The sequence below is a fragment of the Skermanella rosea genome (assembly GCF_016806835.2).
GTDB classification, from domain to species: Bacteria; Pseudomonadota; Alphaproteobacteria; order Azospirillales; family Azospirillaceae; genus Skermanella; species Skermanella rosea.
In genome coordinates, this window is the sequence record NZ_CP086111.1 from 2,540,251 (window position 1) to 2,594,819 (window position 54,569).

Here is a 54,569-nt window from a genome sequence, read left to right on the forward strand (position 1 = left end):
CTCGACTCGCTCGACATATTGCTTCGCCATGTCCTGGAAAATGTCCGAGGAGGGCCACGAGGTCTGCATCTTGAGCACGATCGGGGACTGGGCAGTCACGACGGCGGGAGCGGCAAGCGCTCCGGCGGCGGCACCCGCCCCCAGGGCGCCGGTGCGCAGAAACTTGCGGCGCGATACCGTGGTCTCTTCGGTCTTCATGTTCATCCTCCCTACACCAAGTTTTTGTCCGGATGATTATTCTTTTGCTGCATAAGCGAAGAACCGGCCGATCGGCGCCATCGTTACTGGACAAAGGCTGCCGAAGAGCGGTTCTTCCCTGGACGGGTAGCATAAACGAAGGTCTGGAAGCGTCAACAGGTATCGCATCTACACATCCAAAACTGGCAGTGGGCGGCGATACTTAAGATAACATTAACGCCGAGAATTGAATTACACGTGGCTGACCCGCTTGCACATTCGTGCCGGGCCTGCCATCCTGGATCGTGCTGAGGGGGAGGGGAGTCCCGTCGGCGGACGGGCAATCTCTAGTTCTGGCGGATGCCCTCGAGTTCGATGATCAACTGCACCTCGTCTCCGACCCAGCCATTGTCGGTCCCGTACACCATGCCCCATTCGCTCCGCCGGATGGTGCCGCGGGCGGAGACTCCGGCGACGTAGTTCGGCCTGCCGAACAACCCTCCCCCGAAGGGATACTCGCCGACCTTGTTGAGGGTGACGTCCAATGTCACCGGCCGGGTGACGCCGCGCAGGGTGAGGTCACCGGTCATCTTGCCGGTCCGCTCGCCGGTCTTCTGCGCCGATGTCATGACGAAGGTCATCTCCGGGTGCCGTTCGGACCAGAAGAAGTCTTCCTTGCGCAGATGCTCGTCGCGTTTGTCGTGATTGGTGAAGACGCTGGCGGTCTTGACCGTCACCTTGACGTCGGAAATGGCCTGGGTCTCCTCGTCGAAGCGGAAGCTGCCGGCAACGTCCCGGAACATGCCGAGCACGTCGGCATAGCCGATGTGGGAGACGAGAAAACCGAACGAGGCGTGTTCCGGATCGATCCGGTAGTCGCGCGGGGCGGCGCTGGCCGGCAAAGACAGGGCCAGGGAGGCCGTGAGGGCGAAGGCGCCTATCGCCAAGCACCGGGCGCTCCGGGTCATGGAGCCGATCATCTTTTTCCTCCCTGCCTGTTGTCCTGCGGCCTTGCCCGACGTTATTTAGGCGAAATGCCCTCCGCCGCCAGTGCCGGCGAGCCGCGCGCACGCCGTCGCCGCTCCGGCGCGACCGAGAGATAGTAATGCCAGACGAGGCGGGCGGCGGTGCTTCGGTAGGGGCGCCAGGGATCGCCCAGCGCCAGGAGTTCGTCGCGCGGGGGTCGAACCTCGCGGTCGAGCAGCCACTGCAGCCCGAGGGCGACCGCAAGGTCGTCCACCGGCCAGACGTCGGGCCGGCACAGCACGAGCAGCAGATAGATCTCGGCGCTCCAGCGGCCGATGCCCTTCACCCGGACCAGCGCTTCCAGCGCCTCGTCGTCCGGCAGGCGGTCTATAAGATCCATGTCCAGCCGGCCGGACGCCACCTCGCCGGCCAAGCCGCGGGCATAGTCGATCTTCTGACGGCTGAAGCCGCAGGCCTTCAGCGTGTCGTCGGGCAGCGCCAGCACCGCTTCGGGCGTCGGAAGCGTACCGGCTGCCGCGCACAGCTTTCGCCACATGGCCTCGGCCGCCAGGGTCGAGACCTGTTGCTCCAGGATGATGCGCAGCAGTCCGGGGAAGCCGGAGGGAGTCCGGGGGACGGGTTCGGGCAGCGGTCCCCTGGCCTCAAGGCACCGCCGGAACAACGGGTCCCGGGAGAGCAGGGAATCAACCGCCCGGTCGTGGGGACTCACCCGACGAGGTCTATGCGGTAGTCCTCGATCACCGTGTTCGCCAGGAGCTTCTGGCACATCGCCTCCACCGCCTTGCGGGCGGCCTCCGGGTCGGTTTCGGCCAGATCCAGTTCGATGAACTTGCCCTGCCGGACTTCGTCCACACCGTCGAAGCCCAGCGAGTGCAGCGCGTGGCCGATCGCCTTGCCCTGGGGGTCGAGAACGCCACGCTTCAGGGTGACGTGAACATTTGCCTTCATGATCGATCTGCCTTCGAGAACGCGTGAGCTGCTACTGCATCAGCTTCGGTGTGTTGAAATCGCCGGGACCGCCCTCCGGCAGGATACCCAGCCGGCGGGCCACTTCCTGGTACGCCTCCTCGACCCGGCCGAGGTCTTCTCGGAACCGGTCCTTGTCCAGCTTCATGTTGGTCTTGACGTCCCACAGCCGGCAATTGTCGGGGCTGATCTCGTCTGCCAGCACGATCCGCATCTCGTCGTTTTCCCACAGGCGCCCGAACTCGACCTTGAAGTCGACGAGCCTCAGGCCGATGCCCAGGAACAGGCCGGAGAGATAGTCGTTGATCCGAAGCGACAGGGCCATCATGTCGTCCAGGTCCTGGGGCGTGGCCCAGCCGAACGCGGTGATATGCTCCTCCGACACCATGGGGTCGTTCAGCTCGTCGGACTTGTAATAATATTCCATGATCGAGCGCGGGAGCTGGGTGCCTTCCGGAATCCCGAATCGCTTCGACAGGGAGCCCGCGGCGACGTTCCGGACCACCAGCTCTATCGGAATGATCTCGACCTCGCGGACCAGCTGCTCGCGCATGTTGAGGCGCCGCACGAAATGCGTGGGGACGCCGATCTCCCCCAGCTTGGTCATCAGGTATTCCGAGATCCGGTTGTTCAGGACCCCCTTGCCCGTGATGATGCCTCGCTTCTGGTTGTTGAAGGCGGTCGCGTCGTCCTTGAAATACTGAACCAGAGTGCCAGGCTCCGGTCCCTCGAACAGAACCTTGGCCTTGCCCTCGTAGATCCGCCTGCGTCGCGTCATGATGGGCTTCCGGAAGTGGCAGGACCGGATTATACGGACCGGTCCAGGTAATATGGTTGCTGATATAGCAAGCAACTACGTTTAGCACAATGGAAGCGGGATGCGGAGCCTCCGCGTGCGCCCCGCGCCCTCGGCCGGCCGGAAAGGCCCGTCACGAGAGATCGACCTCGGTCCACGGGGTCTCGTCGGGGCGTCCCGGACAGAACCGGAAGACCGGCTTGGTTTCCGGATGCTCGGCCGACGGCAGCGCCAGCAGCGCGCTGCTGGTGGTCCCGAAGCCGGTCGGCGTCACGACGCACATGGCGCCCCGCGGCCCGGCGTCGCCGTCCCAGATCCGGCTGCCCAGCAGCTCCTCCCAGGCCTTCCAGTCGCCCGCGGCCGGATCGGGGGCCGCCGCATGGGCGAACAGGGGGCGGTAGAAGCGGATCCGGTTGCTCGAGTCGTCGTTCAGGTCGTTGGCGGTGACCATGGACACGCCCTCGGGGATCCGCTCGATCTCGACGCGGGTACCTTCCGCGCGGCGGGTGAGCCAGAAGGCGTCCCGGTTGTCGGCGACGACCAGGTTGAACGGCCGGTAGGCCGCCGGGTCGAGATGAACGAGCGCTCCGGCGGCGTCCGCCGCGTCGGCGTGGTCCAGGGCGTCCAGCACCAACTCGCCGCGGCTGCGCTTGCCCGGTTCGGGTCCCAGGGTTCCCATGCGGTTCAGCACAACGGCGACCACGCCGGTGTCGTTCAGCGCCAGCCAGCTTCCCCCGGCCAGTTCGTCGATACCGCCCAGCACGTCGGGCCGCTCCGGCCAGTGGCGGGCCGGCGGCTTCCAGGGGCGCCCTGCCATTTCGTCGCGGTTGCCGCCGATGATCAGCGGGTATGTCGCGCCCGGCTGGCGTAGAATGACGATAGAGCACATGGTCGTCCGTCCGCTTTGCCATTATGTAGGAGATAGAACCGCCACCGGCAGGGCAGCGATCCATCCGTCGCCAGTCACTTGGTGCCAGTCAACTGGGGAGAAGGTCGAATGACCACGTTTGAAGAGCGCGAAAGAGCATTCGAGAACAAGTTCAAGCACGACGAGGAATTGCTGTTCAAGATCCAGGTTCGCCGGGCGAAGCTGCTGGGCCTGTGGGCGGCCGAGCAGATGAAGTTCGAGAAGCCCGAGGCCGACGCCTATGCCCGGGCCATCGTCGATGCCGATTTCGAGGAGGCCGGCCCCGCCGACATCGTCCGGCGGGTCTGCACCGACCTGGAACAGCACGGCATCGACATCAGCCGTCATCGGGTCGAAAAGGAAGCCGAACAGCTGCTCCAGGTCGCGCGGCAGCAGATCACCACCCAGTAAGTCCTCCGGCAAGGCCCGGCCCCAGCGGGACTCGTCCGCCGCCATCCATCCGGCCGGCGGCGGACGGCGCCCGCTACTCGCCGAAGACCCGCTTGAAGATCGTGTCCACGTGCTTCGTGTGATAGGCCATGTTGAACAGCACGGCCAGCGCGTCGGCGTCGATGTGCTTCGTGACCTCGGCGTCGTTCTGCAGGTTCTGCAGGAAGCTTCCGCCGCTCTCCCACACCTTCATGGCGTTGCGCTGGACGGCGACATAGGCTTCCTCGCGGCTCATGCCGGCCTGGGTCAGGGCCAGCAGCACGCGCTGCGAGAAGACGAGGCCGCCGAGGTCGTCGAGGTTCCGGCGCATCCGCTCCGGATAGACGACCAGCTTCTCCATCATGCCGATCGTGCGCCCCAGCGCGAAGTCCAGCGCGATGGTGGCATCGGGCCCCATCACCCGCTCCACCGAGGAATGGGAGATATCGCGCTCGTGCCAGAGCGCCACGTTCTCCAGCGCCGGCGTGACGGCGGCGCGGACGAGGCGCGCCAGTCCGGTCAGGTTCTCCGACAGGACGGGGTTGCGCTTGTGCGGCATCGCCGACGAGCCCTTCTGCCCCGGCGAGAAATACTCCTCCGCCTCGCGCACCTCGGTGCGCTGGAGATGGCGGACCTCGGTCGCCAGGTTCTCGATCGAGGAGGCGATCACCCCCAGCGTCGCGAAGAACATGGCGTGGCGGTCGCGCGGGATCACCTGGGTGGAGACCGGCTCGACCGTCAGCCCGAGCTTGCCCGCGACATACTGCTCGACATAGGGATCGATGTTCGCGAAGGTGCCGACCGCGCCGGAGATGGCGCAGGTGGCGATCTCCGCGCGGGCGGCGACCAGCCGTTCCCGGTTGCGCGCGAACGCGGCGTAGTGCCCCGCCAGCTTCAGCCCGAAGGTCGTCGGCTCGGCATGGATGCCGTGGCTGCGACCGATGGTCGGCGTATCCTTGTGCTCGATCGCGCGGCGCTTCAGGGCAGCCAGCAGCGCATCCAGGTCGGCCAGCAGCAGGTCGGAGGCCTGGGTCAGCTGGACCGCCAGGGTGGTGTCCAGCACGTCGGACGAGGTCATGCCCTGGTGCACGAAGCGTGCGTCCGGACCGACATATTCCGCAAGGTTGGTCAGGAACGCGATGACGTCGTGCTTGGTCTCGCGCTCGATCTCGTCGATCCGGGCGATGTCGAACTTGCCCTTCTGCCACACGGCCTCGGCGGCGGAACGGGGGATCACGCCCAGCTCGGCCTGGGCGTCACAGGCATGCGCCTCGATCTCGAACCAGATGCGGAACTTGTTCTCTGGCTCCCAGATACGGGCCATTTCCGGGCGGCTGTAGCGCGGAATCATCGTTCATCTCTCAGGCAGCGGCAGGGCAGCGGGTGACGGGGCGACCATAGCGGGCGCGGCCGGAATCCGCCATAGGGCGGAGTCCAAATCGATTCTCCCGGACCGGCAACTAAAAGGCCCATCGCGGGTTTCGCCTTCATTCGACGAAACGAAGGAATGAACGAAGGAATGAACGATGAATAGGGACCAGATCGCCGGCGCGGCAAAGGACATCAAAGGCGACATCAAGAAGGAGATCGGCGATTTGACGGGCAACCAGGCCTTGAAGGATGAGGGAAACCTCGACAAGGCCGAAGGCAAGGTCCAGAAGGGCGTCGGAAACCTCAAGGATAAACTATAAGCGGCGAGCTGTACCGGGGCGGGCATCACTCCGTCGCCAACCTGATGCGATAGACCGCACCTTCGCCCGTCCCGGCGATCTCCAGGTCGGACCCCATCATCTGGCTCAGGGCTGCGGCTATCGCGAGGCCGAGGCCGGTGCGTGCGTCCCGCGCCGCCGGCTGGACCCGGCGGACGTCGAAAGGCATCGCAAGCTCGCGCGGCTGCGCCAGGACGACCGGAGAGCCGCCGTCGGTGACCGCCAGCCAGCCGCTGCCGGCGCCCGAATCTTCCCAGGCGACCCTGACGGCGCCCGACGGAGGCGTGCAGTCGATCGCTTCGGCCAGCACCCGCTGGACCGCCACACCGAACCAGCTCTTGTCGGTGATGACCGCGGCGGGAGCCGCCTCCAGGTTCACCGACAGGGAAATCTTCCGGGCTTCCGCCGTCCCGGCGACCGCGGCCACCGCCGCGTTGACCGCCGCCTTGAAATCGACGCGCTGGCGCGACACCGTCAGGTCGCGGCGCGCGGCATCGGCGACCAGCTCTATCTCCTCCGCGGTCAGCTTGATCCGCTCGGCGATCCCGCTGACCGCGAGCCACTCCGGAGTCTCGCCAGCGTTCGCCAGGCTGGTCTCCATGATGGTGTCGGCCAGGGCGGCGAAGCTCCGTGCGCCCCGGGAAGCCAGGTTGCGCATCAGGGCCGTCGACTCGTCGGCGGCGCTGACCTTGGCGGACAGGGCCGATTCCGCGGTGCGCAGGATCTCCACCATCTGTTCCAGCTTGGCCGTCCGGGCGCGGACCGCCTCGTCCAGCCGGCGGTTCTCGTCGGCTATGCGGCGGGACATCATGCCCAGGATCGACATGTTCCGAGCCCGGCCGATGACCTCCATCCCGTCGAACGGCTTGGTCAGGAAGTCGCTCGCCCCGGCGTCGATCGCCTTCAGCCGCACGGCCTGTTCCGTGTGGGCCGTCAGCACGATCACGGGGATCATCACGTCGGGGCTGATCGCCCGGATCCGGGCCAGCACCCCATAGCCGTCGAGGCCGGGCATCTCGATGTCGAGCAGCACGAGGTGGGGGGCGATCCGCTGGAACATCTCGATGCCGACGAAAGGGTCGTTCGCCGAGAAACGCTGACGGAATCCATGCTTCTTCAGCATACCCGACAACATCGCGATATTCATTTCCTGATCGTCTATGATCAGCACGCGGGCATCGCGGAAATCCAATTCGCTCATGCAGGGGCCTTGTGGATAATCCGAAAGGTATATGGCTACGCCTTATAGCAGAGTTGGTCGTTGCGAGGTTTCTCAATTACTGCTGCCTGGGAGAATTGACCGCACCCCGGAGGGGGCGGCAGTACAATGGCGAGGGGAGGGACAAGCATGGAAAGCGATGAAATCCGGCGCCTGCGCGTGGAACTGGCCGCGGCCTTCCGCTGGGCGGCGAGGCTCGGCTTCCACGAGGGAGTGTGCAACCATTTCAGCGTCGCCGTCAGCGATTCCGGCGACCGTTTCCTGGTGAACCCGCACGGCATGCATTTCTCGGAGATCCGGGCGTCCGACCTGCTGCTGATCGAACCGGACGGTTCCGTCGCGGGCGGCGGCGAGCCGCCCGAACCCACGGCCTTCTTCATCCATTCCAGGCTGCACCGCGGCGTTCCCCAGGCCCGCTGCATCCTGCATACCCACATGCCCCATGCCACCGCGCTCACCACGCTGGAAGGGGGACGGCTGGAGCCGGTCAACCAGAACGCCCTGCGCTTCTACGACCGGATCGCCTACGACGACGACTACAACGGGCTGGCCTTGGACGAGGAGGAAGGCGACCGGATCTGCGGTGCGCTGGGCAACCGCCAGGTCATGTTCATGGCGAACCACGGGGTGACGGTGATCGGCCACAGCGTCGCCTTCGCGTTCGACACCATGTACTACCTGGAGCGGGCCTGCCAGAACCAGATACTCGCGATGTCGACCGGCCGGCCGCTGAAGCGGGTGCCCGACGACCTGGCGCGCAAGGTGGCGCTCCAGATCGCCGGCGAGGACAATTCCGACCGGCATTTCGCGGCGCTGCTCCGGATCCTGGACCGAGAGGAGCCGGAATACGCCTCCTGACGTCTCAGAGCAGGCCCATCGCCTTGAAGCTGCTGTGCTTGCCCTTGCCGATCACGAGATGGTCGTGGATCTGCATGCCGAGCGCGGCGGCGGCCCGGGCGATCTCCTTCGTCATCTCGATGTCGGCCCGGCTCGGCGTCGGGTCGCCGCTGGGATGGTTGTGGACCAGGATGATGGCCGAAGCGCCCAGCTCCAGCGCCCGCTTCACCACCTCGCGCGGATAGACCGGCGTGTGGTCCACGGTGCCGCGCTGCTGGACCTCGTCGGCGATCAGCACGTTCTTGCGGTCCAGGAACAGCAGGCGGAACTGCTCCGTCGGCAGGTGCGCCATGCTCCCCTGGCAATAATCGAGCAGCCGCTGCCATGTGCTGAGGACCGGCCGGTCCATGATCTGCTGCCGGGTCATGCGGAGCGCGGCCGCGCCGACCACCGTCAGGGCGGCGATGGTGTTGTCGCTCAGCTTGGGAAACTGGCGGCGCAGGGACTCGGGCGGGGCGGTAAGGACGCCCCAGAGGCCGCCGAAGGCGCGGAGAAGGCTCTTGGCGAGCGGCTTGACGTCCCGGCGGGGCAACGCCGCGAACAGCAGCAATTCCAACAGCTCGTAGTCCTGGAGCGCGTCGGCACCCGCGGTCAGGAACCGGGTGCGCAGGCGGTCGCGGTGGCCGAGATGGCCCGGCCCCGCGTCCTCCAGTGTCCCGGCCTCCGCAGCGTCTTCCATTCTGGCCGGTTCCGTATCGTTCACGCGATCCTCGCGACAGTTCTGCATGCGGTGGCATGCCGAACTATAGGCGTGTCGCGTGCCGGTTGTCAGCCGGCGATGTAGGGCGGCTTGGTGTACCCGGCGGGCGAGAGCGTGAAGATCTCGCATCCGTCCTTGGTGACGCCGATGGAATGCTCGAACTGGGCCGACAGGCTCTTGTCCTTGGTGACCGCGGTCCAGCCGTCGGACAGGATCTTCACGTCGTACCGGCCGGCGTTGATCATGGGCTCGATGGTGAAGAACATGCCCTCGCGGAGCACGGTGCCGCGGCCCGGCTGCCCGAAATGAAGCACCGACGGCGCGTCGTGGAAGACGCGGCCGACGCCGTGGCCGCAAAAGTCGCGCACCACCGAGAAGCGGTGGGATTCCGCGAACTTCTGGATCGCGTGGCCGATGTCGCCGAGGGTGGCGCCCGGCTTGACCGCCGCGATGCCGAGCATCAGCGAATCATAGGTGACGTCGACCAGCTTGCGGGCCTTGATGCTGACGGCGTCGCCGGCCAGGAACATCCGGCTGGTATCGCCGAACCAGCCGTCCAGGATGACGGTGATGTCGATGTTCAGGATATCGCCGTCGCGCAACCGCTTGTCGCCGGGAATCCCGTGGCAGACCACGTGGTTGATCGAGATGCAGGTGGCCTTGGGATACCCGCGGTAGCCCAGCGGGGCCGGCACCGCGCCGTGGTCGCGGATGAAGGTCTCGCACAGGGCGTCGATCTCGCCCGTGGTGACGCCGGGCACGACATGGGGCGTGATGAAGTCCAGCGTCGCCGCGGCCAGCTGACCGGCCTTGCGCATGCCCGCGAAATCCTCGGGTCCATGCAGGCGGATCCGGTTGGAATCAAGGTCGTCGGTCTGGGCCGCTTCAGCTCTGGTCATTCTGGTTCCGTAGGGTTTCAAGCAAGTTCAAGATGCACCGGGAGAGATCGCCCCAGCAAAATCGCCTCTGGAGTGACCGTGCAGGAATAGCACAACGTCTCGACGCCGGCAGCACGCGCACCGATCAGACCCCGATGGTAGGCCGGGTCGATGTCCCGTGCGACTCGGAAGTGGTCGCAATCCGTGCGTTGCACAAGATACAGCATGACCGCCCTGCATCCCAAGGCGACCATGTCCGCAAGCTCGACGAGGTGCTTGGCGCCCCGCGCGGTGACGCAGTCCGGGAATTCGGCGGCGGTCCCGCCGTGACGGTCCGGGCGCCGCAGATGGACGTTCTTGACCTCGACATAGGTGATCGGACGCCCGTCCGCCTCCAGCAGCAGGTCGATCCGGGAGTTGCGGCCGTACTTGACCTCTCGCCGGACCGTCGCGTAGCCGGCAAGCTCGGGGATCGCGCCGGCGCGGATCGCGGCAGCGGCGATCGCGTTGGGATGGCCCGTGTTGACCCCGACCGGGTGGCCGTCGGCCTCGACCAGCTCGAGGGTGTAGGCCAGCTTCCGCGCCGGGTTGTCGGACCGTGACAGCCAGACCCGGGACCCGGGAGCGTTCAGGCCGAGCATCGCACCGGAATTCGGCACATGGGCCGTGACGACGGCGCCGTCCGGCAGTGCCACGTCGGCCAGGAAGCGCTTGTACCGCTGGATGAGCCGCCCTTCGGTCAGTGCTGCGGGAAACTGGATGCCGGGCGGGGACGGGGCGGTGGAGAGCGTCATGGTCCCGATCTTGTAGCCGCCCCGGTCGGGGAACGGCAAGGATCCCCGGCAGGCGTCCTGACCATTTTCGCACGCCTATGCCTTTCGAAAATTTCGGAACGGAACGTAAACCCGATCCCATTGTTAGACCGCTGCCGCGCCCGACGCGGCTTCTCGGAGTTGAGTATGTCTACAGCACCCGCCTTCATCATCGAGACGGCTGGAACCGCCGTCGGAGTCGTTGTCCTGCAGGACGGCGGTTATCGATTCTTCGCCTCCGATGCCGCGGCACGGGCACTGGAAGGCCGCATCTTCAAGAGCCCCGCCCAGGCCGAGCGCGAGGCGCGCCGCCTGGAGACGTCGCTGCGGTCCGGCCGTGCCATGATGCGCGCTTGACCGTCAGCCGAACCGTCCCGAGAGTGGCTGGCCGGCGCGCCGGCCGGTCACGATCCTCGAGGGGAGCCTGGAACAATGAGCGAAGACATTCCGAACGTGCAGCCGAAGGACGTATGGGAGGTGCTGAGGACCGATCCCTCGGCCAAGCTGGTGGATGTCCGGACGGCGCCCGAATGGTCGTTCGTGGGGCAGCCGGACATGTCCTCCATCGGCAAGGCACCGGTCCGGATCCAGTGGCAGGTCTACCCCGGCATGGAAGTCGATTCCGACTTCCTCCACAAGTTGCGGATGGAGGGGGTGGAGCCGGAAGACAAGGTCTATTTCCTCTGCCGTTCCGGCGTTCGAAGCACGGCCGCCGCGAAGCTGGCCGCCGAGAACGGATACAGCCAGGTCTTCAACATCGCCGACGGCTTCGAAGGTCCGAAGGACGAGCAGGGCCACCGGGGCACCGTCGCCGGCTGGAAGCGGTCCGGCCTGCCCTGGAGCCAGGGCTGACGCGGGGCTCCGGCCGCTTCACCGGTCGAGCAGGCCGTGGCGCCGGTGCCAGTCCTCCAGCGAATAGTCGGGATACCGGGCGAAATGGACCTCGCCCGGTCCCGTCGGCACCGTCACCCACGGCGCCTTGAAATCCAGCATGATGTGGACCCGTTCCGGAGGCACCGGCAGCGGCGTGTCGATCGCCGACGCGAAGGGATGGACCAGTTCCGGCCAGGCGGGGTCCTCCGCCCACAGGGCGGTCCCGCACCGGCTGCAGAAGTGCCGGTGCGAGGGGCCGAGGTGGGTCTTGCCGGGATGGTCCTGATCCTCCATCGGAGCCCGCCAGGTCGCGACCGCCTCCTTGCCCTGCAAGACCTGCAGGGTGTCGGCGTCGCCGCCGAGATTGATGGCGAAACCGCCGCCGCCGGCGCTCTTCCGGCAGATCGAGCAGTAGCAATGCATGAACGGGACGGGCGTCGGCGAGTTCAGGGAGAACCTGACCGCGCCGCAGCGGCATGATCCGTCGAGCTTCATGAAGTCCTCCCTTGCCCCGTCCCGGGCCTTGCGGCCGGTCAGAGGGTCTGGACGTAATTCAGCGGAACGAACTCGTATCCGGAACCCTCGCGCCGGACATGGCCGGCGTTGGGCAGGCCCCAATGGTATCCGAACGCCAGGGCCCGGTCAGCCGCGATTCGGTCCAGCAACCTTCGGCGGGTCGCCCGGGCCATGTCGGCATCCATGTCGAACACCGCCGACCAGTCGGGGTTCCGGACGAACAGGAACGGCACGTTGGTCGTATCGGCCAGCGCCATGACCGTATCGTTGCCGGACGAGATCTGGAGCGCGGTGTGGCCGGGTGTATGGCCATGGGCCTGGACCGCGGTGAAGCCCGGAATGATCTCCTCGTCGGACTTGTAGCGCCGGACCCGGTCGCCGAGATCGCCGAAGGTGGATCGGACCAGTTCGAACGCCGGTTTCCGCCCCGCCGGCGCCCGGCTCATCTCGCCCTCGTCCATCCAGTACGCCCACTCCGCTTCCGGAACGAGGATTTCGGCATTGGGAAAGGCCAGGCCGTTGTCGGTGCCCTTGATTCCCGAGATGTGGTCGCCGTGGAAATGCGAGATCACCAGGGTGGTGATCGAGGCCGGCTCGATCCCGGCCGCCGCCATGTTCCGGCTCATCATGCCGGTGGTCGGCCCCAGCTTGCCGCCGGAGCCGGCGTCCAGCAGGACGACCTGGCTGCCGGTATGGACGACCGCCGGCGTGTAGGTGATGCGCAGGCTGTCCGTCGGGCGGAAGGCGTCCTTCAGAGCCGCCTGGACCTGGTCGAGCGGAGCATTGACGACGAACTGGTCGTTCATGGGCCGGGTGCCATACCCGTCGAACAGGGACGTCACCTCGAACGAACCGACCTTGTAGCGGAAGGCTCCCGGAAGCTGGGCGTTCGCCTGCGGCGGCGCGCCCTGGGCGCTGGCCTTGCCGGAGGCGAGCGGTCCTGCCGCTGCCGCCGCCGTCACGGCCGCGGCGGTGCCGAGTAGAGCGCGACGGTTCATTCCTGCTTCTGCCATGGCTTCGTTCCTCTTGCTGTTTGCTGGCTGCCGTTTGCCTGCCGGTACCGTCATTTAGGTCGACGCGCGCGAAAGTCTCCGCCGCCCGCTTAAGCAGGACAACTTTGTGAAATGCATCAGGCGCCACCCTGTTCCGGCGGACCCCGTCGAAAATCGGGCATGCCTGCCATGAGGCTTTTCCCGGACCGGAACCCTGTCCGGATGTCGGAAGCGCCGAATAGACTGCGCTCAACCACAAGTTCAGCAGTCATATGGAAAAAGGGGAGGAACGATGGAGAGTTTCACGAAGCGGGCACTGGCAGCCTGTTCGCTCCTGGCGCTGATGGGGACCGCCGCCGCGGCGCAGACGCAGGGCGTGGCATCGGTGGCGGAAAAGACCTACAGGGTCGCGGGCCTGACCTCTCCGGCCGAGATCATCGTCGACCGGTGGGGCGTTCCTCACCTTTACGCGGAAAACACTTACGACGTTTTCTTCGTGCAAGGCTTCAACGCGGCGCGCGACCGGCTCTGGCAGATCGACCTGTGGCGGAAGCGCGGCCTGGGCGAACTCGCCCGCGATTTCGGCCCGGCCTATGTCGAGCAGGACCGGATGGCCCGGCAGTTCCTGTACCGCGGCGACATGTACCGGGAGTGGCTGGCGTACGGGTCCGACGCGAAGCGGATCGCCCAGCGCTACACAGACGGGGTGAACGCCTTCGTCACCCTGGCCCGGCAGGACGCCGACCTGCTGCCCCTGGAGTTCAAGCTTCTGGGATACCAGCCGTCCTACTGGCTGCCGGAAGACGTGGTGCGCATCCGGAGCCACGGCCTGACCCGCAACCTCGACAGCGAGATCGAGCGCGCGGCCGTGGCCTGCGCCGCCGACCTCAAGACCGACCTGATGCGCCGCACCCTGGAGGTCGATGCCGAAACGACGGGATGGGAGACGAAGGTGCCGGAGGGGCTCGATCCCTGCGCGATTCCGCCCCAGGTCGCGCAGGCGTACGATCTCGGCACCGGCGGCGTCACCTTCACCAAGGAGAAGCTGGCGGGGGGCCAGCGGGCGGGCAGAGAGTCCGGGCAAGTGCCGGAGATCGAGCCGACGGCGCTCGGCAGCAACAACTGGGCGATCGCGCCGGCAAAGACCACCACCGGCAGGGCTATCCTGGCCAACGACCCCCACCGGGCGCACGGGGCGCCGTCGCTGCGCTACATCACCCACCTGAACGCGCCGGGCTTCAGCGTGATCGGCGCGGGCGAGCCGTCGCTTCCCGGCATCTCGATCGGCCATAACGGCAAGATCGCCTTCGGCCTGACGATCTTCTCGATCGACCAGGAAGACCTCTATGTCTACGACCTGAACCCGGCCGACCGGTCCCAGTACAGCTACCAGGGCCGCTGGGAGCCGATGACGACCGTGGCCGACGAGATCCCGGTGAAGGGCCAGTCCGACCGCAAGGTGGGTCTCCGCTACACCCGGCACGGGCCGGTGCTTCATGTGGACGAGGCGAACAACAAGGCCTACGCCGTGCGCGCGGCTTGGCTGGAACCGGGTATGGCGCCTTACTTCGGCAGCATCGACTATATGCGCGCCGAGAACTGGGACGAGTTCCTGGCCGCCATGAACCGCTGGGGCTCCCCGTCGGAGAACCAGGTCTATGCCGATATCGACGGCAATATCGGCTGGAAGCCGGGCGGGCTGACTCCCGTGCGGCCGAACTGGGACGGGCTGCTGCCGGTGCCGGGTGACGGCCGCTACGAATGGGCCGGCTACCGCGACATGGACGAACTGCCGGTCGAGTACAATCCGCAGCGGAACTGGGTCGGCAGCGCCAACCAGAACAACCTGCCGGCGGGCTATCCCAACGCCGAGAAGAAGATCGGCTTCGAATGGACCGACCCGTCCCGATTCAACCGGATCAGCGAGGTCCTGGACGCCGACCGCAAGTTCGGGCTGGAGGATTCCATGGCGCTCCAGGCCGACAACACCTCCATCCAGGGCCGGCGCGTCACCGCGCTGCTCGACGGGCTTCAAAGCTCCGATCCCGAGTTGGCGGAGGCGCTCCGGCTGCTGACCTCCTGGAACGGCGTGCTGACCGCCGACAGCGCCGCCGGCGCACTCTACGAGGTCTGGTTCATGAAGCACCTGCGGCCCGCCGTGGTCCGGGCGACGGTGCCGAAGGACGCCGTGGAACTGGTCGACAAGGGCGGCGTCCGGAGCGGCGAGCCGGCGGCGATCATCGCGGTGCTGGAACAACCGGACCAGCGCCTCGGCAGCGATCCGGCCGAGGCCAGGAACGCCCTGTTGCTGGACACCCTGAAGCCGGCGGTATCGGAGCTGAAGTCCAAGCTGGGGCCGGACATGCAGGCCTGGCGCTGGGCAAGCCTGCACCATGGATACTTCCAGCACCCCCTGGCCGCGGTGGTCGGGGCGGAGGAGAGGCGCCTGCTGGACGTCGGTCCGTTCCCCAAGGGGGGCAGCGGCTTCACGCCGAACGCCACGACCTATCGGACCAGCGATTTCCGCATCACCGCCGGCGGTTCTTTCAAGATGGTGCTGGATGTCGGCAATTGGGACGCGTCGCGCGCGGTGAACACGCCGGGCCAGTCCGGCGATCCGAACAGCCCCCATTACCGCGACCTCGCCTCCCTCTGGCAGCAGGAGCAGTATTTCCCGCTGCTCTACAGCCGCGAAGGGGTCGAGGGTGCGGCCGCGGAGCGGATCCGGCTGATGCCGTCCAACTGACGGCACAATACGGCCCGCCGTCCATTGAATGGACGGCGGGCAAAGTCTTGGAGAAGAGAGATGAAGATCGACGATCGCATCAAGGAGATGCACGGCGAACTGACCGAATGGCGGCGTGACCTTCACGCCCACCCGGAACTCGGATTCGAGGAGCACCGGACGAGCGACTTCGTCGCGGCCAAGCTCGAGGCGTTCGGCCTGGAGGTCCACCGGGGCATCGCGAAGACCGGCGTGGTCGGCGTGCTGCGGGCGGGGCACGGCGGCAACCAGGCGATCGGGCTTCGGGCCGACATGGACGCCCTGCCGATCACCGAGGCCAACGATCTGCCGTACAAGTCCACGGCGCCGGGCAAGATGCATGCCTGCGGCCATGACGGCCACACCACCATGCTGCTGGGCGCCGCCCGCTACCTGGCGGAGACGAAGCGCTTCGACGGCACCGCCTACTTCATCTTCCAGCCCGCCGAGGAGACCGCCGGCGGCGGCCGGGTGATGGTCGAGGAAGGGCTGATGGACCGGTTCCCGATGGCTGCGGTCTATGGCATGCACAACTGGCCGGGTCTGCCGGTCGGCACCATCGGCGCCATGGTCGGGCCTGTCATGGCGTCGATGGACACCTTCGAGATCACGGTGAACGGCCTGGGCACCCACGCCGCCATGCCGCACCTGGGCAAGGACCCGATCGTGGCCGGCGCCAACCTGGTCTCGACCCTCCAGACGATCGCCAGCCGGACGATCGCGCCGACCGACGCGGTGGTGGTCAGCGTGACCCAGTTCCATGCCGGGGACGCCTTCAACGTGATCCCCGAGACGGTGGTGATCCGCGGCACGGTCCGGACGCTCAATCGCGATGTCCAGGCGGGGATGGAGCCGGCGCTGCGCCGGATCTGCGAGGGGATGGCCCACGCCCACGGCATCGCCATGGACCTGCGGTACACCTATGGATATCCGGTGACGGTCAACACCGCCGCCGAGACCGAGTTCGCCCGGATCGTCGCGGCGCAGGTGGTCGGGTCCGACCAGGTGCGAGCCGATCTGGCGCCCAGCATGGGGGCCGAGGACTTCGCCTTCATGCTGGAGCATCGTCCGGGCTGCTATGTCTGGGTCGGGAACGGGCCGACCGACGGCAACCGGCTGCTCCATAACCCGCGCTACGACTTCAACGACGACATCCTGCCGATCGGCGTCGCCTATTGGGGCGAACTGGTCGAGCGCGCCCTTCCGGCGCGCGGCTGAAGGAGGTGATCCGTGGCGAGACTGCCGAATGAAAGCCGCCGGGACGCGAGCAAGCCTTTCGCGATCTTCACCCTGATCATGCTGCTGGTCATGATCTTTCCAGTCTACGGCTTCGCCAACAGCGTCGAGCCCATGATCCTGGGCCTGCCGTTCTCCCTGTTCTGGATCATCGCCTGGATCGGGGTCGAGTTCGTCGGACTGGTCTGCTTCATCGCCTATGAATTCACGGGAGGCGACCGCTGATGGAACGGTGGATGATCGCTTTGCTGGCCATGGGCGTGTACCTGGTCTTCGCCTTCCTGGTCGGGCTGCTGGCCGGCCGCGGCCGATCCTTCTGGTCGGTGTCGGAATACACCGTCGCCGACCGGGGCCTCGGCCTCGTGCTGATGTGGTTCCTGATGGGCGGGACCGTGTTCAGCGCCTTCGCCTTCCTGGGCGGGCCGGGCTGGGCCTACTCCAAGGGGGCGGCGTCCTTCTACATCCTGGCCTACACCTGTCTCGGCCTGCTGCCCTGGTACCTGATCGGGCCGAAGGTGGCCCGTATCGGCGAGCGCAAGAACTTCTACACCATGGGGGATTTCCTGGGCGACCGGTACCGGTCGCGGGCCATCCAGGTGCTCGTGGGGATCATCTCCGTGCTCGCCTTCATCCAGTATCTCACATTGCAAATCAAGGGGATGGCGTATGTCTTCAATGTGCTGACTGAAGACGCGATCCCGATCTGGCTGGGTGCCCTGATCTCCTACGGCATCGTCATCGTCTATGTCGCGACCAGCGGCGTGCGGGGAGCCGCCTGGAGCGACGTGCTGCAGGGCATCCTGATGCTGGTGGTCGCCTGGGTGGTCGGGTTCGCCCTGGTCTATCAGTTCCACGACGGAATCGGCGCGATGTTCCGGGGGATCGCGGAGACACGGCCCGGCTTCCTGACGATCGGCGGCGAAGGGTCGGCGATGTCGCCCATGGCCTACACCACCATCCTGCTGGTCTCGGTGGTAGGATTCATCATGTGGCCGCACCTGTTCACCAAGTCCTTCACGACGACCGAGAAGAAGATCAAGCAGACGGTGCTGGTCTATCCGCTGTTCGCGATTTTCCTGGTGCCGATCCTGTTCATCGGCTTCTCCGCGGTCGGCATCGTCGATCCGTCCGAGCTGTCCGGCCCGGATACGATCCTGCCGCACCTTGTCACCAACGAGCTTGGGGCCAGCGGGCTGGTCTACGGCCTGATCGGAGCCGGGGCGCTGGCGGCGGCCATGTCGTCGGCGGACGCGATTACCCATGGCGGATCAGTGTCTTTCGGCCGGGACATCATCCAGCCTCTGAAGCCCGATCTGTCCGAGCGGGCGCAGATCTGGATCATGCGCCTGTCCGTCGTCGCGATCGGCACGGTGGCCTATTACCTGTCGATCTTCGGGGCCGCGGGGCTGGTTCAACTCCTGGTCGGCGCGTACGGGTCGATCGTCCAGTTCGCCCCAGCCGTCTACGGCGCCCTCTGGTGGCGGCGCGGAACGGCGCCGGGCGTGATCGCCGGCCTGGTCGGCGGCATCGTGGTCAACTACTATTTCCAGCTCGTCCAGCCCGCGACGCCGCTGGACATCAATGCCGGGATCCTGGGCCTGATGGTCAACGTCGTGCTGTTCGTCGGCGTCAGCATGGTGACGCAGCCGGACGAGGCCGCGGCCGAGGATTACGTCGAGGCCTGATCATGCGCGGGCCGGACGCCACGGCGCCCGGCCCGCCCGTTCCCCATCCTCAGTGCGCGCGCTTGCGGGCCCGGCGGGCCAGCATGTTCAGGCCTTCGATCAGGGCGGAGAAGGCCATCGCCGCGTAGATGTAGCCCTTGGGCACATGGGCGCCGAAACCTTCGGCGATCAGGGTCATGCCGATCATCATCAGGAAGCCCAGCGCCAGCATGACGACGGTCGGGTTCTTGGCGATGAAGTTCGCAAGCGGGTCGGCAGCCACCAGCATGACCGTGACGGCGACCAGCACGGCGATCACCATGATCGGGATATGCTCGGTCATGCCGACGGCGGTGATGATGCTGTCGATGGAGAAGACCAGGTCCAGCAGCAGGATCTGGCCGATCGCCGCACCGAAGCCGATGCTGCCGCCCTTGCTGCCGAACATGTCAGGGCCGGGGTCGGGATCCACGTTGTGATGGATCTCCTTGGTCGCCTTCCAGACCAGGAACAGGCCGCCGGCGATCAGGATCAGGTCGCGCCAGGAGAAGCCATGGCCGAAGGCGGTGAAGATCGGTTCCGTCAGCTGGACGATGAAGGCGACGGTGCCGAGCAGGCCCAGGCGGAGGATCAGGGCGAGGCTGATGCCGATACGGCGTCCGCGCGATCGTTGATCTTCCGGCAAGCGATTCGTCAGGATGGATATGAAGATCAGGTTGTCGATGCCCAGGACCACTTCCATCGCGATCAGCGTCGCGAGGGCTATCCAGGCCGCCGGATCGGCGGCAAGCGCGAGCAGGTATTCCATCGTCGGCAAGCTTCCCTGTTGGGTTTCCGTCATGGGCAGTGGCCGCTGATAACGGACCTGCCGCCCCTTCGGATCATGCTTACCGCAAATTTGCACAGCACGGGTCAGGATGCCCGAGCCTCCTCCGGTGTCGGTTCGGGCTCCGGCCAATAGCGGACGCCGAGCCTCACCAGCGTCGCCGCATGGCTGATGGCGCAGGCGGTGCCGTCCAGCAGCGGGACGGGAACCTGGTCGCGGATGCGATGGGCCAAGCCCGCAAGGGGGCCTCCGCCGAGGACGATCGACCGGACGCCCTCGGTCGCGGCGGCCCTGCGGCACAGCCCGGCCAGCGTCGTGCCATGATCATGCTGCACGGTGGCGGCCCTCCTGGCGCCGTCCTCCGCGCCGGCGGGCGGGTCGAGCGCATGGATCGCGGACAGGCGATCGGCGCAGCCGAGCCGGCGGGCCGCCTGTTCAAGGACCGGCTTCAGGGCCGACCCCAGGGTGACGATCGCGAACCGGCCGCCGCACAGCAGGGCGGTCAGCATGGCGCTTTCCGCGATGCCGACCACCGGGACCGGGGAGACGGCGCGCGCCGCGTCCAGCCCCGGGTCGGAGAAGGCCGCGATCACGACGGCATCGAATCCCGGGGCCAGCCGGGCGACCAGTTCCAAGACCGCTTCGGCAGCCGTCGCCGACTCTTCCGGCGTCTGGATGAATGGGGAACCGAAGCGGGCGGACACGCCGGTGATCTCGATATCCTGGCTCGCGACCCGCCGCGCCTCCGCCACGATGCTTTCGGTGACGGCGACGGTCGTGTTCGGATTTATGACGAGGACTCTCATGATCTCTCGCGGTCGATTCTCAGGCAGCGGGCGGTGTGGTCGGGTGCCGGGCGGAACAGCGGGATGTCGGTCTCGCGGCACCGGCCATCGACATATCGGCAGCGCGGCGCGAAGCTGCAGCCGGAAGGCAAGCGGGCGAGGTTGGGCGGGGCGCCGGGGATCGTCTGAAGGCGCTCGCCGCGGGACGCGCCGTGGACGGTCGAGGCGAGCAGCCCCTCGGTGTAGGGGTGCAGGCGCCGGCCGATCACGTCCCCGACGGGACCGGCCTCGATGAAGCGGCCGGCATACATGACCGCGACGTCGTCCGCGATCTCGGCGGCGACGCCCATGTCATGGGTCACGAAGATCACCGCCATGCCCATCTCCCGCTGGAGCTGGCGCAGCAGGACCAGGACCTGCATCTGGACGGTGGCGTCCAGCGCGGTCGTCGGCTCGTCCGCCAGCAGCAGGTCGGGCCGGCACGACAGGGCCAGGGCGATCATCGCCCGCTGGCGCATGCCGCCGGACATCTCGTGCGGGTAGGCCCTGAGGCGGCGGGCGGCCGACGGGATCTGGACCAGTTCCAGCAGTTCCAGGGCGCGCTTCTCCGCGTCGCGGTATGAGACGCCCTCGTGGCGGACGACCGTCTCGGCGATCTGGCGGCCGATCGTGTACACCGGGTCGAAGGCCAGCATCGGCTCCTGGAAGATCATGCTGACCACGGAGCCGCGGACCTGAACCAGTTCACGCTCGGAAAGGGACAGGATGTCGCGCCCGCCGATCCGGATACTGCCGCCGTACCGGGTGCGCCTCTGCGGATGAAGGCGCATCATCGCCTTGAGCGTGACGCTCTTGCCGGAGCCGGATTCGCCCAGGATGGTCAGCACCTTGCCGCGCTCCAGGGTGAAGTCCACGCCGTTGACGGCGCTGATATCGCCGTCGCCGCCCCTGAAGCGGACGGTCAGGCCTTCCACCGACACGAGGGGCGCTACGGCGGGAGCCGCCGCGAGGGCGGCGTCCTGGCGGAGGGCTGCGGTCATGCTACTGCTCCGATCGGCTGGGGGGCGGCCCTGGTATGGCCGGAACCCGCGATTTCCATGTGGCAGGCGGCGGCATGGCGTTCGGCGGGACGGATGATCTCCAGGCGGGGCTCCGTCCGGGCGCAGACATCCTCCGCGAAGGCGCAGCGAGTGCGGAAGCGGCAGCCGGACGGCGGGTTGATCGGATTGGGCGGGTCGCCGGTCAGGGCCGGCGCGGTCGTCCGCCGGGCCGGGTCCATGCTGGGCATGGAGGAGAGCAGGGCGCGGGTGTAGGGGTGGCGCGGATCGCCGTAGATGGATTCCACCGTGCCGGTCTCGACCACCTTGCCGAGGTACATGACCAGGACCCGGTCGCTGATGTACTGGACCACGTTCAGGTCGTGGGAGATGAAGATGTAGGTCAGGTTCATCTCGCGCTTCAGATCGTTCAGCAGGTTCAGCACCTGCGCCTCGACCGACTTGTCCAGGGCGGAGACGGCCTCGTCGAAGATGACCAGGCGGGGTTCCAGCGCCAGGGCGCGGGCGATGTTGACGCGCTGGCGCTGTCCGCCCGACAGCTCGTGCGGATAGCGGCGGACGAACAGGTTGGGATCCAGCCCGACCTTGGCGAGCAGGGCGCGGGCGCGCTCCCGCGCCGCCTTGGCTGGAAGTCCGTGGACCTTGGGGCCGAAGGCGATCGACTCCTCGATGGTGAGCCGCGGGTTCAGGCTGGCGTAGCTGTCCTGGAAGACCATCTGCATGTTCCGCCGCATGTCCCGGACGGAGATGCCATGCTGCTCGCCGACGCCCTCGCCGTCGAAGATGACGTCGCCCGCGTCGGGCTCGATCAGGCGCATCAGCAGGCGGGCGGTGGTGGACTTGCCGCAGCCGCTTTCGCCGACGACGCCCAGGGTTTCCCCGCGGGCGACCTCGAACGAGACCTCGTCCACCGCCTGCACGGTGGCGACCTTGCGGTTGAGCACGCCGCCCAGGATCGGGAAATACTTCTTCAGGTCCTTGACCAGGAGGAGCGGCTGGGCGCTGCCGGGGGCGGAGATCGCGCCGGTCATGATTTCACGTCCATGGCGGCGCGCAGGCCGTCGCTCATCAGGTTGAAGCAGATCGAGGTGATGAAGATCATGACGCCGGGCAGGGCGCAGACCCAGGGATTGACGTAGATCGACTGACGCAGCGTGTTCAGCATAAGGCCCCACTCGGGTTCGGGCGGCCGGACGCCGAGCCCCAGGAAGCTGAGGCCGGAGGCCAGGATGATCGACACGCTGATCAGGCCGGTGGCGAAGACGAAGACGGGCCCCAGCACGTTGCCCAGCACATGGACGCGGATGATGGTGAAGCTGCCGGCGCCGCTGGCGCGCGCGGCCTCCACGAAGTCCAGGTTGCGGACGCTGGTGGTCACGCTCTCGGCGACGCGGGTGATGGGCGGGATGAAGACGATGGTCAGCGACACGATGCTGTTGACCAGACCGGCGCCCAGCGCCCCGGAAATCGCGATGGCGAGCAGGACGGAGGGGAAGGCATAGAACACGTCCACCGTCCGCATGATCACCATGTTGACCTTGCCGCCGACGAAGCCCGCCACGATGCCGAGCAGGCTGCCGATCACCAGGGCGTTGATCACGGGGGTGATCCCCATCAGGAGCGACAGCCGCCCGCCATGGATCAGCCGGCTCAGCATGTCGCGGCCCAGCTCGTCGGTTCCGAGCGGGAAGCCCGGCGTCCCGATATCCTTCAGCCGGCGGATCACGCTGGTCTTGTAGGGATCGGCCGGCGCGATCCAGGGCGCGAAGACGGCGGACAGGATGATGACGGCCAGGACGACGAGGCAGAGGATCGTCGTCCAGTCGCCGCTCAGCCGGCGGAAGACGGTGCTCCAGTAGCCGCGCGACGTGACCGGAGCGTCGGGGACCAAACCCGGCAGGGTGGTTTCGGCCATGGGTCAGGCCCTCTTGATGCGGGGATCGACCGCCGTCTGGATCAGGTCCACGACGACGTTGAGGAAGACGAAGAAGAGCGCCAGCACCAGGATGGTCCCCTGGAGCATCGGGATGTCGCGGCGGAAGATCGCGGTGTTCAGCAGGAAGCCGGTGCCGGGCCAGGAGAACACCGTCTCGATCAGGATCGACCCGCCGAGCAGGTACCCGAGTTGCAGCCCCATGACGGCCAGCACGGTGGGGGCGACGTTGCGGACGACATGGCCCAGGATGTGCCGTTCGGACAGGCCCTTCGCGCGGAGCGCCTGGACGAATTCCTGGTTCAGGACTTCCGCGACGGCGGAGCGGGTGGTCCGCATCACGATGCCGATCGGGATCACCGCCAGGGTGATCGCGGGCAGGATCAGGTGCCGCATATGGTCCCAGTCCCAGGCCCAGTCGGTCGAGCCGCCTGGACCCATGCCGACCGCGGGCAGGGCGTTCAGCTGGACCGAGAAGACGATCACCAACACCATGCCGAGCCAGTAGTGGGGCACGCTGATGCCGGCCACCGCGATGGCGGTCGCGGCCTTGTCCATCGCCCGCCCCTGGTTGTAGCCGGCGACGAAGCCCAGCACGGCGCCCAGGGTGAACCCGACGAGGGCCGCGCAGAGCGAGAGCAGGATCGTGTTGCCGACGGCCGACATGACCTCCGCCGCGACCGGCTGGCCGGAGGCGACCGAGTTGCCCAGGTCTCCGGTGACGGCGCGGCCGAGCCACAGCGCGAACTGGACCGGCAGCGGCTTGTCGTAGCCGTAGTCGGCGCGCAGCCGCTCGACCACCTCCGGCGGCGCGTCGGCGGGGGCGATGGCGCTGATCGGGTCGCCCGGGGCGAGATGGACCAGCAGGAAGATCATCAGCGACACGCCGAGCGCGATCGGCACGGAATAGAGCAGCCGTCGTATCAGGTAGGAGATCATGGCGCGGCCTTCCTGGAACGGGGCGGCGCGGCGCCGCCCCGGCCCCTTACTCGACGGTGATGGAGGAGAAGTTCTGGTACCAGTTCTGCGCCTGGACGAAGCCCTTCACCTTGGGCGACATGGCGCGCGGCGCGACGTCGTGGGTGACGTACAGGAAGAGGGCGTCGTCGACGAACTTCTCGTGAACCTGTTGCAGCGCCCTGGCCTGTTCCGCCGGATCGAAGGCGGTCTTGGCCTTCAGGAACAGGGTGTCCATCTCCGGATCGTTGTACCAGCCCCAGTTGGTCCCGTTCGGCGCCGTCAGCCGGCTGTCGAGATGCCGGATGAAGCCGGTGAACGGATCCTGGATGAAGTAGCTGAAATTGATGGAGTGGGCGCCCTTGACCTGGTCGGACTTGGCGCCGGCCCGCCACAGGTTCACCATGGTGTTCCACTCCACCACCTCGAACTCGACATTGATGCCGACCTCGCCCAGCGTCTGCTGGATATACTCGTTCATGGGGAGCGGCTGCATCTGGCCCGACCCGCTGGCGGAGATCAGCGCCTTGACTGTGACCGGCTTGTCCGGGCCGTAACCGGCCTCGGCCAGCAGTTCCTTGGCCTTCTCCGGATCGTAGGTGATGTCGAACTCGGGCTTGCCGAACCACTGGCTGCCGGGCAGCACGTGGCCCTTGGCCGGAACCATCATGCCGCCCAGCAACTCGCCGAGCCCCTCGCGGTCCACGGCCAGGTTGGCCGCCTTGCGGATGCGGATATCGTTCCAGGGCGAGCCTTCGACCCGGCTGAGATGCCAAGTCCAGTTATGGGGATAGCCGTTGGAGGTGATCTGGAACCCCGCCGATTTCAGGCTGGGGATCGCGTCGGGGGCTGGGGCCTCGATCCAGTCCACCTGGCCGGAGCGGAGCGCCGACGTGCGGGTCGCGGCCTCGGGGATCGGGACCAGGATCAGCTTGTCCAGCTTGGGAACGCGGGTCTTGTCCCAGTAGTCCTTGAACGGCAGCATCTCGGCGCGCTCGCGCGGCGTCCAGGAGACGAGCTGCCAGGGGCCGGTGCCGGACGGCTTCTCGCCGAACTTGACCCAGTCCTTGCCGACCGCTTCCCAGTGGGCCGGGCTGGAGATCAGGATCCAGGCGAGCTGGTAGGGCAGGAAGGCGTCCGGCTCCTTGGTCGTGATCTCGAGGATATGGTCGTCGATCGCCTTGTAGGATGCCACCGCCGGGATCCGGCTGCGGCCCTGGGCGGCCTGCTTGGGATCGTATTGCGGCGACTTGTCGTCGAGCAGCTTGTCCAGGTTCCAGACCACGGCTTGCGCCGTGAAGTCGGAGCCGTCGTGGAACTTGACGCCCTCGCGCAGCTTGAAGGTCCATTTGGTCTTATCGGTGGCGTCCACGGCCCATTCGGTCGCGAGGCCCGGGACGAGCTCGGACGGCTTGTCGGCCGAGGTCAGATCCCAGTTCACCAGCGCGTCATAGACGGTGTAGCCCATGAAACGCTGCCCCTCGCCGCCCTGGTCCGTCTGGCCGGTCGTCAGCGGGATGTCCGCCAGCGTCATGCCGATCCGCAGCGTTCCCTGGGCGTTGGCGTATCCCGGCGCCATCAGTGCCGTCGCGACCGCCGCCGCGGCCATCAGTTTCTTCATCGTGCTCATGCGCTAAAGTGCCTCCGCCCTGCTTCAGGTCCGATTTGTCGCAGGGCTTGTTCAAGATCGGTGCCAGGGAGGCGGCGCGCGGCGATTGGTCCGACTGACTGTTCGCAACGCCGCGTTTAGTGCTCAAAAATACGGCAATATGCCGGTAGTGCCCAAATGACCGGCAGCACATTCCGCTGGCCGATGTTATCCAGGGAAGACTTGTCGAAGACTCCAAGGGAACGAGCACCGATGCCGATCGAGATACCGAGCCGTGACGACCATTCCGACCTGAGGGACGCCGTGCGAGCCCTGTGCGCCGACTTCGATGGCGCCTACTGGCGGCGGATCGACGAGGAGCGGGGCTATCCGGAGGAGTTCGTCACCGCCCTGACGCGGGCTGGATGGCTGGCGGCGCTGATCCCCGAGGACTATGGCGGCTCGGGCCTCGGGCTGACGGAGGCGTCCATCGTCATGGAGGAGATCAACCGGTCCGGCGGCAATTCCGGCGCCTGCCACGGGCAGATGTACAACATGTCCACGCTGCTGCGGGCCGGCAGCGAGGAACAGAGGCGCAAATACCTGCCGGGCATCGCCTCGGGGGAGCTTCGCCTGCAGTCCATGGCCGTCACGGAGCCGACCACGGGATCGGACACGACGAAGCTCAAGACGACGGCGGTCCGGAAAGGCGACCGCTACGTCGTCAACGGACAAAAGGTGTGGACGTCGAGGCTCCAGCATTCGGACCTGATGATCCTGCTGGCCCGGACGACGCCGCTGGACCAGGTGGCGAAGAAATCGGAGGGACTGTCGGTCTTCGTCGTTGACCTGGCCTCGGCGGTCGGCAACGGAATGACCGTGCATCCCATCCGCAACATGGTGAACCACGAGACCAACTCGGTCTTCTTCGACGACCTGGAGATCCCGGTCGAGAACCGCATCGGCGAGGAGGGCCGGGGCTTCCGCTACATCCTGGAGGGACTGAACGCCGAGCGCGCGCTGATCGCGGCGGAGTGCATCGGCGACGGCCGCTGGTTCGTCGAGAAGGCCTCCGCCTATGCGGGGGAGCGGGTCGTGTTCGACCAGCCGATCGGGCGGAACCAGGGCATCCAGTTCCCGATCGCCCGCGCCCACGTGGACGTGGAGGCGGCGAGCCTGATGCGCTTCACGGCCTGCCGCCTGCACGACGCCGGCCAGCCCTGCGGCGCAGAGGCGAACATGGCCAAGCTGCTGGCGGCCGACGCCTCTTGGGCGGCGGCCAACGCCTGCCTCCAGACCTTCGGCGGGTTCGGCTTCGCGGCGGAATACGATGTCGAACGCAAGTTCCGGGAGACGCGCCTGTACCAGGTGGCGCCGATCTCGACCAACCTGATCCTGGCCTATGTCGGCGAGCACGTGCTGGGCATGCCGCGGTCGTACTGAGATGATGGAGGGGATCGAACCTATACCACCGCCATCGGCGGCTCCCGCCCGCCGAAGTGCGCCGACAGGTTCTCCAGCACCAGGTCGCCCATCGCCGTGCGGGTCTCCACCGTGGCGCTACCCTGATGGGGGGCGAGGACGACGTTCTGGAGGGGGAAGAGGGCCGTGGGAACGTTCGGCTCGTCGGCGAAGACGTCGAGGCCGGCACCGCCCAGACGGCCTTCCAACAGGGCCTCCACCAGTTCAGGCTCGTCCACGACGCTGCCGCGGGCGACGTTGACCAGGATCCCGTCGGGGCCGAGGGCATCGAGGACGGCGCGGCCGACCAGGTTCCGGGTCGCATCCCCACCGGCCGCGGCGATCACCAGCACATCGCTGTCCCGGGCCAGGACCTCGAGCGAGGGTTCGAACCGCCAGGAGGGCGCCGCCTCCGGGGACGGCCGCCGGCTGGTATAGGCGATCTCCATGCGGAAGCCGGCGGCCCGCTCGGCGACGGCGCGCCCGATCCGGCCGAGGCCGAAGATCCCGAGCCGCTTGCCGGTCAGCTTGCGGGCCAGCGGGAACTTTCCCCGGGGCCAGGCGCCGGCCCGGACGAAGCGGTCGCCGGCCGCGATCCGGCGCGAGGCGTCCAGCATCAGCCCGATCGCCAGGTCGGCCACGTCGTCGGTCAGCACGTCCGGGGTGTTGGTGACCCGGATGCCCCGGTTGCGGGCGTGCTCCAGGTCCACCGCATCGGTCCCGACGCCGTTGATCGCGATGATCTCCAGGTTCGGAAGGGCGTCGAACAGCGGACGGGAGACGCCGGTGCCGCCGCCTGTCACCACGGCCCGGATGCGCGCGCCGATTTCGCCAAGATCCTCGATCCGGGCGGACCGGTGGACCGTGTAGGCCGCGTCCAGCGACGCCTCGATGGCCGGCAACATCGGGTTGACCAGGAGGATTTCGGGTTTCATTCGCGTGCCGCTCCGGTCAGTGGGTCAGGATCTGGCCGAGGAAGTTGCGCGTACGCTCCGACTTCGGATTGCCGAAGAACTCCTCCGGCTCGGACATCTCGACGATCTCGCCGCGGTCCATGAAGATGACCCGGTCGGCGACGCTCCGGGCGAAGCCCATCTCGTGGGTGACGCAGATCATGGTCATGCCGTCTTCGGCCAGGCCGATCATGGTGTCCAGGACCTCCTTGACCATTTCCGGGTCGAGGGCCGAAGTCGGCTCGTCGAACAGCATGATCTTCGGGTTCATGCACAGGGCGCGGGCGATCGCGACGCGCTGCTGCTGGCCGCCGGAGAGCTGGCCGGGGTACTTGTCGGCCTGCTCCGGGATGCGCACCCGCTCCAGGTAGCGCATCCCGGTCCGCCGGGCCTCATCCTTGGAGACGCCGCGGACCTTGAGCGGCGCCAGCATGCAGTTTTCCAGCACGGTCAGGTGAGGGAACAGGTTGAAGCTCTGGAACACCATGCCGACCTCGCGGCGGACCGCGTCGATGTTGCGGGTGCTGGCGCCGATCTCCATCCCATCGACGGTGATCCTGCCCTTCTGGTGATGTTCGAGCTGGTTGATGCAGCGGATCATGGTCGATTTGCCGGAACCCGAGGGCCCGCACACCACGATCCGTTCGCCGGTGCGGACTTCCAGGTTGATGTTCTTCAGCACCTGGAAGTCGCCGTACCATTTCTGGACGTCCTCCATGCGGATGATGATCCGGTCGCCCACATGGTGCGCCACCGCGTGCTCGCTCAACTCCATGGTCATAGTCGTTCCCTCCCCAGGGCGTCTTTGTGGTCTGGACCCGATCCGGTCAGGACTTCGGCATGGTCAGGTCGGGCAGATCGGTGCCGAGCCACTTCCGGTGGATCGCGTTCAACTCGCCGTTGCCCTTGGCATCGGTCAGGAACCCGTTGACCCAGGCGGTCAGGTCGGACTGGTCCTGGCGCATCGCGATGCCCTGGAACTGGCGGCGCAGGGTGAATTTCGGCTCGTAGCCGGCCGACGGGTCAAGCTTGTTGATCTCCTGCGCGACCAGGGTGCTGACGCCGAGCCCGTCGACCTGCCGGGACAGCAGCGCCTGCATCGCGGTCGCGTCGTCGTCGAAGCGCATGATCTTGGTGCCCTTCGGCGCGGAGGAGGTCACCGCGAGGTCCTGGGTGCTGGCGCGGGTGACCGCGATCCGATAGCCCTTCAGGTCTTCCGGCTTGGAGATCTCGGTATCCGCGGGGGCCAGCAGGACCACGTCGATGCTGGCGTAGGGGTCGGAGAACCGGACCTGCTTGGCGCGTTCCTCGGTGATGCCGAACGAGGCGACCAGAAGGTCGACCTTGTTGGTCAGCAGGAACGGGATGCGGTTGGGGCCGGTCACCGGGACCAGGTCGACCTCGACGCCCATGTGCTTGCCCATCAGCCGCGCGACGTCGGCGTCGTAGCCGTCGGGCTGGTTCTCGGCGTTGGTGATGCCGTAGGGCGGGAAGTCCACCAGCATGCCGACGGTCAGCTTTCCCTTTGACTTGATCTCGTCGACGGTCTGGGAGGCGGCGGGCAGGGCGGCGAAGCCGGCGGCGGTGGCGGCCAGCAGGCCGGCGGCGACGGCGCGGCGGAAATGCCGGGCGATTGCGTGCATCTCGGGGTTTCCTCTTTTGATGTGTTCGTTGTCGGTCCCGCCGCTCAGCGGGCGGGGGCGGCGAAACGCCGTTCCAGATGTCCGCTCAGCAGGGACAGCGGCCAGCACATGACGAAGTACAGCGCCGCCACGATGCCGAAGACCAGGAAGGGCTTGAAGGTGGCGTTGTTGATGATCTGGCCGGCGCGGGTCAGTTCGGTGAAGCCGATGATCGCGGTCAGCGACGTGCTCTTGATCAGCTGGACCAGGAAGCCGACGGTCGGCGGAATGGCGATCTTCAGGGCCTGGGGCAGGACCACGTAGCGCATCCTGCCGGCGTAGCGAAGGCCCAGGGCGGTCGCGGCCTCCCACTGCCCTTTCGGCACTGCCTCGATGCAGCCGCGCCAGATCTCGCCCAGGAACGCGCCGGCGTTCAGCGTCAGGCCGAGGGCCGCCGCGATCCAGGGATTGATGTCGAAGCCGAGCACGTTGGCACCGAAGAACACCAGGAAGAGCTGCATCAGCAGCGGCGTTCCCTGGAAGACCTGGATATAGCCGCCGGCGGCGTAGCGGAGCGGCTTGACGGTCGAGGTCCGGGCCAGCGCGATGCAGAGGCCGGCGATCGAGCCGCCGAGGAATGCCAAGGCCGACAGGGCCAGCGTCCATTGCACCGCGGTCAGGAGGAATAGGAACTCGTTGAACTCGAAGGGACGGATCATGTCTCGTGCGCTCCTCTGTCAGCGGCGGTCGGCGTAGGAGAAGACGGCACGGTAGATGCCGGCGAACAGCGCCGAGAACATCAGGGACATCACCAAGTACATGACCGTCACGACGATGTAGATCTCGAAGCTGCGGAAGGTCTGGGACTGTATGTCGTTGGCGACCGAGGTCAGTTCCTCCGCCGAGATGGCGGAGACGACGCTCGAGGTCAGCATCAGCAGGATGAACTGGCTGGTCAGCGCGGGATAGACCGCCCGCAGCGCCGGGATCAGCACCACATGGCGGAAAACCTGGAGCTTGCTCAGGCCGAGGGCCATCCCGGCCTCGACCTGGCCTTTTTGGATCGATTCGATTCCGGCGCGGATGATCTCGGTCGCGTAGGCGCCGACATTGACGACCATCGCCACCAGCGCCGCCTCGTAGGGCGACAGGCGCAGGCCGAGGCTCGGCAGGCCGAAGAAGATCAGGAAGATCTGCACCAGGAACGGGGTGTTGCGGATCACCTCCACGTACCCGTTGACCAGCCAGCGAGCCGGTTTCGGTCCCGAGGTCTTGACCAGGGCGCAGGCCACGGCGACCGCGAGGCCGATCAGCATGGCCGACCCGGAGAGCTGGATGGTCAGCCAGGCGCCGGCCAGCAACTCTTCGGATGAGGCGAACACGTCGCCGAATTGGAACTGGTAATCCAAGGCACTCCTCCCAAGAAGGGCCGGGCCAGCCGTCGCTCAGCAGGACGGAGGCCGCACAGCTTGCATCGATCCAAGTCTGTTATTATTGTTCTGTATGGATGATCCATTTTCTGAACAGAATCATAATTGGATCGATCTAAATACGCAAGCTGTTTCTCCAATTCCTGCCGAGGAAATTTTTAGACGATATCGAGTACGGCCTTGCCCACTCCGGGAAACTCCGCGGTCAGCCGGCAGGGTGCCTTCACAAAGATGGTCCCGCAGGTCGAGCCGGAGGTCACCTGGTCTCCGGCCTTGATGCCGCCCCGGCCGCGCGAACCGACATTGGCGAGCCACAGCAGCATGCGCCGGGGGTCTCCCGCCGAGTTGCCGCCGATCGTCTCGAACTCCCGCCGGTCGTCGACCCACAGCGTGACCGGTTCGTTGACCGGCTCGATGCCGCGCCAGTCGGTCGTGCCGGTGCCGACGACGAGGACGCCGTGGCTGGTCTGGTCCGCGATCTGGCTGAACTGGTCCACCGACTTCCACACCTTGTAGCGCGTGTCGGCGATCTCGATCGCCGCATGGACCGAGCCGACGGCCGCCAGCACTTCCTCGAGATCGTAGGGCTTGTCCCGGAGGGGCAGGGGAAAGGCGAAGCGGTAGACCAGTTCGGCCTCGGCGCCGATCACGTTGAAGCCCGAGGCGGGAAGCCGGGCCGGGCTCTCGTGGATGGTGTCGGACGCGATGGCTCCGCGGATCGGCTCCGCGGTGGGAGACGGCGCCCCGACCTTCCAGCCGGCCACCCCGCCCTTGCGGCGGACGAGCAGGTCCTGGATCGCGTAGGCCTCCTCCAGGGTACGGGGCCGCGCGGATTCGGGAAGTTCCGTCAGCCACGCGCCGGTGCGCCGGGCGTCGAGCAGCAGGTCGGCGGCTGCGGACAGGTCTGTTTCGGTCACGCTTGTCAGTCCTTCGGTTTTTCAGGTTTCGAACACGGTCGCGGGCATCGCCGCCCGTGGGATGATGGCGCCGCGGTGCTGGACGACCACGCCGGCCAGCCTGTGGCCGGCCCGTGCCGCCGCCTCGGGATCGGCGCCCTTCAGCCGGGCCGCCAGATAGGCGGCGGCGAAGCTGTCGCCGGCCGCGGTGGTGTCCAGGACATTCTCCACCGGGGCCGCGTCGACCACGCTGTCGGTTCCGTCCCTCATCACCCGGCAGGAGGGGCGGGCCAGCTTGAGTGCCAGTTCCTTCGGCCTGCCGCCTTCCATCAGGGTTTCCTCGCCGCGGCCGCCATACAGCAGGTCGAGATCCTCGGTCGACGCCAGCACGATGTCGGAGCGATCCAGGGTCTGGCGATAGGCCCGGCGCGCCACCTCGGGCTCGGGCCAGCCGCGGGGCCGGAAATTGGTGTCGAAGGCGAGACGGGCGCCGCCGGCGCGGGCGCGGTCGATCGCCTCGAACAGGCGCTGGCGCCCGGCCTCGCCATAGAGTGAAAGGGTGATGCCGGAGAGATAGAGGAGCCCGTAGTCGCGGGCCAGCGCCTCGACCAAGGCCGGGGTGTCCGGCTGGTCGAACAGGTCGCGTGCCGCCGCGCGGTCGCGCCAGTACTGGAAACGCCGCTCGCCCTTCGGGTCGGTTTGGATGACGTAGAGCCCCGGAAGACGGCCCGCCATGCGGACCACCCGGCCGGTCCCGATACCCTCCCCGGTCCAGGCCGTGACCATCTCCTCGCTCCACCCGTCATCGCCCAGCGCGGTGACGTAATCGACCTCGACGCCGAGGCGGGCCATGTAGAGGGCGGTGTTGAGGGTGTCGCCACCGAAGCTGCGCGACAGGGTTCCGTCGGCACGCTCCGACAACTCGATCATGCATTCGCCGATGCAGGCGACCCGAACCATGCTTTTCTCCGTCCATGCCAGTGGCGCCCATACCCGGGGCCCTGCCCAGCAATACCCGCCCGGGCAGGGTTTGGTAAAGAATGCTTCAGCTTACCGGGCCACGCCGCTCGGGGCGGCGAGCCGCGCCGCAAGTCTCCCGCACGATCAGCCGGGTCGGCAGGATGACCCGCTCCGGCGGGCCGTTGGGGTCGGCGATGCGGCGGAGCAGCAGCCGCGCCGCCTCCTCCCCGATCTGGAATGGCTGGGTCGCCACCGTCGTCAGGCCGGGCCGGCTCAGCGCCGCCTCCTGGACGTCGTCGAACCCGGTCACTGCGAAATCCCGGCCGGCCAGCTTTCCCCGGTCGGACAACCCCAGCATCACGCCGAACGCCACGATGTCGTTGAAGCAGACGGCCGCGGTCGGCGGGTCCCGCCGTGCCAGCAGGTCGCCGATCGCCTCGGCCCCGGCGCGCCGGGTCAGCGGAGTCTTCAGGATCAGGTCGGGTGCCAAGCCGTGGCGGCGCATCGCCGTGGCGAAGCCTGCCCGCCGCGCCGTGAGCGCGGAGTGCGCCCGGTCGCCGCCGATGAAGGCGATGCGGCCGTGGCCCAGCCGGATCAGGTGCTCGGTGACCAGCTCCATGCCCAACTCGTAGTCCGAGCCGGCGTAATCGCCCGTCCGGGAGGAGACGTGGCGGAGCGCCTGGATGCACGGCATGCCCCACTGGCGCATCCGCTCCAGCAGGTCCGCCGTGCTGCCCGCGGCGGGGCAGATGATCACCCCGTCGACGTTCTGCTCGCGCATGCGCAGAAGGAAACGGTCCTGGCGCTCGACCTGTTCGTTCGTGTTGGCGAGGAAAGGCGCGAGGCCGGCGGCGTCGAGGACATGGTCCACCCCGGCGGTGAGCTCGGCGAAGAAGGGATTGGTGATCTCGCAGACGACCAGGCCGACGGTCTTGGTGCGCGACGCCCGCATGTTGGCGGCGCCCCGGTTGTAGACGTAGCCCAGTGCATCCATCGACGCGCGGACCAGCCGCCTGGTGTCGTCGGCGACCAGCGGGCTCTCCCGCAGCACCAGCGAGACGGTCGAGCGGGACACGCCGGCATGGCGGGCGACGTCCAGCAGGGTGATGCGGCCCCGGCTCGCGGCTTCATGGATATCCGGCATCTCGCTTCCCCCGCCTCCTCCCGGTCCGGCCGATCCCTGCTTCGGTTGGTCTTTTGGATCGATCTAAACCGAAGATGCTGTCTTGCCGCCCCCGCTGTCAAGGAAATGCGGGCGCCGGCCGGCGATCCCTGCGGGATCAGGGACGCGAGAAGCGGAGCACGCCGTTCCCGTCCGTCCGCCGGATCAGCCGCCCCCGGGCGGCGAGATGGTTGAGATGCGCCAGCGCCTCGCCGACGGCGAACACCAGCTGGTGCGGGTCGAGCGGGCGGTTGAACATCACGCGGGTCACCTGGGCGACGGTGCTCGGCTCCGCGCAGGCTTTCACGACCTCCTCCAGCCGCTCGCGATGATGGGTGGCCAGGGCGTCCAGCCGGGCATGCAGGCCGGTGAAGGGCGTATCGTGCGACGGCAGGACCAGAAGGTCGTCCGGCAGGCTCCTAAGCCGGTCCAGGGTGCGGAGGAAATCGTCCAGCGGATCGGCGTCCGGCTCGGATGCCCAGACGCTGATGTTGGGACTGATCCGCGGCAACACCTGGTCGCCCGCGATGAAAATGCCCCGGTCGGGGCAGTGCAGGCAGACATGTTCCGGCGTATGACCGCCGCCCGTGATCACGTGCCAGTCGGTCCCGCCGATCGGCAGCCGGTCGCCCGCCCTCAGGCGGCGCAGCCGGGCGGGCAGGGGCGTGACGCCCTTGGCATAGGAATTTCCGCGCTCCGCCATGATCGCCAGCGCCGCTTCGTCCAGCCCGGCGCGACGATAGAAGGCAAGGCTGGTGCGGACCATGGCTTCCGGGCTTTCCAGGCTGAGCATCCGGCCGAACAGCCACTCAGTCAGGCTTGCACAGAACTCGGCCTGCCATCGGTCGACCAGCCATCCCGCCAGGCCGACATGGTCCGGGTGGAAGTGGGTCGCGATGATGCGCACCACCGGCTTGGCGTCCAGCGACTCCCGGAAGATCCGCTCCCAATAATCCTTCGTCCTGGTACTGCGGATGCCCGTGTCGACGATCGTCCAGCCGTCCTCGCCCTCCAGAAGCCAGACATTGATGTGGTTCAGCGCGAACGGAAGGGGCATCCGTACCCACAGGACGCCGGGAACGACTTGCCGCGCGGTGCCAGGGTCGGGAAGGTCTTCCATGACCCGGTTCGGGACGCGTCGGGCTTCTTGCATGGGCAGGGCTCGGTTCGTTGGGTTCGGGCGTCCGGCCGGCGCCACCCGTTTCGTTATACAGGCCCGGCGGTCCGGCACGTCAAGGATTATGCGGGACGCGCGAACTTTCAGGCCAACCAACGATCTCCGGCGCCCCGGTGGAAACTGTCACACTGCGCCGTCAGACTGGTCATCCGAAAGCAACCGGTAGAGACATGTCAGGAATGGTAAAGCGGGAAAGCTACATCATAGAGTTGGACGACGATGCGGTCGGTGTCGTCGTGGCCTATGGCAGCCGCGTCACCTTCCATGCGTCCGACGCGCGGATGGCTGGATTGGAAGGCCGCGTCTTCGAGGATGCCGGCGCGGCCGTCAGAGCCGCCCGGTCGGAACTGCGGAAAGCCGCGTGAGCAACGAGTATCGACACCCCGCAGCCCGGTCCGCGGGGCGGGCGATCAAAGGCGGCTTCAGGCGAAGCGGCGCATCCTTTCGAGCTGGCTGACCGCCTCGGTGGGGGTCTGGCCGCCCGCGACGACCGCGAAGAAGCTCGGAAGGTGGCGATCGACCAGGGCGATATGACGCTCCACCAGCAGGCGCAGGCTACTGGGAACGGCATCGGCCGGGATGCGATGCAGGCCCCGGCAATGGACACGTCCGGAAACGTCCGGCCCCTCGAAGCGCCCGTCGTCGGCCAGTGCGTTCAGGCACGCGACCAATTCCCCGACAGCGGCACGCTGGCGCCGGCTGACGGTCAGGGGCAGCGTGGACACGATGTCCAGGACATCGTCCGCCCGATCCAGGCATGGCTCGTCGACGGTCATGACGACCGGCCAGTTGCCGTTGCGGCCCATGGCGTGGAAACGCAGCGCCTGCGGGTCGTCACACCTGCGCGGAGTCCCCGCGTGGCGCTTCCCCAAGCCCTTGCGCAAATGATCGAGAACCCGTTGCATGGCGACGTACCCCCTCCCCTGGAGCAGCACCGGAGGCGTTCCGCCTTGTGAAGACAGAACGCTCCGTGAGCCTTATACCCGGATGGTGCTCCCAATGGGTTCGCACTTGCAACACAGTCGAAGGTGAGGATTGCTTAAGGATATGTGAATTCGAGATCCCTGGCCGGCCTGCCTAGGCTGAAAGTCGGGGTGAGATGCCGTGCTGGATCGCCCAGACGGCTGCCTGGGTGCGGTTCTGAGCACGAATCTTTCGCATCACGTTCTTGAAATGCATCTTCACCGTCGACTCGGTGATATTCAAGTTGCGCGCGATGGCCTTGTTCGACTGGCCGCCCAGCAGGCAGCGAAGGATCTCGATCTCCCTCTTGGAAAGTTCGTTGCCGAGCGAGGGCAGGGCGGCCGAAGGGGGCAGGGCGACTTCTTCCAGCGCGTTGCTGATCAGCAGATCGGCTATGCTGCGCGGGAAAACGGCCTCCCCCAGCATGACGAGATGCAGGGACCGCTGAAGGGCTTCGCAGGACATCGTCTTGTTCAGGCAACCGTCGGCACCGCTCTGCAGCGCGCCGCTGAGAATCTGGGAGGTCAGTTCCGACGCGAGGACGACGATGCGCGCTTGCGCGGCGGTCGTGCGCAGAAGCTTGAGCTGACCCAGTTCCTCGGCGTTGCCGCTCTGCAGGTTGAGCAGGATCAGGTCCGGCCGCCGCCCCTGGCGAACGGCGTTGCTGGCATCGGCGAGCGTCGAGAATTCCGCGGAAATGCGGAATGCGGTCGTTTCCAGCAGAGCTGCCAACGCGGCGCAAAAAAGACGGTCGCTGTCGACAAGCATGACTTCGCAGTTGGTCGTCATCGGGCTCTCCGATCTGGCGGCTCAGTCCGCATTGTTTGAAGTTAGATCAGGTTCTTCGGCTGTTTTCGTCAAAAGGAGTAGTTGAGGTCATCGTTAACAAAAACCTACATGAATTATGTAGTGCAGTGCTATAGGATACTTACAAGTCCAAAGACGCAATCCTAATCCGGTGATCGTAGGGGGCAACTAAAAAGAGACGTTTGATCGAGCCGGATCAGGCTTCGTGAATCCTTGCGAGGGGGAGTATCCATGGACGCCAGCCAGACGGTTGCACTGCAGCAACCCACAGTCCGACCTGAAAAGGTTTCTTTTCGAACCAATTTGCCCAACTGCAGACGTGATCTGGTACAATGACCGGCGATCGATTGAAAGTGCTGATCGTTGACGATCACGCCCTCGTTCTGCATGGCTTCGCTCTTTCGGTCCTCGAACTGTTCCCCGAAGCGGAGGTCTTCGAAGCGAACTCCCTGGACGCGGCCTTGTCGATCGTACGACGTACGGAGGATCTGTCGCTGGTCCTCTTCGACCTCCACCTGGACAGCGACGACGGCTTGTCCAACGTGCGCCGCATGATCGAGGCGCTCGACGGCGTACCGCTGATCGTGATCTCGGCCTCCGACGAAAGCGCCGACGTGATCGACAGCGTACGCGCCGGGGCCAAGGGCTACCTCCTCAAATCGGGATCTTCGGCCCTGCTCGAACACGCGATCCTGCTGGTCCTGTCCGGGGAAACCTATGTTCCGATGCCGCGCACGGTGCTGGTCAGCGCGGCCACGGCCGAGCCGGACCGTCCGACCAACCACATGCTGGACCGGCTGACCGATCGGCAGAGGGACGTCTTCCAGCTCCTGCTGGCCGGCCACTCCAACAAGGAGATCGCACGGTCGCTGGGCGTTCTGGAAGGAACGGTGAAGGTTCATGTCCGCGCCATCATGCAGAAGCTCGGGGTGAAGAACCGGACGCAGGTCGCCGTGGCGGCGGCACGTGCCGGCTGTTTCCCGGAGGAGGTCTGAACGGCGCTCCGGGGCCGGCGCGAGGGCCGGCCCCGGGATGCCGTCACTTCTCCAGCACGTAGGTACCGGGAGCGTCGCACAGAGCCGGGTGGTTGGCGTTGCCGACCGGCGGGGGCGCCACCTTGCTGCCGGAATGGGCGACCAGCCAGCGGTTCCAGTCGGTCCACCAGCTGCCGTCGTTCCGCTCGGCGGCCTCCAGCCACTTCTCGGGGCTTTCCGCCGGCTTCTCCCCTTCAAGCACCCAGTAGCTGCCCTTCTTGCCGGCCGGATGGTTGATGATGCCGGCGATATGGCCGCTGGTCGCCATGACGAACCGCACCTTGCCTCCGGTCAGCTGGGTGATCCGCCAGGCCGAGTTCCAGGGCACGATGTGGTCCTTCTCCGCTCCGACCGCATAGATGTCGAGCTTGATCCGGCCCAGGTCGATCGGCACGCCGCCCAGTTGGATCTTGCCCGGCTTGATCAGGTTGTTCTCGACATAGGTGTTGCGCAGGTACCAGCTGTGGGCGGCGCGCGCCATGCGGGTTCCGTCGCTGTTCCAGTAGAGCAGGTCGAACGCCGGAGGCTTGCCGCCGAGCAGATAGTTGTTGACGACGTTGCTCCAGATCAGGTCGTTCGAGCGGAGCAGGTTGAACATGTTCGCCATCTCTCGGCTGTCGAGATAGCCCCGCTCCATCATCTGCTGCTCGATGAAGTCGATCTGCGGCTCGTCCATGAAGAAGGCCGTGTCGCCGACGCGGCTGAAGTCCTGCATGGACACCATGAAGGTCGCGGTCCCGAACCGCTTGTCGCCCTTGTCGGCCAGATAGGACAGCGTCATCGCCAGCAGGGTGCCGCCGATGCAGTAGCCCACAGGATTGACGGTCTTGCTCCCGGTGATGTCGCGGACCACGTCGGCCGCGGCGAGCGGGCCCAGGTTCATGTAGTCCTCGAAGGTGATGTCCTCCATCGAGGCATCCGGGTTCTTCCAGCTGACCATGAACACGGTAAAGCCCTGGTCGACCAGGTACTTCACCATGCTGTTCTTGGGCTGCATGTCGAGGATGTAGAACTTGTTGATCCACGGCGGCATGAACAGGATGGGGACTTCCTGGACCTGCTCCGTGGTCGGGCTGTACTGGATCAGCTCGATCAGCCGGTTCCGGTAGACGACCTTGCCCTTGGTGACCGCAAGGTTGCGCCCCGGCTCGAAGGCGGTGGCGTCGACCATGCTGAGCCGGCCCTCGCGCAGGTCGTGAAGCAGGTTACGGGCGCCGTCTGCAAGGCTGGCGCCGCCCGTCTCCATCGCGCGGCGCAACGCCACCGGGTTCGACAGCAGCAGCAGGCTGGGGCTCATCGCGTCGACGAACTGGCGCAGGTGGAACGTGATGCGCTCGCGCTCCTGCGGGTCCATGTCGTTGTCCTCCAGCCCCTGGCGCAGCAGGAAGTCGGAGGCGAGCAGGTACATCTCCTTCAGGGTCCGGTAGACCGGGTTCGAATGCCATTCAGGCGCGTCGAATCGCTTGTCCCCGCCGGCCGGCGCGCCCGACGCGACGCCCCACCAGCGCGCACCCGCCGCGTTCCAGGCCTCGACCGCCGAGGTCCAGATCTGCATGTTCAACTCGGCCGACCGCGTCAGGGTCTTCGCCGGGTCGCGGAGCGACCGGAGCCAGACGATGCGCAGGGCGCGGACGGCCTCGGCCCAGTCCACCGGGATCACCTCCCGGAGCGGGTTGGCGTTCCACACCTTGTCGATCGAGGCCAGCATCGGGTCCGATGCCACGAACCGCTGGAACTGCTCCACCCCGCTGGCCAGCAGCGTCCCGGACAGCGCATCGGCATTCATCGCCCACCAGGGCTGGGCGCCGTCGCCGCCGGTCGCGGGGGCACCCATCATGTTGCCCATGCCGCCGACATTCTGGGACATCCACGACATCCAGAGGCCGAGGGCCGCCTCCGGCGTCGGAATGCCCATGCCGGCCGGCTGTCCGGCATCGTCCTGCCGGCCCGAGCCCTGGGGCGCCTGACCTTGGGAGGTTTGTTCGGGGGCCGGCCGGCCCGGGCTCTCCGAAGCTTCGACGGCCCGCTTCGCAGCCGGCGGCCGTTTGCGCCTGGTTTCATCGCTCTTCATGGTCGCCATGCTGGTTCCCCCCTAATTCTGACGCCGGACGAGCCGGCTTTGGCAGGTTCTGGTCTGTTGGTCCGGGACCTAGCGGGCCGCCGCCGTGGAGCGGCTGCGGTCGGCCTGCTCTCGCGACGGAGCTTCGCCCGGTATGGGCTTCTGCGGGAGGACGCCCGGAGTCGTCTCGATGGAGGGCGTCTCGGGTGTGTCGATGTCGTTCGCGAAGGTAGGTTCATCCTTGCCGCTGCGGGAACCACTCATCTGCTTCTCCCTGGATCCTGAAGCCGGGCGGGTGCGGCGCCTGGCGTTGCCAGAGTCAACACGGGACGAGCGCGATCCTCCCTGAAAAGATTTACCATAAAGCCTTCTTTGGCGGCAGTGGCAGTCATGGGGTGCGTCATTCCGACCGACGCTCAGGCCGACCGGCCGGGCTCCTCCGAACGGACGATTTCCCACATCCAGCGCGTGATCTCGGGCCAGAGGTGTTCGTGCGCCGCCCGGCCGATCAGGGGGCCGACATGCTGGAGCGCCACGCCGACGTCGCCCGCATAGTCGAGCACCAGCTTCCGGTCCGCGGGCGAGGCGTCAATCACCGGAAGCATGGAGCCGGGCGGAATGATCTCGCTGCCCTTGCCGATGACGGCGAGCAGCGGCGCCGCCAGTCCCGACGGCAGCGCCGCCCGGCCGCCGATCGCGAGCAGGCCGCGCGAGAACTGGTTGTCTCGATAGAGCCGTTCGATCAGATCCTCGAAGAACCGCCCGGCGATGGGGAACTCGTCCAGCGTCCACCGTTCCACCGCCAGATGGGTCTTCAGGGCCCTGGGGTCGGCGAGGCTCGCGATCATGTCCACCCGACGCTGCCAGTTGAACTCACGCGGGGACGCCCGCACCGAGACGAGATTGAGGAAGCTTCCCGGGATGTTGCCGAAGGCCTCGCGCAGCGTCGCGGCCGGCGGCGCCTCGGCGACCATCCTGGCCAGCGCGCCGCCGTCCTCCCCGAAATGGAGCGGCGCTTCCACGACGACCAGACCGCGCACGCGGTCGGCATGCATGCTGGCGAACAGGGTCGCCAAAGTGCCGCCGAGCGAATGCCCCGCCAGGAACACCCGCGCGCTCCCGGCGTCCCTGGAGACGGCGGAAACGCATTTTCCGATCAGGCGGTCGGCATAGTCGGCCAGATCGAAGTCGCGCTCGGCCTCGCCGGGCTCGGTCCATTCCGTCATGTAGACCCGGAAGCCTTCGGCCGCCAGCCGCCGGACGACGCTGACATGGGGCAGCAGGTCCCAGATGTAGCCGCGCTTGATGGGCGCGGGAACGATCAGGACGGCGGGACCGGAGGCGGGCAGGGGGTCGTACCGCCGCAGGCGGACCCCGGGTTCCTCCATCACGATCCCGTACGCGCTCTCCTGGGGCCCAAGGCCCATGCCGTCCATGGCGAGGCCGCGCCAGCGGCGGACGGCATCGAAGTGATGGAGCGCGTCGGCCCAGAAGGTCGCGCCACCGGTGGATGTCGGCCGCCTGTCCTCGGTCATCTAGATCAGCTTTCCTTTTTTCGAGCGGCTCCCGGCCGTCACCTTGGAAGAGCCTTGTAACACACGCCGGGCTCATCCGGACAAGCAGACATCGCGGCTTCATCGACGAAGCGTCGCGCCTGCGCATCCGACTTCGCCTGTCCCTGGTTCCGTCCGCGCGGGATCGTGGCCAGTATAGGGCAGATCACCTTCCTGAGGTTTCTTAATATTGACAGGGAAACTATTCCATTACGGACAGGAACGACCGTTCTATCTTTTTACTCAGGTAGTAACCCTAAGCATTCCATGATATCGATCGAAGCGCGGCCGGAACATAACCTCCCTGTCCCGGATAACATAACCAGTTATGGAATGCATGAAAAGGATCAGGCTCCTCTGGACTCTTGAGTGCAGTCTGGCGATTTCCTTGGTTGCCAACGCGGTCCAGGCGGGCGTGATACTCGACCTGTCGGCAGTGCTGACCGCCTTCTTCGCGGCGATGCCGGCCATGCTGTTCGCCGTCATGCGTTGCCGGATGGGCCGCATGCTCATCGACGAGCAGGTGCTTGGGCAAACGTCCGAAATACTGGAAAGCGTCGGCGACGCCTTCTATGCGGTGGATCGCCATTTCAGGTTCACCTATCTGAACCGCAAGGCGCTGGAACAGATCGGCAGGCCTCGGGGCCAGCTGATAGGTCGGCCGTTCCTCGATGTCTTCCCCCAGGCCGAGGGGTCGGGGCTCCACGACAGCTGCATCCAGGTCATGCGCGACGGCAAGGCGCGGGAGTTCGTCGGAGTCTCCCCGATCCTCAAGCGCTGGAAATCCTACCTCGTGCTGCCCCGGCCGGACGGCGGCCTGCTGGTGCATTCCCGCGACATATCCGCCCAGAAGGCGGCGGAAGCCGCGATGCACGAAAGCGAGAAGCGCCTCCGATTGGCGGCACATGCCGCGCGGTTCGGCACTTACGACTGGGATGTCGCGAACGGCCTGCTGTTCTGGTCGCCGGAGAGCCACGCGATCCACGGATTCCACTGCTCCGGATCGATCGTCTGCGAACAGGCCTTCCGCCTGATCCACCCGGAGGACAGGGGCCGCGTCGCGGTGGCGGTCGAACGCGGGCTGGACCCGGGCGGGACGGGCTTCTGGTCGATCGACTACCGCATCGTGCGGCCGGACGGACAGACCCGCTGGATCAACGCCCAGTCGCATGTCGTCTTCGAGGGGGAGCGCGGTGACCGCAAGGCGATCAGGGTGATCGGCACGTTGCAGGACGTCACGGACCGCAAGGCGGCCCAGCAGGCGCTCCTGAGCGAGCGCATGCGGTTCAAGACCGTGGTCGAGCATGTGCCGGTCGGGCTCCTGCTGGTGGAGGTCCCGTCCGGGCGGACCCTGGTCGGGAACCGCCAGGCGGAGCGGATCACGGGATGCAGGATCCCGGAGAACCCCGACGTCTGGCTGCTGGAGCGCTGGAAGGGCTATGACGAGAACGGCCGGGAAATCGCCGCCGACGACCAGCCGCTCGCCATCACCATGGCAACCGGCGAGCCGGCAGAGCTGACCGCCCTGAGCCCTCGGGACGACGGTTCGATAGCCTGGTTGCGGATCACCAGCGCACCGATCCGCGATCCCGACGGAACCGTCACCGGGATCGTCGTGACCATAGTGGACATCGATGCCGAGCGGCGCGGCGCGGATACCCTGCGGGACAGCGAGGCCAGGCTCCGGCGCGCGGTGGAGAATGCCCCGTTCCCGGTCATGGTCCATGCGGAGGATGGAACCGTCGTACATCTCAGCCGGGCATGGCTGTCGATCACCGGCTACGCCGCCGAGGATCTCCGGACCATGGCCGGCTGGACCCGTCTCGCCTACGGCGATGGCGCCGATCCGGTCATGGCCCGGGTACGGTCCCTGTTTCAACAGGACTGCCCGATCGACGAGAGGGAGAACGTGGTGCGGACGGCCGACGGATCGCGCCGGACCTGGAGTTTCCGCTCGGCGCCGATCGGCCGGGACATCGACGGGCGCCGGCTGGTCGTCACCATGGCGGTGGACCTGACCGAGCGCAAGGAGAACGAAGCCCGGCTTCACCTGCTGATGCGCGAGGTCGACCATCGCGCCAAGAATGTCCTGGCCGTCGTGCAGTCGATCCTGCATCTGACGCGTGCCGAGGACCCTGCGGACTTCACGGCCGCGATCGAGGGCCGCCTTGCGGCCATGGCCCGTGCCCACACCCTGTTGGCCGCCAGCCGCTGGTCCGGTGCCGACCTCGCAGCCCTGATCGTCGATGAACTGGCCCCGTTCGCCAGCGTCGGCCGGATCGCCGTCCAGGGACCCGCCGTGTCGATCGCTGCGGAAGCCGCCCAGGCCGTGGCCATGTGCCTGCACGAACTGTCCACCAACGCCGCCAAATACGGTGCCCTGTCGGCTCCCGCCGGCCGCCTGGAACTGACGTGGCGGATGGAGGGGCAGGAGGGAGGCCTTGTCCTGGATTGGAGGGAGACCGGCGGCCCTCCCGTGGCGCCGCCCGAGCGCGCGGGTTTCGGCTCGATGGTCCTTCGGCAGACGGTGGAGAGCCAGCTGGGTGGCGAACTGGTCCTCGACTGGAACCCGGCGGGACTGTGCTGCCGGATCGCGCTGCCCGCTGACTGCTTCTCGGTCGCGGCAGCCGCCGAGCCGATGAGCGAAGCCGTCGATCAAGGGGCGGCGGCGAAGCGGGCCGGTCCGGGCGCGCGCGTCCTCGTCGTGGAGGACGAGGCGCTGACGGCGCTCGCCATGGAACAGGTCCTGCTCGATGCCGGCCTCGCCGTGCTCGGGCCGGTGGGGCGGGTCGAAGACGCCCTGGAACTCCTGGGTGAAACCGTTCCCGACGTCGCCGTGCTGGACGTCAACCTTTTCGGCCGGACGGTTTTCCCGGTGGCCGAGCGGCTTCAGGCACTCGGCGTCCCCTTCCTGTTCTGCTCCGGCTATTCAAGGCTGGATGACATCAGCGACAAGCTGAGGCAGGTTCCCCTTCTGGCCAAGCCGGTACTCGCCGATCATCTCATCGCGACCTTGTCCGACCTGATGGCGAAATACGAGGCCAAGGTCAGCTGATGCGGGCCGGATGTCGGCGGGCGCCTCCCGCCGGGGAAGACGGGACACGCAAGAAAAAAGCCGCTCGGGGAATGCCCGAGCGGCTCGAGTTTTACAGGGAGGAAACGCTGCCCAAAGGACATCGTGAGAGGGACTGTAAGTCGATAATGGTTAACAAGCTGTGAGCGACCTCACAGGTTCTGAGAAAAATCGGGCCTGACGGCGGATTGCATTTGGACCAATTTGTCGCACCCTTCCCCAGGTGCACTTCTCTTGCAGGAAAACGCGTATTTCGCGCATTCGCGAGGATGGGGTCTATCTTTCAGAACTCTTCCAGCCGCTTGGGGCTGCTTTTCAGCAGGGTTTCCAGCATCCCGACGATCTCCTCGATTTCGATGCGGGTCGCTTCGAGCGCATCGGCGGTCTTGTCGTCGATCCCGGCTTCGAAAATCATGTTGTCGAAATAGCCGTTCACCGCCGCGAAGGCCGTCATCTCGTCGGAAAGGATGTCCCAGGCTCCCAGCGAGTGGGTCAGGGTCAGAGGCGGGTTTGAGAAAAAGACGTGGCTGATATGGGTGAACGCGGACAAGGCCTTGAGCTTCGCCCTGATGACCCATTGCTTGAAGCCGGTCGGCAGGCTCTTCTCGACCCGCGGGAACCTGTCCTCGACCGTGAAGATCAGGCTCTGGATTCCAAGGTAGTTTTCCCGGACCTTCTTGTAATGCAGGAACGTCTTGATGGCGCCGCCATTGGACTGGCGCTGAAGATCGGTGATGTCGGCGGCCAGGGTGCGCGCCATCCCGATGACGATCTGGACATCCTTGGGATTGGCTGAGATCGACATGTCCGTCACGTTGGGTCCGCTGCCTCCAGGGGTGGGTCCGAAGCTATCACACCGGTGGAAGATCCGGAACAGGACGGAATACCACCAAGGCGCCGATCCCTTCGTTCGGATGCTCCGGCCGCCGTCGTGATGATCGATCGTCGAGCTTCCCCGCACAATTAAGACAAAAGGCGGGATTCCGCCGCCCTTGCCCACGCAATCCCGCCGTGCGTCGCCATGCGCTTCCGGCCGCTGCTGTCCGGCTTCGGACCGGCTTGGCCAATCTTGCCGTTGGCACGCTGTTCAGCGTCGCCTAAGCTGCATCCGGAAGTACTTCAGCACGGTAAGGGCAGCACGGGAAAGGCGCGCCATGACGGACCGGGAGGAGACCGTCCTGATCGACGGCAGGACCAAGGGCATCCCGCCGGGCCAGGAGCCGTTCGCGCTCGCCGGGATCGGCCGCAAGGGCTGGAACGTGCTGCGGGAGGACATGGTCCTGCCCCTAGCCGTGCTGAAGTCGACCGCCCTGGACCATAACGGCCGGTGGATGCGCAGCTTCCTCGACCTGACCGGGACCGCGCTGGCCCCTCACGGCAAGACGACGATGAGCCCCGACCTGTTCGCCCGGCAGTTCGCCGACGGCGCCTGGGGGCTGACCCTGGCGACGGTGCAGCAGGTCCGTGTCGCCCGCGCCGCCGGGATCGCCCGGATCGTCCTCGCCAACCAGCTGGTCGGCCGCCAGGCGATCGGCTACGTCGCCGCCGAGCTGGCGGCGGACGACGGATTCGACTTCTACTGCCTGGTCGATTCGATCAAGGGCGTGGAACAGCTCGCCGCCGGTCTCGGGGCGAGCGCCCCCGGGCGGCCGCTCCAGGTCATGGTCGAGGTGGGTGCCGCCGGAGGCCGCACCGGCTGCCGCAGCGACGAGGCCGCGCTCGACGTCGCGCGCGCCGTGAAGCGGGCGGAACCGCTTCTGGTCCTGCGCGGGGTGGAAGGCTACGAGGGCATGGTGCGGGGCGACGGCGACCGTGACGGGGCGATCCGGTCCTATATCGACCGCATCGCCGCCGTCGCGGCCGCCTGCGAGGCGGAAGGCCTGTTCGGGCCCGGACCGGTGATCCTGAGCGCCGGCGGCTCCGCCTTCTACGACATGGTGGCGGAGCGCCTGGGCTCGGCGGAACTGGGTCGGGAAACCTTGGTCCTGCTGCGGTCCGGCTGCTACCTGACCCATGACAGCAGTTCCTACGCGGCGCTGTTCGAGCAGGTCCGCCAGCGCATGCCCGAGGTGGACGGCCTCGGACCCGGGCCCGCCGCGGCGCTGGAGGTATGGGCTTACGTGCAAAGTCGGCCGCAGCCCGACAAGGCGATCCTGACGGTCGGCAAGCGCGACATCTCCCACGATGCCGGAATGCCGGTCCCCGCCCTGTGGTTCCGGCCGGGACGGCACGACGCTCCTGCGGCCATGCCGCACGGCGCCGTGGTGACGGAACTGAACGACCAGCACGCGCACCTGTCGATATCGCCGGACTCGGACCTTCGGGTCGGCGACATGGTGGCCTTGGGCGTCTCGCATCCCTGCACCACGTTCGACAAATGGCGGGTGCTGTACGTCGTGGATGACCGGTACGACGTCGTCTCCGCCGTCACGACCTGGTTCTGACCCGGCCAAAGGGACAAATCCAACGTTTCTCCATTGCCAAGCGGCGGCAGCTGGCCCTATGTTCCAGTGTTTTGCGAATAGCTCTCATTCGCGGATATGGGGAAGGCATCGGAACGATGGCTGGTTCGAAGGTCAAGATCTGGGTCGGGCTGGGGACATATGTGCTGGCCAGCAGCGTCGGCGCCGCCGCCTGGGCGGAAGCTCCCAAGGCCGATCACCACGGCAAGCACGGCGTGCAGGTTGCCCAGGCGACCCACGGCCATGGTGGCGAGGGGGGAGAAGGCGGCGAAGGGGGTGAGGGCGGCGAAGGCGGCGAGGCCGGTTCCGACGCGCTCGCCGGGCTGGATGCGGACCAGGCCTATCTGGCGAACATCGCCATGATCCGGGGCCACCTGAACGTCGGCAACGAACTGTATGCCAAGGGCCGCCCCAACGACGCCCTGCCGCACTTCCTGCACCCGGTCGAGGAGCTGTACGGCGAGCTCGATTCGGTGATCAAGGAGAAGAGCGTCTCGCCGTTCAAGGCCGATCTCGACAAGCTGTCCGGCATGGTCAAGCGGAAGGCCCCCGTATCGGAGGTCCAGGCCCAGACCGAGGTCGTCCTGACCCGGCTGACCGACGCGACCGCCGCCGTTCCGGCCGCCAAGCAGACCGACCCGGCCTTCGCCCTGCCGATCGTGATCGGCGTGCTGCGCACCGCGGCGGATGAGTACGCGGCGGCCTTCGAGGGCGAGTCGATCGCCAACCCGGTGGAGTACCAGGATTCGCTGGGCTTCGCCCGCGTCGCCAACGCCTCGGTCGAGTTGCTGACCCCCGCCTTGACCGCCAAGGACGCCGATGCCGCGAACACGCTGCGGCAGGAGATGAACACCCTTCTCCAGGCGTGGCCGTCGGTCGTGCCCGAGCGCAAGGCGGCCATGAGCGCTTCGGAAGTCTCCGGCCTCGTGTCCCGCATCGAGTTCGCGTCGGCCCGGCTGCGCTGAGCGACCGGCACCGGGCGGTGGAGAAGCCATCATGATACTTTGCATCGCACAGGTCCTGCCGCCCGACCTGCTGGAGGACGTCGTCCGCCGCCTGGAGGATGCGCGCTTCGTCGACGGCGCGCGGACCGCCGGCTGGCACGCCAGGCTGGTCAAGGCGAACGAGCAGCTGTCGCCGGCCGACGCAGCCCATGCCGACCTGATCCGTCGCATCAACGCGGCGATCGAGGGTCATCAGCTGTTCCAGATCGCGGCACGCCCCAAGGCGGTCCGGCCGGTCATGATCAGCCGCTACACCGAGGGCATGGAATACGGGACCCATGTGGATGACGCCATGATGGGCGGCATCCGCACCGACGTCTCCTTCACTCTGTTCCTCGGCGATCCCGCGTCCTACGACGGCGGGGAACTTGTGATGGAGGGGACCGGCGGCGAGCAGGCCTACAAGCTCGACGCCGGCTCCATGATCCTCTACCCGTCCGGCGCGCTGCACCGGGTCGAGCCGGTCACCCGGGGCGCCCGCTTCGCCGCGGTCGGCTGGGCGCAGAGCCTGGTGCGCGATCCCGGGAAGCGGGAGATCCTGTTCGACCTGGACACCGCGCGCCGCGCGATCTTCCGGCAGCAGGGCAAGACGGCGGAGTTCGACCTGATCTCCAAGAGCACCGCCAACCTGATGCGGCTCTGGGCGGAGTCCTGACCGTGCTCACCGGGCCAGGTGGCCGTAAGCCGGCTCGGTCGCGATCCGGGAATCCTCGATCGCCGTGCCGACGGTGAAGTGGTAGAGGCTCTGCCACGCCAAGGCCTTGCCGTCGATCCCCAGGGTTTCATGCACCGCGTCGTCGAAGTAGCAGCCGATCCCGGTGCCCGATACCCCCGCGGCGGTCGCTTCCAGATACAGCACCTGGCCGATCAATCCGGCTTCCCAGAACAGGCGCCGATAGGCCCAGGGGCCTTCCTCGTCCAGCGTGCGCCCGAACTCCGCGACCATGCCGAGGCTGAACGCTCCCTTGCCCGCGATGGCCTGAAGGCAGCTGAGCTGCGAAGCGCGCTTTTCCAGGTCGCCGCGTGCAAGCAGGAAAAGCGGCAGGCCGCTCTGCTCCCCCGCCGGCTGCCAGAGGAAGGAGGCATCGCAGGCGGCCTTCAGCTCGGAGAACGAATCCGGGTCCCGGATCAGGGCGTACAGCCCGCGCTCCATCCCCTCGACCCGATGGACGAACAGGAAGAGCGCGATCCGCGCCGGCCAGGGGAAGCCGGTCCAGGGGACGTGCCGGGCATCGGGCAATGTCGCCGCGAGCATGCCGTCCAAGGCCTCCCGCGGAAGGCTCTTCGAAGCATCCATGCGCATGACGCTGCGCCGGCGTCGGATCACGGCGCCGGCGACCTCCCCCGACACCGGAACCGGCGGTCCCGGGACCGGCCGTGGATCCCGTGCATCGCCCGCCGGCTTGGCCGTGAAACGCAGGGCCAAATCCACCGCCGGCCAGGGATCGTGGTCGTCGCTCAGGCGGTTGGCCTGCCCGTACCAGGTCCCGCCGGGATGCTGCGGAAGGATCGCGGCGCAGGGGCCGGGATGGACAAGGGCCAGCAGGTCGGGGTGCTCGCGTTCGAACCGATGTCCGGCGTCCTCGCGGTGCAGCCCAAGCCACTCCGCGACCTCGGCGTCGCCCGGCCGGGCCAGGACGGTCAGGCGCCAGCCAAGGCAGGCGGCGGCGTAGGCCAGCGATCCGACGGCGTGGCCGACATCATGCTGACAATACCGGAAAGCCCTCTCGCCATACTTCCATGCTTCCCGCCAGGCGACCGAGGAGAGCCCGACCATGAAGCCGCCGGGCGGCAGTTCGGGTACGGTCCCGAAGACGCAGCGCTCTTCCAGCGCGTGGGCCGCGACCGCGTAGTGGTACAGCGCCGAGGCCTCGCCGATGCCGGGAAGGGGCGGCAGGACGACGTATCCTTCGGTCGGATGCAGGTTGCCGCTGGACGGGTTGTTGCGCACGGCCCACCGGGCACCGTCGACCGCCTTCCAGGCGCTCACCCCCAGCGCCAGTTCCAGGAACAGTCCGAGCGACCCGATGTCCAGGCGCTGCGGCGGAACGCCGTCCCACCGGCCGAACGGCGGCGTCCGCCGGTCCAGTTCCAGAGGCAGGACGACCAAACGGGCGCCGTGGAAGCGGCGGAAGGGGTCGGGTTGCGACTCCCAATCCAGGAAGGCCGGGCCGAGCGCATACCGGTGCGGCGCATGCTTGGTGCGCCGATGATATCCCCTGATGTCGCGCGGCAGGCTGTCTTCGGGCGCGCCCATGGCGGAATCCTCGTCCGGGGGAGCCGGGGCCGTCCCGGGATGCGGGACGGCCCCGGTTCGCCGGATCAGACCGCGTCGGCCAGGGTCGACCGGGCGAGCTGGAGGGCTTCGCCGATCGCCTCGACCTGCTCGCGGGTCAGGTTCACCAGCCGCTCGGTGACAGGCTGCGGCGGGTCCTGGGTCAGCGCCAGATTCTCGAAAGCCGCGAGGATCTTCAGGGCTTCGGACTGGAGCAGTTCCAGGTGCTCGATTCGCTCAAGGGGGGTCCTGTTCATCATGCCGCTCCGTCATGCTGGGGTCTGGGTCGTGGAGATATGACGTGATGCCGTCCGCCCCGTACTTTAGTCATATTGCGCCGGCTTCGCGCCACGCTTTTCGACGGCGCTCCTTGCAATTGGCGCCTTGCACCGGGAGAGTGCCCGAAAGCGCGGCGGATGCCGGGCAGGAGACGCAGAGGAGGAGCCGGATGTACCGTCACCTGACCACCCAGGACGAGATCGACCGGGAGTACAATCCCCGACTCATCGCCTCGGACGTCGACCGGGTGGTGGCGGGGTGGGCGGAGCGGAGCGCCGCGACCCGCGACGCCTGTCCGAACCGGCTGCGCCGCTCGTTCGGGCCGACGCTGGCGGAGTGTCTCCATGTCTTCCCCGCCGGAGCACCCGGCGCGCCGATCCATGTCTTCGTCCATGGCGGCTACTGGCGGGCGTTCGGGGCCGACGACTTCAGTTTCATCGCCGACTCCGGGCTGGAGCGGGGTGTCGCGACCGTGGTGGTCAACTACGACCTGTGCCCGCGCGTCCGGATCCCGGAGATCACCCGGCAGGTCCGCGGCGCGCTGGCCTGGGTCTGGCACAACGCGGCCGAGTTCGGCGGCGACCGCGGCAACATCGTGGTGTCGGGCCATTCGGCCGGCGGCCATCTGGTGGGGCGCCTGCTGGCGACCAACTGGGTGCGCGACTACGGGCTTCCGGCCGACCTGATCAAGGGAGCGCTGCCGATCAGCGGGCTGTTCGACCTGGAGCCGCTGCGCTGGTCATGGCTCCAGCCGACCATCCAGCTGACCGGCGACGACATCCTGACCGAAAGCCCGATCCGCCGGCTTCCGCCGGTTCCGATTCCCGTCGTCGCCGCGGTCGGCGGCGCGGAAAGCGAGGAGTTCCGCCGCCAGTCACGCGCCTATGCCGACGCGCTGCGGGCCGAGGAGTCGACCGCGGACGTCCTGGAGGTGGCGGGACGCGACCACTTCACCATCCTCGACGACCTGGCCGACGCCGACGGGCCGCTGTGGCGGGAGGCGGAGCGCATGCTGAAACGAACCTCTTGAAGATTCAGCAGGATACCGGCAAAAAACGCCGCTAAACTGCGGCAACGAAGAAGACCGGACAGGGAGTCCCTCGTAGATGAATTCCGTATCCCGCGGCGTCGCCGCCATCCTGGCGGCAGGATTCGCCTGTTTCGCTTCCCCCCTTTCCGCCCAGACCGGTGACGTGAAGGTCGGGATGATCACCACCCTGTCGGGTCCCGGCAGCGGGCTCGGCATCGACGTGCGCGACGGCTTCGCGCTGGCGCTGAAGGACCTGGGCGGCACGCTCGGCGGCCTGAAGGCCACGGTGATCGAGGGCGACGACCAGCAGAAGCCCGACATCGCCAAGCAACTCGCCGACCGCATGGTGGAGCGGGACGAGGTGGACGTCGTGACCGGCATCATCTGGTCCAACCTGGCCCTGGCCCTGATGCCCAGCCTGGAACGGGCGGAGGTCTTCTTCCTGAGCCCGAACGCCGGGCCGTCGCAACTCGCCGGCAAGCAGTGCAACCCGTTCTTCTTCGGCGTCGCCTATCAGAACGACGGCCAGCACGAGGCGATGGGCCAGCACATGCAGTCCCAGGGGATCAAGCGGGCCTACCTGATGGCGCCGAACTACCCGGCGGGCAAGGACGCGCTGACCGGGGTCAAGCGCTTCTTCAAGGGCGAGGTGGTCGGCGAGGTCTACACCGCGGTCGGCCAGCTCGACTACGCGGCGGAGCTGGCGCAGCTTCGCGCGGCGGCGCCGGACGGCGTCTATATCTTCTATCCCGGCGGCATGGGCATCAATTTCGTCAAGCAGTTCGAGCAGGCCGGCCTGAAGGGGAAGGTCCCGCTGTTCGGGCCCGGCTTCAGCTTCAGCGAGGATTCACTGCCGGCGATCGGCGACGCGGCGCTCGGCGTCATGAACACCGCGCAGTGGAGCGGCGACCTCGACAACCCGCAGAACCGGAAGTTCGTCCAGGGCTTCGAGGCCGCCTACAACCGCCTGCCGTCGGTCTACGCGGCGCAGGCCTACGACACGGCGCTGCTGCTGGACAGCGCGGTCCGCAAGGTGGGTGGCAACCTGGCGGACAAGGACGCCCTGAGGGCGGCGCTGAAGGCGGCCGACTTCCAGTCGATCCGGGGCGATTTCAAGTTCAACGCCAACCATTTCCCGATCCAGGACTATTACCTGCGGGAGGTGGTCAAGGACGGCAAGGGCCGGCTGACCAACGTGATCCGCGGCACCGTGTTCGAGGACCACGCCGATCCCTACGCGGCTGAGTGCAGGATGTGAACACGCTTCTGCTGGTGGAGCAGGGGCTGAACGGGCTTCAACTGGGCGTGATGCTGTTCCTGATGGCGGCCGGGCTGACGCTGGTCTTCGGCATCATGGACATGATCAACCTGGCGCACGGCTCGTTCTACATGGTCGGCGCCTATCTGACGGCGACCTTCGCGCCGCTGCTCGACAGCTTCGCCCTGGGCCTGCTGGCCGCCCTGCCGCTGGCGGCCCTGGCCGGCATGGCGGTGGAGATGGTGGCGCTTCGCACGCTCTACCGGCGCGAACACCTGGACCAGGTGCTCGCCACCTTCGGCCTGATCCTGTTCTTCAACGAACTGGTTCGGATCGTCTGGGGTCCGCAGCCGATCTTCCTGAGCCCGCCGGCGTGGCTGGCCGGCACGGTCGAGATCATTCCCGGCGTGCCCTATCCGGCGTTCCGGCTGGCGATCATCGGAGTCGGGCTGGCGGTCGCCGGCTTCCTCTACCTGCTGATCACCCGGACCCGGACCGGCATGCTGATCCGCGCCGGCGCCTCCAACCGGGAGATGCTGGGGGCGCTGGGCGTCGACGTGAAGCGGCTCTACACCCTGGTGTTCGGCCTGGGTGCCGCGCTGGCTGCCCTGGCCGGGGCCATGGCGGGGCCGATCCTGGCGGTCCAGGTCGGCATGGGCGAGAGCGTGCTGATCCTGACCTTCGTGGTGATCGTGATCGGCGGGCTGGGATCGGTGCGGGGCGCCCTGGTCGGAGCCCTGCTGGTCGGCATGGTGGACACGATGGCGCGGGCGCTGCTGCCGACGCTGCTCCGCGCCGTGATGCCGCCGTCCCAGGCGGACGGCATGGGCGCGTCGCTGGCCTCGATGACGATCTATATCCTGATGGCCGCCGTGCTGGCCTGGAAGCCCCGGGGGCTGTTTCCGGCCCATGCCTGACTTCCGTAGCCGCGAAACCTGGGCGGTCCTGATCGGCCTCGCCTTCCTGCTGGCATTGCCGCCGCTGGCGGACGCCATGGGCAAGGGATTCTACATCACCCTGTTCACCCGGATCCTGATCTTCGGGCTGGCCGCCGTCAGCCTCGACCTGATCCTGGGCTATGGCGGCATGGTCAGCTTCGGCCACGCCGCCTTCGTCGGGGTCGGGGCCTATGTGGTCGGCATCCTGTCCTGGCACGTGTTCGACGCCTCGCCGGTGGTCACCTGGCCGGTCCTGGTCGAGGGAACGGAGAACGCCTTCGTCGTCTGGCCGCTGGCGGCGCTCATGGGCGGGCTGTTCGCCCTGGTGATCGGGGCGGTCAGCCTGCGGACGACCGGCATCTCCTTCATCATGATCACCCTGGCCTTCGCCCAGATGCTGTTCTACCTGGCCATCGGGCTCCGGAAGTACGGCGGGGAGGACGGCATCGCGCTCTACAACAAGAGCGAGCTGGTGCCCGCCATCGACCTGTTCGACCGGACCAC

General features: G+C 67.1%; 57 protein-coding genes (2 of these 57 only partly in view). 20 read left to right on the plus strand and 37 right to left on the minus strand.

Translation table 11 applies throughout. From position 1 onward, the window contains the following. The 6 genes from JL101_RS11620 to JL101_RS11645 all read right to left on the minus strand — a co-directional run. Positions 1 to 198 carry the 5' portion of a TRAP transporter substrate-binding protein gene (locus JL101_RS11620; protein WP_203095207.1) on the minus strand. It extends 936 nt beyond the left edge of the window, so only the first 198 of its 1,134 coding nucleotides appear in the window; the start codon lies at positions 196 to 198; the stop codon falls past the left edge of the window. Positions 199 to 524: 326 nt separating this feature from the next. After that, the gene (locus JL101_RS11625; RefSeq protein WP_228435411.1) at positions 525 to 1,157 is read right to left on the minus strand and encodes a YceI family protein; all 633 of its coding nucleotides are present in this window, start codon (positions 1,155 to 1,157) and stop codon (positions 525 to 527) included. Between the two features lie 41 nt (positions 1,158 to 1,198). Then, a complete protein-coding gene (locus JL101_RS11630) occupies positions 1,199 to 1,873 on the minus strand; it encodes a DNA-3-methyladenine glycosylase family protein (protein WP_203095208.1) in 675 nt (224 codons plus the stop codon). After that, positions 1,870 to 2,112 carry a phosphoribosylformylglycinamidine synthase subunit PurS gene (purS, locus tag JL101_RS11635; protein WP_203095209.1) on the minus strand — a complete coding sequence of 81 codons (243 nt, stop codon included), beginning with the start codon at positions 2,110 to 2,112 and terminating at the stop codon, positions 1,870 to 1,872. Before purS ends, JL101_RS11630 begins: the two co-directional genes overlap by 4 nt. 31 nt (positions 2,113 to 2,143) lie before the next feature. After that, positions 2,144 to 2,908 (minus strand): phosphoribosylaminoimidazolesuccinocarboxamide synthase, encoded by a 765-nt coding sequence (purC, locus tag JL101_RS11640; protein ID WP_203095210.1) that lies wholly within the window; start codon positions 2,906 to 2,908, stop codon positions 2,144 to 2,146. A 151-nt stretch (positions 2,909 to 3,059) separates the two neighbouring features. Then, positions 3,060 to 3,815 carry an NRDE family protein gene (locus tag JL101_RS11645; protein ID WP_203095211.1) on the minus strand — a complete coding sequence of 252 codons (756 nt, stop codon included), beginning with the start codon at positions 3,813 to 3,815 and terminating at the stop codon, positions 3,060 to 3,062. 108 nt (positions 3,816 to 3,923) lie between these two features. On the opposite strand from JL101_RS11645, the gene JL101_RS11650 reads away from it, so the two are divergent. Continuing rightward, complete coding sequence (locus JL101_RS11650; protein WP_203095212.1) at positions 3,924 to 4,244, plus strand: DUF1476 domain-containing protein; 321 nt, start codon at positions 3,924 to 3,926, stop codon at positions 4,242 to 4,244. Between the two features lie 73 nt (positions 4,245 to 4,317). Here the strand turns inward: JL101_RS11650 and purB are convergent, their stop codons facing one another. Beyond that, positions 4,318 to 5,613, minus strand: a complete 1,296-nt coding sequence (gene purB / locus JL101_RS11655; protein WP_203095213.1) for an adenylosuccinate lyase — start codon at positions 5,611 to 5,613, stop codon at positions 4,318 to 4,320. Between the two features lie 175 nt (positions 5,614 to 5,788). Between purB and JL101_RS11660 the strand changes: the two genes are divergently transcribed. Beyond that, entirely contained in the window at positions 5,789 to 5,953 is a 165-nt protein-coding gene (locus tag JL101_RS11660; RefSeq protein WP_203095214.1) for a CsbD family protein, read from the plus strand. Positions 5,954 to 5,978: 25 nt separating this feature from the next. Here the strand turns inward: JL101_RS11660 and JL101_RS11665 are convergent, their stop codons facing one another. Beyond that, positions 5,979 to 7,172: a hybrid sensor histidine kinase/response regulator gene (locus JL101_RS11665; protein ID WP_203095215.1), complete on the minus strand. Its 1,194-nt coding sequence runs from the start codon at positions 7,170 to 7,172 to the stop codon at positions 5,979 to 5,981. A gap of 147 nt (positions 7,173 to 7,319) precedes the next feature. Here JL101_RS11665 and JL101_RS11670 point away from each other — a divergent pair, with 147 nt between their 5' ends. Next, the gene (locus JL101_RS11670) at positions 7,320 to 8,048 is read left to right on the plus strand and encodes an aldolase (protein WP_228435412.1); all 729 of its coding nucleotides are present in this window, start codon (positions 7,320 to 7,322) and stop codon (positions 8,046 to 8,048) included. Between the two features lie 4 nt (positions 8,049 to 8,052). Here JL101_RS11670 and radC read toward each other — a convergent pair whose 3' ends face one another. The 3 genes from radC to sfsA form a co-directional block, all read right to left on the minus strand. Continuing rightward, positions 8,053 to 8,766, minus strand: a complete 714-nt coding sequence (gene radC / locus JL101_RS11675) for a RadC family protein (protein ID WP_228435413.1) — start codon at positions 8,764 to 8,766, stop codon at positions 8,053 to 8,055. 89 nt (positions 8,767 to 8,855) lie between these two features. After that, positions 8,856 to 9,686: a type I methionyl aminopeptidase gene (map, locus tag JL101_RS11680; protein WP_203095218.1), complete on the minus strand. Its 831-nt coding sequence runs from the start codon at positions 9,684 to 9,686 to the stop codon at positions 8,856 to 8,858. Positions 9,687 to 9,703: 17 nt separating this feature from the next. After that, positions 9,704 to 10,426: a DNA/RNA nuclease SfsA gene (sfsA, locus tag JL101_RS11685; protein ID WP_228435485.1), complete on the minus strand. Its 723-nt coding sequence runs from the start codon at positions 10,424 to 10,426 to the stop codon at positions 9,704 to 9,706. A gap of 198 nt (positions 10,427 to 10,624) precedes the next feature. On the opposite strand from sfsA, the gene JL101_RS11690 reads away from it, so the two are divergent. Both JL101_RS11690 and JL101_RS11695 read left to right on the plus strand, forming a co-directional pair. After that, positions 10,625 to 10,834, plus strand: coding sequence for a hypothetical protein (locus JL101_RS11690; RefSeq protein ID WP_201080247.1), 210 nt, complete (start codon positions 10,625 to 10,627; stop codon positions 10,832 to 10,834). Positions 10,835 to 10,909: 75 nt separating this feature from the next. Beyond that, on the plus strand, positions 10,910 to 11,329 hold the full coding sequence (locus JL101_RS11695; protein ID WP_203095219.1) for a rhodanese-like domain-containing protein: 420 nt from the start codon (positions 10,910 to 10,912) through the stop codon (positions 11,327 to 11,329). Between the two features lie 18 nt (positions 11,330 to 11,347). Here JL101_RS11695 and JL101_RS11700 read toward each other — a convergent pair whose 3' ends face one another. Next, positions 11,348 to 11,845 carry a GFA family protein gene (locus JL101_RS11700; RefSeq protein WP_203095220.1) on the minus strand — a complete coding sequence of 166 codons (498 nt, stop codon included), beginning with the start codon at positions 11,843 to 11,845 and terminating at the stop codon, positions 11,348 to 11,350. A gap of 38 nt (positions 11,846 to 11,883) precedes the next feature. Next, the gene (locus JL101_RS11705; RefSeq protein WP_203095221.1) at positions 11,884 to 12,879 is read right to left on the minus strand and encodes an MBL fold metallo-hydrolase; all 996 of its coding nucleotides are present in this window, start codon (positions 12,877 to 12,879) and stop codon (positions 11,884 to 11,886) included. A 271-nt stretch (positions 12,880 to 13,150) separates the two neighbouring features. Between JL101_RS11705 and JL101_RS11710 the strand changes: the two genes are divergently transcribed. From JL101_RS11710 to JL101_RS11725, 4 genes are read left to right on the plus strand one after another with little or no spacing between them, the layout of a single operon-like run. Continuing rightward, complete coding sequence (locus JL101_RS11710; protein ID WP_228435414.1) at positions 13,151 to 15,604, plus strand: penicillin acylase family protein; 2,454 nt, start codon at positions 13,151 to 13,153, stop codon at positions 15,602 to 15,604. Positions 15,605 to 15,664: 60 nt separating this feature from the next. Beyond that, on the plus strand, positions 15,665 to 16,840 hold the full coding sequence (locus tag JL101_RS11715; protein ID WP_203095222.1) for a M20 aminoacylase family protein: 1,176 nt from the start codon (positions 15,665 to 15,667) through the stop codon (positions 16,838 to 16,840). Between the two features lie 12 nt (positions 16,841 to 16,852). Beyond that, positions 16,853 to 17,083 carry a hypothetical protein gene (locus JL101_RS11720; protein WP_203095223.1) on the plus strand — a complete coding sequence of 77 codons (231 nt, stop codon included), beginning with the start codon at positions 16,853 to 16,855 and terminating at the stop codon, positions 17,081 to 17,083. An 11-nt stretch (positions 17,084 to 17,094) separates the two neighbouring features. Further along, on the plus strand, positions 17,095 to 18,543 hold the full coding sequence (locus tag JL101_RS11725) for a sodium:solute symporter family protein (protein WP_203095224.1): 1,449 nt from the start codon (positions 17,095 to 17,097) through the stop codon (positions 18,541 to 18,543). 49 nt (positions 18,544 to 18,592) lie between these two features. Here JL101_RS11725 and JL101_RS11730 read toward each other — a convergent pair whose 3' ends face one another. The 7 genes from JL101_RS11730 to JL101_RS11760 form a co-directional block, all read right to left on the minus strand. Further along, positions 18,593 to 19,330: a TerC family protein gene (locus JL101_RS11730; RefSeq protein WP_203095225.1), complete on the minus strand. Its 738-nt coding sequence runs from the start codon at positions 19,328 to 19,330 to the stop codon at positions 18,593 to 18,595. Positions 19,331 to 19,434: 104 nt separating this feature from the next. Then, a complete protein-coding gene (locus JL101_RS11735) occupies positions 19,435 to 20,154 on the minus strand; it encodes an aspartate/glutamate racemase family protein (protein WP_203095226.1) in 720 nt (239 codons plus the stop codon). After that, positions 20,151 to 21,173 carry an ABC transporter ATP-binding protein gene (locus JL101_RS11740; protein ID WP_203095227.1) on the minus strand — a complete coding sequence of 341 codons (1,023 nt, stop codon included), beginning with the start codon at positions 21,171 to 21,173 and terminating at the stop codon, positions 20,151 to 20,153. The genes JL101_RS11735 and JL101_RS11740 overlap by 4 nt, the downstream gene beginning before the upstream one ends. Further along, a complete protein-coding gene (locus JL101_RS11745) occupies positions 21,170 to 22,222 on the minus strand; it encodes an ABC transporter ATP-binding protein (protein ID WP_203095228.1) in 1,053 nt (350 codons plus the stop codon). Before JL101_RS11745 ends, JL101_RS11740 begins: the two co-directional genes overlap by 4 nt. Beyond that, a complete protein-coding gene (locus tag JL101_RS11750; RefSeq protein ID WP_202679511.1) occupies positions 22,219 to 23,106 on the minus strand; it encodes an ABC transporter permease in 888 nt (295 codons plus the stop codon). The genes JL101_RS11745 and JL101_RS11750 overlap by 4 nt, the downstream gene beginning before the upstream one ends. A 3-nt stretch (positions 23,107 to 23,109) precedes the next feature. Next, entirely contained in the window at positions 23,110 to 24,063 is a 954-nt protein-coding gene (locus JL101_RS11755) for an ABC transporter permease (RefSeq protein ID WP_203095229.1), read from the minus strand. 46 nt (positions 24,064 to 24,109) lie between these two features. Further along, positions 24,110 to 25,711: an ABC transporter substrate-binding protein gene (locus JL101_RS11760; protein WP_228435415.1), complete on the minus strand. Its 1,602-nt coding sequence runs from the start codon at positions 25,709 to 25,711 to the stop codon at positions 24,110 to 24,112. Between the two features lie 231 nt (positions 25,712 to 25,942). Between JL101_RS11760 and JL101_RS11765 the strand changes: the two genes are divergently transcribed. Further along, positions 25,943 to 27,112, plus strand: a complete 1,170-nt coding sequence (locus tag JL101_RS11765; RefSeq protein WP_203095230.1) for an acyl-CoA dehydrogenase family protein — start codon at positions 25,943 to 25,945, stop codon at positions 27,110 to 27,112. Positions 27,113 to 27,132: 20 nt separating this feature from the next. Here JL101_RS11765 and JL101_RS11770 read toward each other — a convergent pair whose 3' ends face one another. The 9 genes from JL101_RS11770 to JL101_RS11810 all read right to left on the minus strand — a co-directional run bounded on the left by JL101_RS11770 (position 27,133) and on the right by JL101_RS11810 (position 35,306). Then, complete coding sequence (locus tag JL101_RS11770; protein WP_203095231.1) at positions 27,133 to 28,065, minus strand: 2-hydroxyacid dehydrogenase; 933 nt, start codon at positions 28,063 to 28,065, stop codon at positions 27,133 to 27,135. Between the two features lie 16 nt (positions 28,066 to 28,081). Next, on the minus strand, positions 28,082 to 28,864 hold the full coding sequence (locus tag JL101_RS11775) for an amino acid ABC transporter ATP-binding protein (RefSeq protein WP_203095232.1): 783 nt from the start codon (positions 28,862 to 28,864) through the stop codon (positions 28,082 to 28,084). Positions 28,865 to 28,910: 46 nt separating this feature from the next. Continuing rightward, positions 28,911 to 29,726, minus strand: a complete 816-nt coding sequence (locus JL101_RS11780) for a transporter substrate-binding domain-containing protein (RefSeq protein ID WP_203095233.1) — start codon at positions 29,724 to 29,726, stop codon at positions 28,911 to 28,913. 44 nt (positions 29,727 to 29,770) lie between these two features. Further along, complete coding sequence (locus JL101_RS11785) at positions 29,771 to 30,424, minus strand: amino acid ABC transporter permease (protein WP_203095234.1); 654 nt, start codon at positions 30,422 to 30,424, stop codon at positions 29,771 to 29,773. A gap of 18 nt (positions 30,425 to 30,442) precedes the next feature. Continuing rightward, a complete protein-coding gene (locus JL101_RS11790) occupies positions 30,443 to 31,114 on the minus strand; it encodes an amino acid ABC transporter permease (RefSeq protein WP_203095235.1) in 672 nt (223 codons plus the stop codon). Between the two features lie 179 nt (positions 31,115 to 31,293). Beyond that, complete coding sequence (locus JL101_RS11795; RefSeq protein ID WP_228435416.1) at positions 31,294 to 32,052, minus strand: 2-keto-4-pentenoate hydratase; 759 nt, start codon at positions 32,050 to 32,052, stop codon at positions 31,294 to 31,296. Between the two features lie 21 nt (positions 32,053 to 32,073). Beyond that, entirely contained in the window at positions 32,074 to 32,991 is a 918-nt protein-coding gene (locus JL101_RS11800) for a sugar kinase (RefSeq protein WP_203095236.1), read from the minus strand. A gap of 85 nt (positions 32,992 to 33,076) precedes the next feature. Next, complete coding sequence (locus tag JL101_RS11805; RefSeq protein WP_203095237.1) at positions 33,077 to 34,135, minus strand: LacI family DNA-binding transcriptional regulator; 1,059 nt, start codon at positions 34,133 to 34,135, stop codon at positions 33,077 to 33,079. A 136-nt stretch (positions 34,136 to 34,271) separates the two neighbouring features. Further along, positions 34,272 to 35,306 (minus strand): MBL fold metallo-hydrolase, encoded by a 1,035-nt coding sequence (locus JL101_RS11810; protein WP_228435417.1) that lies wholly within the window; start codon positions 35,304 to 35,306, stop codon positions 34,272 to 34,274. 194 nt (positions 35,307 to 35,500) lie between these two features. On the opposite strand from JL101_RS11810, the gene JL101_RS11815 reads away from it, so the two are divergent. Next, positions 35,501 to 35,695, plus strand: a complete 195-nt coding sequence (locus tag JL101_RS11815; RefSeq protein WP_203095239.1) for a hypothetical protein — start codon at positions 35,501 to 35,503, stop codon at positions 35,693 to 35,695. Positions 35,696 to 35,752: 57 nt separating this feature from the next. On the opposite strand, the gene JL101_RS11820 is transcribed toward JL101_RS11815, so the two are convergent. Together JL101_RS11820 and JL101_RS11825 are read right to left on the minus strand one after the other, a co-directional pair. Then, positions 35,753 to 36,235 carry a type III secretion system chaperone family protein gene (locus tag JL101_RS11820; protein WP_203095240.1) on the minus strand — a complete coding sequence of 161 codons (483 nt, stop codon included), beginning with the start codon at positions 36,233 to 36,235 and terminating at the stop codon, positions 35,753 to 35,755. 172 nt (positions 36,236 to 36,407) lie between these two features. After that, positions 36,408 to 37,082 carry a LuxR C-terminal-related transcriptional regulator gene (locus JL101_RS11825; protein ID WP_203095241.1) on the minus strand — a complete coding sequence of 225 codons (675 nt, stop codon included), beginning with the start codon at positions 37,080 to 37,082 and terminating at the stop codon, positions 36,408 to 36,410. Positions 37,083 to 37,432: 350 nt separating this feature from the next. On the opposite strand from JL101_RS11825, the gene JL101_RS11830 reads away from it, so the two are divergent. Further along, the gene (locus JL101_RS11830; RefSeq protein ID WP_203095242.1) at positions 37,433 to 38,095 is read left to right on the plus strand and encodes a LuxR C-terminal-related transcriptional regulator; all 663 of its coding nucleotides are present in this window, start codon (positions 37,433 to 37,435) and stop codon (positions 38,093 to 38,095) included. Between the two features lie 43 nt (positions 38,096 to 38,138). On the opposite strand, the gene JL101_RS11835 is transcribed toward JL101_RS11830, so the two are convergent. The 3 genes from JL101_RS11835 to JL101_RS11845 all read right to left on the minus strand — a co-directional run bounded on the left by JL101_RS11835 (position 38,139) and on the right by JL101_RS11845 (position 41,728). Continuing rightward, complete coding sequence (locus JL101_RS11835; RefSeq protein ID WP_203095243.1) at positions 38,139 to 40,214, minus strand: PHA/PHB synthase family protein; 2,076 nt, start codon at positions 40,212 to 40,214, stop codon at positions 38,139 to 38,141. A gap of 69 nt (positions 40,215 to 40,283) precedes the next feature. Next, positions 40,284 to 40,457 carry a hypothetical protein gene (locus JL101_RS11840; RefSeq protein WP_203095244.1) on the minus strand — a complete coding sequence of 58 codons (174 nt, stop codon included), beginning with the start codon at positions 40,455 to 40,457 and terminating at the stop codon, positions 40,284 to 40,286. A 152-nt stretch (positions 40,458 to 40,609) separates the two neighbouring features. Continuing rightward, positions 40,610 to 41,728 (minus strand): alpha/beta fold hydrolase, encoded by a 1,119-nt coding sequence (locus JL101_RS11845; RefSeq protein ID WP_203095245.1) that lies wholly within the window; start codon positions 41,726 to 41,728, stop codon positions 40,610 to 40,612. A gap of 406 nt (positions 41,729 to 42,134) precedes the next feature. On the opposite strand from JL101_RS11845, the gene JL101_RS11850 reads away from it, so the two are divergent. Then, positions 42,135 to 44,801, plus strand: a complete 2,667-nt coding sequence (locus tag JL101_RS11850) for a PAS domain S-box protein (RefSeq protein WP_203095246.1) — start codon at positions 42,135 to 42,137, stop codon at positions 44,799 to 44,801. 301 nt (positions 44,802 to 45,102) lie between these two features. On the opposite strand, the gene JL101_RS11855 is transcribed toward JL101_RS11850, so the two are convergent. Further along, positions 45,103 to 45,624, minus strand: a complete 522-nt coding sequence (locus tag JL101_RS11855) for a hypothetical protein (protein ID WP_201080294.1) — start codon at positions 45,622 to 45,624, stop codon at positions 45,103 to 45,105. Between the two features lie 349 nt (positions 45,625 to 45,973). Here JL101_RS11855 and JL101_RS11860 point away from each other — a divergent pair, with 349 nt between their 5' ends. The 3 genes from JL101_RS11860 to JL101_RS11870 all read left to right on the plus strand — a co-directional run bounded on the left by JL101_RS11860 (position 45,974) and on the right by JL101_RS11870 (position 48,940). Beyond that, positions 45,974 to 47,263 (plus strand): amino acid deaminase, encoded by a 1,290-nt coding sequence (locus JL101_RS11860; protein WP_203095247.1) that lies wholly within the window; start codon positions 45,974 to 45,976, stop codon positions 47,261 to 47,263. 116 nt (positions 47,264 to 47,379) lie between these two features. Continuing rightward, positions 47,380 to 48,246, plus strand: a complete 867-nt coding sequence (locus JL101_RS11865) for a hypothetical protein (RefSeq protein ID WP_203095248.1) — start codon at positions 47,380 to 47,382, stop codon at positions 48,244 to 48,246. Positions 48,247 to 48,277: 31 nt separating this feature from the next. Then, complete coding sequence (locus JL101_RS11870) at positions 48,278 to 48,940, plus strand: Fe2+-dependent dioxygenase (protein ID WP_203095249.1); 663 nt, start codon at positions 48,278 to 48,280, stop codon at positions 48,938 to 48,940. A gap of 6 nt (positions 48,941 to 48,946) precedes the next feature. Here the strand turns inward: JL101_RS11870 and JL101_RS11875 are convergent, their stop codons facing one another. After that, positions 48,947 to 50,542, minus strand: coding sequence for a SagB/ThcOx family dehydrogenase (locus JL101_RS11875; RefSeq protein WP_203095250.1), 1,596 nt, complete (start codon positions 50,540 to 50,542; stop codon positions 48,947 to 48,949). A gap of 65 nt (positions 50,543 to 50,607) precedes the next feature. Continuing rightward, a complete protein-coding gene (locus tag JL101_RS11880) occupies positions 50,608 to 50,820 on the minus strand; it encodes a hypothetical protein (protein ID WP_201080304.1) in 213 nt (70 codons plus the stop codon). A gap of 188 nt (positions 50,821 to 51,008) precedes the next feature. Between JL101_RS11880 and JL101_RS11885 the strand changes: the two genes are divergently transcribed. From JL101_RS11885 to JL101_RS11900, 4 genes are all read left to right on the plus strand, one after another. Next, positions 51,009 to 51,869, plus strand: coding sequence for an alpha/beta hydrolase (locus JL101_RS11885; RefSeq protein ID WP_203095251.1), 861 nt, complete (start codon positions 51,009 to 51,011; stop codon positions 51,867 to 51,869). 76 nt (positions 51,870 to 51,945) lie between these two features. After that, positions 51,946 to 53,127 (plus strand): ABC transporter substrate-binding protein, encoded by a 1,182-nt coding sequence (locus tag JL101_RS11890; protein ID WP_203095252.1) that lies wholly within the window; start codon positions 51,946 to 51,948, stop codon positions 53,125 to 53,127. Next, positions 53,124 to 54,044, plus strand: coding sequence for a branched-chain amino acid ABC transporter permease (locus JL101_RS11895; protein WP_203095253.1), 921 nt, complete (start codon positions 53,124 to 53,126; stop codon positions 54,042 to 54,044). The genes JL101_RS11890 and JL101_RS11895 overlap by 4 nt, the downstream gene beginning before the upstream one ends. Beyond that, positions 54,037 to 54,569, plus strand: the 5' portion of a protein-coding gene (locus JL101_RS11900; protein WP_203095254.1) for a branched-chain amino acid ABC transporter permease. Its footprint extends 466 nt past the window's final position; the window shows 533 of its 999 coding nt (coding positions 1–533); it begins with the start codon at positions 54,037 to 54,039; the stop codon falls past the right edge of the window. The genes JL101_RS11895 and JL101_RS11900 overlap by 8 nt, the downstream gene beginning before the upstream one ends.

What these genes read in the sequence shown, in the direction of transcription:
- JL101_RS11870 (WP_203095249.1), top strand. Translation starts at nt 48,278, where the DNA reads ATGATACTTTGCATCGCACAGGTCCTGCCGCCCGACCTGCTGGAGGAC.
- JL101_RS11645 (WP_203095211.1), bottom strand. Translation starts at nt 3,815, where the DNA reads ATGTGCTCTATCGTCATTCTACGCCAGCCGGGCGCGACATACCCGCTG.
- JL101_RS11845 (WP_203095245.1), bottom strand. Translation starts at nt 41,728, where the DNA reads ATGACCGAGGACAGGCGGCCGACATCCACCGGTGGCGCGACCTTCTGG.
- JL101_RS11885 (WP_203095251.1), top strand. Translation starts at nt 51,009, where the DNA reads ATGTACCGTCACCTGACCACCCAGGACGAGATCGACCGGGAGTACAAT.
- JL101_RS11855 (WP_201080294.1), bottom strand. Translation starts at nt 45,624, where the DNA reads ATGTCGATCTCAGCCAATCCCAAGGATGTCCAGATCGTCATCGGGATG.
- map (WP_203095218.1), bottom strand. Translation starts at nt 9,686, where the DNA reads ATGACCAGAGCTGAAGCGGCCCAGACCGACGACCTTGATTCCAACCGG.
- JL101_RS11695 (WP_203095219.1), top strand. Translation starts at nt 10,910, where the DNA reads ATGAGCGAAGACATTCCGAACGTGCAGCCGAAGGACGTATGGGAGGTG.
- JL101_RS11865 (WP_203095248.1), top strand. Translation starts at nt 47,380, where the DNA reads ATGGCTGGTTCGAAGGTCAAGATCTGGGTCGGGCTGGGGACATATGTG.
- JL101_RS11830 (WP_203095242.1), top strand. Translation starts at nt 37,433, where the DNA reads ATGACCGGCGATCGATTGAAAGTGCTGATCGTTGACGATCACGCCCTC.
- JL101_RS11625 (WP_228435411.1), bottom strand. Translation starts at nt 1,157, where the DNA reads ATGATCGGCTCCATGACCCGGAGCGCCCGGTGCTTGGCGATAGGCGCC.
- JL101_RS11690 (WP_201080247.1), top strand. Translation starts at nt 10,625, where the DNA reads ATGTCTACAGCACCCGCCTTCATCATCGAGACGGCTGGAACCGCCGTC.
- JL101_RS11800 (WP_203095236.1), bottom strand. Translation starts at nt 32,991, where the DNA reads ATGGTTCGGGTCGCCTGCATCGGCGAATGCATGATCGAGTTGTCGGAG.
- JL101_RS11650 (WP_203095212.1), top strand. Translation starts at nt 3,924, where the DNA reads ATGACCACGTTTGAAGAGCGCGAAAGAGCATTCGAGAACAAGTTCAAG.
- JL101_RS11770 (WP_203095231.1), bottom strand. Translation starts at nt 28,065, where the DNA reads ATGAAACCCGAAATCCTCCTGGTCAACCCGATGTTGCCGGCCATCGAG.
- JL101_RS11750 (WP_202679511.1), bottom strand. Translation starts at nt 23,106, where the DNA reads ATGGCCGAAACCACCCTGCCGGGTTTGGTCCCCGACGCTCCGGTCACG.
- JL101_RS11755 (WP_203095229.1), bottom strand. Translation starts at nt 24,063, where the DNA reads ATGATCTCCTACCTGATACGACGGCTGCTCTATTCCGTGCCGATCGCG.
- JL101_RS11725 (WP_203095224.1), top strand. Translation starts at nt 17,095, where the DNA reads ATGATCGCTTTGCTGGCCATGGGCGTGTACCTGGTCTTCGCCTTCCTG.
- JL101_RS11670 (WP_228435412.1), top strand. Translation starts at nt 7,320, where the DNA reads ATGGAAAGCGATGAAATCCGGCGCCTGCGCGTGGAACTGGCCGCGGCC.
- JL101_RS11875 (WP_203095250.1), bottom strand. Translation starts at nt 50,542, where the DNA reads ATGGGCGCGCCCGAAGACAGCCTGCCGCGCGACATCAGGGGATATCAT.
- JL101_RS11715 (WP_203095222.1), top strand. Translation starts at nt 15,665, where the DNA reads ATGAAGATCGACGATCGCATCAAGGAGATGCACGGCGAACTGACCGAA.
- radC (WP_228435413.1), bottom strand. Translation starts at nt 8,766, where the DNA reads ATGGAAGACGCTGCGGAGGCCGGGACACTGGAGGACGCGGGGCCGGGC.
- JL101_RS11780 (WP_203095233.1), bottom strand. Translation starts at nt 29,726, where the DNA reads ATGCACGCAATCGCCCGGCATTTCCGCCGCGCCGTCGCCGCCGGCCTG.
- JL101_RS11835 (WP_203095243.1), bottom strand. Translation starts at nt 40,214, where the DNA reads ATGGCGACCATGAAGAGCGATGAAACCAGGCGCAAACGGCCGCCGGCT.
- purC (WP_203095210.1), bottom strand. Translation starts at nt 2,908, where the DNA reads ATGACGCGACGCAGGCGGATCTACGAGGGCAAGGCCAAGGTTCTGTTC.
- JL101_RS11705 (WP_203095221.1), bottom strand. Translation starts at nt 12,879, where the DNA reads ATGGCAGAAGCAGGAATGAACCGTCGCGCTCTACTCGGCACCGCCGCG.
- JL101_RS11810 (WP_228435417.1), bottom strand. Translation starts at nt 35,306, where the DNA reads ATGCAAGAAGCCCGACGCGTCCCGAACCGGGTCATGGAAGACCTTCCC.
- JL101_RS11805 (WP_203095237.1), bottom strand. Translation starts at nt 34,135, where the DNA reads ATGCCGGATATCCATGAAGCCGCGAGCCGGGGCCGCATCACCCTGCTG.
- JL101_RS11745 (WP_203095228.1), bottom strand. Translation starts at nt 22,222, where the DNA reads ATGACCGGCGCGATCTCCGCCCCCGGCAGCGCCCAGCCGCTCCTCCTG.
- JL101_RS11825 (WP_203095241.1), bottom strand. Translation starts at nt 37,082, where the DNA reads ATGACGACCAACTGCGAAGTCATGCTTGTCGACAGCGACCGTCTTTTT.
- JL101_RS11840 (WP_203095244.1), bottom strand. Translation starts at nt 40,457, where the DNA reads ATGAGTGGTTCCCGCAGCGGCAAGGATGAACCTACCTTCGCGAACGAC.
- JL101_RS11700 (WP_203095220.1), bottom strand. Translation starts at nt 11,845, where the DNA reads ATGAAGCTCGACGGATCATGCCGCTGCGGCGCGGTCAGGTTCTCCCTG.
- purS (WP_203095209.1), bottom strand. Translation starts at nt 2,112, where the DNA reads ATGAAGGCAAATGTTCACGTCACCCTGAAGCGTGGCGTTCTCGACCCC.
- JL101_RS11735 (WP_203095226.1), bottom strand. Translation starts at nt 20,154, where the DNA reads ATGAGAGTCCTCGTCATAAATCCGAACACGACCGTCGCCGTCACCGAA.
- JL101_RS11815 (WP_203095239.1), top strand. Translation starts at nt 35,501, where the DNA reads ATGTCAGGAATGGTAAAGCGGGAAAGCTACATCATAGAGTTGGACGAC.
- JL101_RS11785 (WP_203095234.1), bottom strand. Translation starts at nt 30,424, where the DNA reads ATGATCCGTCCCTTCGAGTTCAACGAGTTCCTATTCCTCCTGACCGCG.
- JL101_RS11660 (WP_203095214.1), top strand. Translation starts at nt 5,789, where the DNA reads ATGAATAGGGACCAGATCGCCGGCGCGGCAAAGGACATCAAAGGCGAC.
- JL101_RS11730 (WP_203095225.1), bottom strand. Translation starts at nt 19,330, where the DNA reads ATGGAATACCTGCTCGCGCTTGCCGCCGATCCGGCGGCCTGGATAGCC.
- JL101_RS11760 (WP_228435415.1), bottom strand. Translation starts at nt 25,711, where the DNA reads ATGAGCACGATGAAGAAACTGATGGCCGCGGCGGCGGTCGCGACGGCA.
- JL101_RS11880 (WP_201080304.1), bottom strand. Translation starts at nt 50,820, where the DNA reads ATGATGAACAGGACCCCCCTTGAGCGAATCGAGCACCTGGAACTGCTC.
- JL101_RS11860 (WP_203095247.1), top strand. Translation starts at nt 45,974, where the DNA reads ATGACGGACCGGGAGGAGACCGTCCTGATCGACGGCAGGACCAAGGGC.
- JL101_RS11820 (WP_203095240.1), bottom strand. Translation starts at nt 36,235, where the DNA reads ATGCAACGGGTTCTCGATCATTTGCGCAAGGGCTTGGGGAAGCGCCAC.
- JL101_RS11765 (WP_203095230.1), top strand. Translation starts at nt 25,943, where the DNA reads ATGCCGATCGAGATACCGAGCCGTGACGACCATTCCGACCTGAGGGAC.
- JL101_RS11775 (WP_203095232.1), bottom strand. Translation starts at nt 28,864, where the DNA reads ATGACCATGGAGTTGAGCGAGCACGCGGTGGCGCACCATGTGGGCGAC.
- purB (WP_203095213.1), bottom strand. Translation starts at nt 5,613, where the DNA reads ATGATTCCGCGCTACAGCCGCCCGGAAATGGCCCGTATCTGGGAGCCA.
- JL101_RS11665 (WP_203095215.1), bottom strand. Translation starts at nt 7,172, where the DNA reads ATGAGCGAATTGGATTTCCGCGATGCCCGCGTGCTGATCATAGACGAT.
- JL101_RS11740 (WP_203095227.1), bottom strand. Translation starts at nt 21,173, where the DNA reads ATGACCGCAGCCCTCCGCCAGGACGCCGCCCTCGCGGCGGCTCCCGCC.
- JL101_RS11710 (WP_228435414.1), top strand. Translation starts at nt 13,151, where the DNA reads ATGGAGAGTTTCACGAAGCGGGCACTGGCAGCCTGTTCGCTCCTGGCG.
- JL101_RS11890 (WP_203095252.1), top strand. Translation starts at nt 51,946, where the DNA reads ATGAATTCCGTATCCCGCGGCGTCGCCGCCATCCTGGCGGCAGGATTC.